General features: G+C 67.9%; 39 protein-coding genes and 2 pseudogenes (1 of these 41 running past the window's edge). 16 read left to right on the top strand and 25 right to left on the bottom strand.

Features of this window, described 5'->3' with window-relative positions:
- A pseudogene (locus ACIDOCELLA78_RS85000) lies at positions 1 to 359 on the bottom strand (type III polyketide synthase); the annotation flags it as partial.
- 267 nt (positions 360 to 626) lie between these two features.
- Here ACIDOCELLA78_RS85000 and ACIDOCELLA78_RS84995 point away from each other — a divergent pair.
- Positions 627 to 2,393, top strand: a complete 1,767-nt coding sequence (locus ACIDOCELLA78_RS84995; protein WP_201728052.1) for a DEAD/DEAH box helicase — start codon at positions 627 to 629, stop codon at positions 2,391 to 2,393.
- 114 nt (positions 2,394 to 2,507) lie between these two features.
- Here ACIDOCELLA78_RS84995 and ACIDOCELLA78_RS84990 read toward each other — a convergent pair whose 3' ends face one another.
- Entirely contained in the window at positions 2,508 to 3,629 is a 1,122-nt protein-coding gene (locus ACIDOCELLA78_RS84990) for a glycosyltransferase family A protein (RefSeq protein WP_201728051.1), read from the bottom strand.
- 51 nt (positions 3,630 to 3,680) lie between these two features.
- Here ACIDOCELLA78_RS84990 and ACIDOCELLA78_RS84985 point away from each other — a divergent pair, with 51 nt between their 5' ends.
- From ACIDOCELLA78_RS84985 to ACIDOCELLA78_RS84950, 8 genes and pseudogenes are all read left to right on the top strand, one after another.
- Positions 3,681 to 4,799, top strand: coding sequence for a DegT/DnrJ/EryC1/StrS family aminotransferase (locus ACIDOCELLA78_RS84985; protein WP_201728050.1), 1,119 nt, complete (start codon positions 3,681 to 3,683; stop codon positions 4,797 to 4,799).
- Positions 4,796 to 5,464: a DapH/DapD/GlmU-related protein gene (locus ACIDOCELLA78_RS84980; protein ID WP_283770814.1), complete on the top strand. Its 669-nt coding sequence runs from the start codon at positions 4,796 to 4,798 to the stop codon at positions 5,462 to 5,464. Before ACIDOCELLA78_RS84985 ends, ACIDOCELLA78_RS84980 begins: the two co-directional genes overlap by 4 nt.
- A 147-nt stretch (positions 5,465 to 5,611) precedes the next feature.
- Entirely contained in the window at positions 5,612 to 6,202 is a 591-nt protein-coding gene (locus ACIDOCELLA78_RS84975) for a carbonic anhydrase (RefSeq protein ID WP_201728049.1), read from the top strand.
- A gap of 198 nt (positions 6,203 to 6,400) precedes the next feature.
- Positions 6,401 to 7,207, top strand: a complete 807-nt coding sequence (locus ACIDOCELLA78_RS84970; RefSeq protein ID WP_201728048.1) for an IclR family transcriptional regulator — start codon at positions 6,401 to 6,403, stop codon at positions 7,205 to 7,207.
- Positions 7,208 to 7,223: 16 nt separating this feature from the next.
- The gene (locus ACIDOCELLA78_RS84965) at positions 7,224 to 8,390 is read left to right on the top strand and encodes an acyl-CoA dehydrogenase family protein (RefSeq protein ID WP_201728047.1); all 1,167 of its coding nucleotides are present in this window, start codon (positions 7,224 to 7,226) and stop codon (positions 8,388 to 8,390) included.
- A 235-nt stretch (positions 8,391 to 8,625) separates the two neighbouring features.
- Positions 8,626 to 8,960: pseudogene (locus tag ACIDOCELLA78_RS84960) on the top strand (hypothetical protein).
- A gap of 135 nt (positions 8,961 to 9,095) precedes the next feature.
- Entirely contained in the window at positions 9,096 to 9,662 is a 567-nt protein-coding gene (locus ACIDOCELLA78_RS84955; RefSeq protein WP_201728046.1) for a hypothetical protein, read from the top strand.
- Between the two features lie 140 nt (positions 9,663 to 9,802).
- Entirely contained in the window at positions 9,803 to 10,594 is a 792-nt protein-coding gene (locus ACIDOCELLA78_RS84950) for an AI-2E family transporter (RefSeq protein WP_201728045.1), read from the top strand.
- Between the two features lie 106 nt (positions 10,595 to 10,700).
- Here the strand turns inward: ACIDOCELLA78_RS84950 and istB are convergent, their stop codons facing one another.
- Both istB and istA read right to left on the bottom strand, forming a co-directional pair.
- A complete protein-coding gene (istB, locus tag ACIDOCELLA78_RS84945; protein WP_201727488.1) occupies positions 10,701 to 11,447 on the bottom strand; it encodes an IS21-like element helper ATPase IstB in 747 nt (248 codons plus the stop codon).
- A gap of 17 nt (positions 11,448 to 11,464) precedes the next feature.
- Positions 11,465 to 12,991: an IS21 family transposase gene (gene istA, locus ACIDOCELLA78_RS84940; protein WP_201727680.1), complete on the bottom strand. Its 1,527-nt coding sequence runs from the start codon at positions 12,989 to 12,991 to the stop codon at positions 11,465 to 11,467.
- 230 nt (positions 12,992 to 13,221) lie between these two features.
- Here istA and ACIDOCELLA78_RS84935 point away from each other — a divergent pair, with 230 nt between their 5' ends.
- The 4 genes from ACIDOCELLA78_RS84935 to ACIDOCELLA78_RS84920 all read left to right on the top strand — a co-directional run bounded on the left by ACIDOCELLA78_RS84935 (position 13,222) and on the right by ACIDOCELLA78_RS84920 (position 17,247).
- The gene (locus tag ACIDOCELLA78_RS84935; protein ID WP_201728059.1) at positions 13,222 to 13,500 is read left to right on the top strand and encodes an AI-2E family transporter; all 279 of its coding nucleotides are present in this window, start codon (positions 13,222 to 13,224) and stop codon (positions 13,498 to 13,500) included.
- Positions 13,497 to 13,694 carry a hypothetical protein gene (locus tag ACIDOCELLA78_RS84930; RefSeq protein WP_201728044.1) on the top strand — a complete coding sequence of 66 codons (198 nt, stop codon included), beginning with the start codon at positions 13,497 to 13,499 and terminating at the stop codon, positions 13,692 to 13,694. Before ACIDOCELLA78_RS84935 ends, ACIDOCELLA78_RS84930 begins: the two co-directional genes overlap by 4 nt.
- Complete coding sequence (locus ACIDOCELLA78_RS84925; RefSeq protein ID WP_249675209.1) at positions 13,681 to 16,299, top strand: cation-translocating P-type ATPase; 2,619 nt, start codon at positions 13,681 to 13,683, stop codon at positions 16,297 to 16,299. The genes ACIDOCELLA78_RS84930 and ACIDOCELLA78_RS84925 overlap by 14 nt, the downstream gene beginning before the upstream one ends.
- Positions 16,300 to 16,365: 66 nt before the next feature.
- Positions 16,366 to 17,247, top strand: coding sequence for a halocarboxylic acid dehydrogenase DehI family protein (locus ACIDOCELLA78_RS84920; RefSeq protein WP_201728042.1), 882 nt, complete (start codon positions 16,366 to 16,368; stop codon positions 17,245 to 17,247).
- 7 nt (positions 17,248 to 17,254) lie between these two features.
- Here the strand turns inward: ACIDOCELLA78_RS84920 and ACIDOCELLA78_RS84915 are convergent, their stop codons facing one another.
- Complete coding sequence (locus tag ACIDOCELLA78_RS84915; protein ID WP_201728041.1) at positions 17,255 to 17,896, bottom strand: DsbA family protein; 642 nt, start codon at positions 17,894 to 17,896, stop codon at positions 17,255 to 17,257.
- A 268-nt stretch (positions 17,897 to 18,164) separates the two neighbouring features.
- Between ACIDOCELLA78_RS84915 and ACIDOCELLA78_RS84910 the strand changes: the two genes are divergently transcribed.
- On the top strand, positions 18,165 to 19,709 hold the full coding sequence (locus tag ACIDOCELLA78_RS84910) for an NAD(P)/FAD-dependent oxidoreductase (protein ID WP_201728040.1): 1,545 nt from the start codon (positions 18,165 to 18,167) through the stop codon (positions 19,707 to 19,709).
- A gap of 132 nt (positions 19,710 to 19,841) precedes the next feature.
- Here ACIDOCELLA78_RS84910 and ACIDOCELLA78_RS84905 read toward each other — a convergent pair whose 3' ends face one another.
- From ACIDOCELLA78_RS84905 to ACIDOCELLA78_RS84825, 17 genes are all read right to left on the bottom strand, one after another.
- Positions 19,842 to 21,374: an amidase gene (locus tag ACIDOCELLA78_RS84905; protein ID WP_201728039.1), complete on the bottom strand. Its 1,533-nt coding sequence runs from the start codon at positions 21,372 to 21,374 to the stop codon at positions 19,842 to 19,844.
- A gap of 74 nt (positions 21,375 to 21,448) precedes the next feature.
- On the bottom strand, positions 21,449 to 22,147 hold the full coding sequence (locus ACIDOCELLA78_RS84900; protein ID WP_201728038.1) for an ABC transporter ATP-binding protein: 699 nt from the start codon (positions 22,145 to 22,147) through the stop codon (positions 21,449 to 21,451).
- The gene (locus ACIDOCELLA78_RS84895; protein WP_201728037.1) at positions 22,141 to 22,869 is read right to left on the bottom strand and encodes an ATP-binding cassette domain-containing protein; all 729 of its coding nucleotides are present in this window, start codon (positions 22,867 to 22,869) and stop codon (positions 22,141 to 22,143) included. The genes ACIDOCELLA78_RS84900 and ACIDOCELLA78_RS84895 overlap by 7 nt, the downstream gene beginning before the upstream one ends.
- On the bottom strand, positions 22,862 to 23,872 hold the full coding sequence (locus ACIDOCELLA78_RS84890; RefSeq protein WP_201728036.1) for a branched-chain amino acid ABC transporter permease: 1,011 nt from the start codon (positions 23,870 to 23,872) through the stop codon (positions 22,862 to 22,864). The genes ACIDOCELLA78_RS84895 and ACIDOCELLA78_RS84890 overlap by 8 nt, the downstream gene beginning before the upstream one ends.
- Before the next feature lie 8 nt (positions 23,873 to 23,880).
- The gene (locus tag ACIDOCELLA78_RS84885) at positions 23,881 to 24,753 is read right to left on the bottom strand and encodes a branched-chain amino acid ABC transporter permease (RefSeq protein WP_201728035.1); all 873 of its coding nucleotides are present in this window, start codon (positions 24,751 to 24,753) and stop codon (positions 23,881 to 23,883) included.
- A gap of 136 nt (positions 24,754 to 24,889) precedes the next feature.
- Positions 24,890 to 26,143: a substrate-binding protein gene (locus tag ACIDOCELLA78_RS84880; RefSeq protein ID WP_201728034.1), complete on the bottom strand. Its 1,254-nt coding sequence runs from the start codon at positions 26,141 to 26,143 to the stop codon at positions 24,890 to 24,892.
- 63 nt (positions 26,144 to 26,206) lie between these two features.
- A complete protein-coding gene (locus ACIDOCELLA78_RS84875) occupies positions 26,207 to 27,088 on the bottom strand; it encodes a nitrilase family protein (protein ID WP_201728033.1) in 882 nt (293 codons plus the stop codon).
- A 286-nt stretch (positions 27,089 to 27,374) separates the two neighbouring features.
- Positions 27,375 to 27,977 (bottom strand): ANTAR domain-containing response regulator, encoded by a 603-nt coding sequence (locus ACIDOCELLA78_RS84870; RefSeq protein WP_201728032.1) that lies wholly within the window; start codon positions 27,975 to 27,977, stop codon positions 27,375 to 27,377.
- On the bottom strand, positions 27,974 to 29,167 hold the full coding sequence (locus tag ACIDOCELLA78_RS84865) for a transporter substrate-binding domain-containing protein (protein WP_201728031.1): 1,194 nt from the start codon (positions 29,165 to 29,167) through the stop codon (positions 27,974 to 27,976). The genes ACIDOCELLA78_RS84870 and ACIDOCELLA78_RS84865 overlap by 4 nt, the downstream gene beginning before the upstream one ends.
- A 137-nt stretch (positions 29,168 to 29,304) precedes the next feature.
- On the bottom strand, positions 29,305 to 30,000 hold the full coding sequence (locus tag ACIDOCELLA78_RS84860) for a response regulator (RefSeq protein WP_201728030.1): 696 nt from the start codon (positions 29,998 to 30,000) through the stop codon (positions 29,305 to 29,307).
- Complete coding sequence (locus tag ACIDOCELLA78_RS84855; protein WP_201728029.1) at positions 29,997 to 32,600, bottom strand: sensor histidine kinase KdpD; 2,604 nt, start codon at positions 32,598 to 32,600, stop codon at positions 29,997 to 29,999. Before ACIDOCELLA78_RS84855 ends, ACIDOCELLA78_RS84860 begins: the two co-directional genes overlap by 4 nt.
- Positions 32,601 to 32,659: 59 nt before the next feature.
- The gene (gene kdpC, locus ACIDOCELLA78_RS84850) at positions 32,660 to 33,259 is read right to left on the bottom strand and encodes a potassium-transporting ATPase subunit KdpC (RefSeq protein WP_201728028.1); all 600 of its coding nucleotides are present in this window, start codon (positions 33,257 to 33,259) and stop codon (positions 32,660 to 32,662) included.
- Positions 33,260 to 33,274: 15 nt separating this feature from the next.
- Positions 33,275 to 35,311, bottom strand: coding sequence for a potassium-transporting ATPase subunit KdpB (gene kdpB, locus ACIDOCELLA78_RS84845; protein ID WP_201728027.1), 2,037 nt, complete (start codon positions 35,309 to 35,311; stop codon positions 33,275 to 33,277).
- 11 nt (positions 35,312 to 35,322) lie between these two features.
- A complete protein-coding gene (kdpA, locus tag ACIDOCELLA78_RS84840) occupies positions 35,323 to 37,020 on the bottom strand; it encodes a potassium-transporting ATPase subunit KdpA (RefSeq protein WP_201728026.1) in 1,698 nt (565 codons plus the stop codon).
- A gap of 26 nt (positions 37,021 to 37,046) precedes the next feature.
- On the bottom strand, positions 37,047 to 37,187 hold the full coding sequence (locus tag ACIDOCELLA78_RS84835) for a hypothetical protein (RefSeq protein WP_201728025.1): 141 nt from the start codon (positions 37,185 to 37,187) through the stop codon (positions 37,047 to 37,049).
- A 5-nt stretch (positions 37,188 to 37,192) separates the two neighbouring features.
- Positions 37,193 to 37,279, bottom strand: coding sequence for a K(+)-transporting ATPase subunit F (gene kdpF, locus ACIDOCELLA78_RS84830; protein WP_374223235.1), 87 nt, complete (start codon positions 37,277 to 37,279; stop codon positions 37,193 to 37,195).
- A 319-nt stretch (positions 37,280 to 37,598) separates the two neighbouring features.
- On the bottom strand, positions 37,599 to 38,729 hold the full coding sequence (locus tag ACIDOCELLA78_RS84825) for an outer membrane beta-barrel protein (RefSeq protein ID WP_249675202.1): 1,131 nt from the start codon (positions 38,727 to 38,729) through the stop codon (positions 37,599 to 37,601).
- A gap of 370 nt (positions 38,730 to 39,099) precedes the next feature.
- Here ACIDOCELLA78_RS84825 and ACIDOCELLA78_RS84820 point away from each other — a divergent pair, with 370 nt between their 5' ends.
- On the top strand, positions 39,100 to 39,690 hold the full coding sequence (locus tag ACIDOCELLA78_RS84820; RefSeq protein WP_201728022.1) for a heme-binding protein: 591 nt from the start codon (positions 39,100 to 39,102) through the stop codon (positions 39,688 to 39,690).
- Between the two features lie 173 nt (positions 39,691 to 39,863).
- Here ACIDOCELLA78_RS84820 and ACIDOCELLA78_RS84815 read toward each other — a convergent pair whose 3' ends face one another.
- From ACIDOCELLA78_RS84815 to bhcA, 3 genes are all read right to left on the bottom strand, one after another.
- Positions 39,864 to 40,166 (bottom strand): high-potential iron-sulfur protein, encoded by a 303-nt coding sequence (locus ACIDOCELLA78_RS84815; RefSeq protein WP_201728021.1) that lies wholly within the window; start codon positions 40,164 to 40,166, stop codon positions 39,864 to 39,866.
- 12 nt (positions 40,167 to 40,178) lie between these two features.
- Positions 40,179 to 41,930, bottom strand: coding sequence for a cytochrome c (locus ACIDOCELLA78_RS84810; protein ID WP_201728020.1), 1,752 nt, complete (start codon positions 41,928 to 41,930; stop codon positions 40,179 to 40,181).
- 203 nt (positions 41,931 to 42,133) lie between these two features.
- Entirely contained in the window at positions 42,134 to 43,324 is a 1,191-nt protein-coding gene (bhcA, locus tag ACIDOCELLA78_RS84805) for an L-aspartate--glyoxylate aminotransferase BhcA (RefSeq protein WP_201728019.1), read from the bottom strand.
- Between the two features lie 162 nt (positions 43,325 to 43,486).
- Here bhcA and bhcR point away from each other — a divergent pair, with 162 nt between their 5' ends.
- On the top strand, positions 43,487 to 44,309 hold the 5' portion of the coding sequence (gene bhcR, locus ACIDOCELLA78_RS84800; protein ID WP_201728018.1) for an HTH-type transcriptional regulator BhcR. 17 nt of this gene lie beyond the right edge of the window; only the first 823 of its 840 coding nucleotides appear in the window; it begins with the start codon at positions 43,487 to 43,489; the stop codon falls past the right edge of the window.

Genomic DNA, 44,309 nt, shown 5'->3' with positions numbered 1-44,309 from the left:
GCGACGATCAGATGCGTGATCGCGGCGGGGTCGATCGCGGCGTCCGCGACCGCCCGCAGCGCCAGCGGCGCGGCCTCGCGCTCGAACATCGCCATCCGCGCCGCGGTGTCGGGAAAGGCGCCGGGGCGGTAGAACTCCTGCGCGTCCGCCCCGCCTTCGGCGAGCGCGCCCGGCGCCAGCACCGAGTGCCGATGCCCGATCCCGGCGCGCCCCGCCATGCGGGCGAACAGCGCCGCCGCCCGCGGTTCCAGCCGCCCCGCCGCATAGGCGGTGAAGTCGCGGTGAATGTCATGCGCCGGCACCGCGATGCCGATCCGGTTGATGAACGCCTCGCCCATCCCTGCTAGATGTGCCGCCATCCGCCACCGGCAAGCCGCTTTCCGCGCCGCGTTCGCGGCACCCCGCCTTCCGCGCCGCGTTCGCGGCACCCCGCCTTCCGCGCCGCGTTCGCGGCACCCCGCCTTCCGCGCCGCGTTCGCGGCACCCCGCCTTCCGCGCCGCGTTCGCGGCGCCCCGCCTTCCGCGCCGCGTTCGCGGCGCCCCGCCTTCCGCGCCGCGTTCGCGGCGCAGGGCATCCCTGCCCGCCCGGATGTTTCATCCGCCGCCCCGATGCCCTATGAGCCGCCATGCCCTTTTACATCGAGACCCCCGCCCTGCTTCAGGCCCTCGCCGAGCGTGGCTATGCCGAACCCACCGCGGTGCAGAGCGCCGTGCTGGAACCCGAGGCCGAGTCGCGCGACCTGCTGGTCTCGGCGCAGACCGGCTCCGGCAAGACCGTCGCCTACGGCCTCGCCTTCGCCGCCACGATCCTCGACGACGACCACCTGCCCCAGGCCGCCGCCCCGCTCGCCCTGGTGATCGCCCCCACCCGGGAGCTGGCGCTCCAGGTCCATGCCGAGCTGTCCTGGCTCTACGCCCATGCCGGCGCCCGCGTCGTCGCCTGCGTCGGCGGGATGGACCCGCGGCGCGAGCAGCGCGCCCTCGCCGCCGGCTGCCACATCGTCGTCGGCACGCCCGGCCGCCTGCAGGACCATCTCACCCGCCGCGCGCTCGACCTGTCGGCGCTGCGCGTCGCGGTGCTCGACGAGGCGGACGAAATGCTCGATCTCGGCTTCCGCGAGGAGCTGGACGCGATTCTCGGCGCCGCCCCGGCCGAGCGCCGCACCCTGCTGTTCTCGGCCACCATCGCCCGCGAAATCGCCGCCCTCGCCCGGCAATACCAGCGCGACGCGCTCAGGATCGACACGCTGGTCCGCAACCAGCCGCACGCCGACATCGAATATCGCGGCATCCGCATCGCCGCCGACGAGGTCGAGCACGGGCTGGTCAACCTGCTGCGCCATCACGACAGCGGCCCCTGCCTCGTCTTCTGCGCCACGCGCGAGGCGGTGCGCCGCCTGTTCGGCCGCCTGCAGGAGCGCGGCTTCGCCGCCGTCGCCCTGTCCGGCGAGCTGAGCCAGAACGAGCGCAACGCGGCGCTGCAATCCCTGCGCGACGGCCGCGCCCGGGTCTGCATCGCGACCGACGTCGCCGCCCGCGGGCTCGATTTGCCGAATCTCGATCTCGTCATCCATGCCGACCTGCCGACCGACAAGGCGACGCTGCTGCACCGCAGCGGCCGCACCGGCCGCGCCGGGCGCAAGGGGCTGTGCCTGCTGCTGGTGCCGCCGGCGCGGCGGCGCCGGGCCGCCGCATTGCTGGCCTCGGCCGGCATCGAGGCGGTGTGGGACGACCCGCCCTCGGCCGAGGCGATCCGCGCCGGCGACCAGGCCCGCCTGCTCGCCGACCCGCTGCTCACCGAACCCCCGCTCGATGACGACATCGCCCTCGCCGGCGAGCTGCTCGCCGCCCATCCGCCGCTCGCCGTGGCGGCGGCGCTGATCCGGCTCTACCGCGCCCGCCTGCCGGCGCCGGAGGACATCACCGCGCAGCCGGCCGAGGCCCCGCGCCCCGCCCGCGACCGGCACGACAATCCGCGCGACGGGCGGGAGATGGTCTGGTTCCGCGCCGCGATCGGCCGCCACGGCCGGGCCGACCCGAAATGGCTGCTGCCCCTGCTCTGCCGGATCGGCGGGCTGACCCGGCGCGACATCGGCGCGATCCGCATCTTCGATCGCGAAACAAGGTTCGAGATCGCGGCCGACTGCGCGGGCACCTTCGCCGCAGCACTCGATGCCGGCGCCAGCCCCGACCTCGCGATCGAGCCGGCCGACGCCGCCCCCGCGCCGCAGGCCGCCCGCCCGCCGGCGCGGCCCGGCTTCCGCCCCGCCGGCCGGAGCGGCTTCAAGCCGGGCGGCAAACCCGCGCCAAACCCGACGCCGATGGCACGCCCGCCACCGGACGGTGGGACCAACCGCGGGGCAAATCGCCGGGCAAGGTGGCGGGCAAGGTAGCAGGCAAGGCTGGGGCCAAACCGCATGCCAAACCAGGGACCAGACCGGGCGCGAAGCCGCGCGCGAAACCGGGCGCCTGACTCACGTGCCTGACCTGGGCGCGGCCGGCGCCGCTCAGGCCTCGTAATCGACCACCCCGGTCAGCCGCAGCGCCACCTCCCGCGCCGGCGGCAGCTCCGCCCGCCCGGCGGTCCAGCGCCACCCCTCCTCCGGCGCGTACCAGCCCGCCGCCAGCGCCGTGCTGCGCAGCATGTCCTCGCCATCGACCAGCAGCCGGTCGATGGCGATGCCGAGCGGCCGCTGGTCGGCGGTGCCGAGCGCGAACCCCCGCCGCGACATCAGCCAGGCCGGCCCGCCGGCCTCCGCCAGGCTGAACCGGTGCCACGGCCCGTCCCGCTCGGGCTCGATCCGCCCCTGCGGCGTCAGCAGATGAATGTCCGGCTCCCGCGTCCACGACTGCGCCTCGCGCGAGAAGCCGCGCGCCTCCGCCTGCCCGCGATAGGTCGCACCGCGCATGTATTCGTGCCGCGCCGTCATGTCATAGCGCGGATAGTCGAAGATGTTCAGCAGCGAGAGATGGCGGTGCCGCACCCGGGTGCTGATCCCGGTGCGGTAGCCGAGCGCGCGCAGATTGTCGTGCAGGTCCGAATCGCTGGCATGGCCGGCCTGCAGAATCGCCTCCCGGCGCAGCACCAGCAGCCGGCCGGAAGGGTTGTGCGGCGAGAACACGAGCTGCTCCGGCGTGTCCGGCCGGTGATCCTGCCGTCCCGGATCGCCGTAATAGATCATGTCGCCGACATCGTGGGGCGGGCGGCCCGGCTCCAGCCGCAGCGCCTGCACGGGGTCGACGAAATCCCCGGGATCGACGAGGGAGCCGAGCATCGCCAAGCCCGGATCGTCGTGCATCAGCCCGGTCATGTGGGCGAGCCAGCAATCGAACGCGCCCGGCAGGATGACGGTGTCGGCCTCGATGAAACCGAACAGCTCGTCCTCCTGCGTCAGCCGCGATGCGATCTCGCGGATCACGGCGCCGATCTCGTTGGCCGGCAGCCAGACGATCTCGCGGAACAGGCCGCGCCGCTCGAAGCCGCGCACCACCTCGCGCACCTGCATGTCGTCGGAGGCGGAATCGATCAGCGTGATCGCGGCGGCGCTGCGGGTCAGCCGATGGAGGCTGTCGAGACAGGCCCAGAGATACAGCGGACGATTGCGGGAGGATACGAAAACCTTATACATTGAATGTGACCATTTTTGACAAAACGATTGTATTGAAAACAGGGACGCATTTTGAAAACCACTCTGCCTGTTTACAGGCCGCTCCTGCCCCCGGTCCAGTCGATCCTGCCCTATCTCGCGCAACTCGACTCCCGCCGGGTCTACACCAATCGCGGGCCGCTGGCCGAACAGCTCGAGGCGCGGCTGGCCGTGCTGCTGGCCGGGCGGGCTGACACGCTGGTGACCGCCGCCTCCGGCACCGCCGCGCTGCAAGCGGCGATCCTCGCCCATGCCGGCCGTCCGCGCGGCCGCCGCACCCTGGCGCTGATCCCCGGCTACACCTTCGTGGCGACCGCCTTCGCCGCCATGGCCGCCGGCTACGAGCCGCTCTTCTGCGATCTCGCGCCCGGGAGCTGGCGGCTGCGGCCGGACGACCTGCCGCCGGACCTGCCCACCTCCCGCCTCGGCCTCGTGCTGCCGGTGGCCCCTTTCGGTGAAATGCCGCTGCAACGCGACTGGTCCGCCTTCCAGGCGCGCACCGGCATCAAGGTGGTGATCGACGCCGCCGCCTCGTTCGAGGCGCTGCTGGCCGCGCCCGGCGAGGCCGTGGGCGCGGTGCCGGTGGCGCTCAGCTTCCACGCCACCAAATCCTTCAGCACCGGCGAGGGCGGCGCCGTGCTCTGGGCCGATCGCGACGGGCTGGTGCGCGCCGCGCAGGCGATGAATTTCGGCATGGTCTACACCCGCGAGAGCCGCGCCGCCGGGTTCAACGGCAAGCTCAGCGAATACCACGCCGCGATCGGCCTCGCCTGGCTCGACGGGCTCGACCGGCGGATCGCCGCGCGCCGGCGGGTCGCCGCGCGCTACCGCAAGGCCGCCGCCGCCCACGGCCTGGCCGATCACCTGCTCCTGCCGCCCGCCATCGCCTCCTGCTACGCCCTGTTCCGGGCCGACAGCGGCGCCGATGCCGCGGCCGCATCGGAATCCCTCGCCCGCGCCGGCATCGAGACAAGGCGCTGGTATGGTCTCGGCGTGCAGGCCGAGGCCTATTTCCGCGCCCGCGGCGCCGCCCCCCTGCCCGAGACCGAGCGTCTCGCCGCGCGGATCATCGGCCTGCCCGTCGCCGAGGACATCGCCGCGTCCGACATCGCGCGAATCCTGCGCGCCCTCGCCGCGCGGGGCGCGCAATGAGTCATCCCGTCATTCTCTACGGCGCCACCGGCCACGCCGTCTCGGTGCGCGAGGAGATCGAGCAGATCCTCGCCGAGCGCGACCTGCGGATCATCGCCTATATCGACGACTCGCCGCACACCCGGCCCGACAGCATCGGCGGCGTGCCCGTCATCGATTTCGAGACCTGGCGGCGCGCCTACCGCGACGTGCCGCTGAACGTCACCATCGGCAACCCGGCGCACCGCCGCCGCCTGGTGGCGCGGATCGAGGCCGCCGGCGGGCAGTTCGCCTGGCTGATCGGCACCTGGCCCTCCCTCGCCCGCGACCTCGTGGCCGGCGAGGGCAGCTTCATCGGCGGCGGCTGCTATGTCGGCCCCGGCGTCCGGCTCGGCCGGCACGTCCAGCTCCAGCCGCTGAGCTTCATCGGCCACGACACCTCGATCGGCGATTTCACCACCATCTGCTCCTCGCGCATCGCCGGCTGGGTCGAGATCGGCAGCGACGTCTTCATCGGCATGGGCACCAGCATCGTCCACGGCAGCGCGTCGCGGCCGCTGCGGATCGGCGATGGCGCCTTCATCGCCGCCGGCTCGGTGGTCACCAAGTCGGTGCCGCCCGGCGCGCGGGTCATGGGCAACCCGGCGCGCCCGCTGCGCGAACTCGCCCGCCGCAATGGCGGCTGAACCAACCCGCCGCAACCGCGGCTGAACCAACCCGCAGCACCCCCGGCGGTTGACTTCCGCGTCCGGCGCCATATTTCCCGGCCGCGCCGCCGCAACGTTACGGCGCGGCAACCAGCGGACCCGCCACCCACACCCGAAAGCAGCTCAATGACCTCGAAGACCGTCACCGAAATCCTCGCCGCCAATGCCGACTATGCCGCCAGCTTCGGCGCGAAGGCCGACCTGCCGATGCCCCCGGCGCGCCACTTCGCCATCCTCACCTGCATGGATGCGCGGCTCGACCCCGCCCGCTATGCCGGCCTCGCCGAGGGCGACGCCCATGTCATCCGCAATGCCGGCGGCCGCGCGACCGACGATGCCATCCGCTCCCTCGTCATCTCGCACAAGCTGCTCGGCACCACCGAATGGTTCGTCATCCACCACACCGATTGCGGCATGGAAACCTTCACCGACCAGCGCATGGCCGAACTGCTGGAGGACAACCTGAACACCGCCAGCCTCGATCCGGCCAGCATGACCTGGTCCAACCCCCATCACGGCGGCGGCTGCGCCGACGGCCACTTCATCAAGTGGCTCTCGATCCGCAACCAGGAGGACAGCGTGGTGCAGGACGTCCGGCACATCCGTGCGCATCCGCTGGTCCCCGCCAACATCGCCATTCACGGCTACATCTTCGACGTCCGCACCGGCAAGCTCAACGAGGTCGCCGCCGCCACCGCGGCCGGCCGCCCCGCCTGAACCGCTGACGCCTGAACCGCTGACGCCTGAACCGCTGACGCCAGAATCGCTGACGCCTGAATCGCTGACGCCCGTTCCGCGTCACCCCCGCCGCCCCTGAAGGGCGGCGGGGACTGTCTCCCCCCGCGCATATTCCGCCATGCGGAATACTTTTCCGCAAACTTGACGCCCCCCGCCGCGCCCGCCTAAACCCGGCCGATGAGACCGCGCAGCCCGCGCCCCACCCCCACGGCCGACACAGCGCCCCCCCGTGACCGCGATTTCGTCACCGCCCTCGCCCGCGGGCTCGACATCCTCCGCGCCTTCCGCCGCGAGGGCGAGGCGCTCGGCAACGGCGAGCTCGCCGCCCGCACCGGGCTCAGCAAATCCACCGTCTCCCGCCTCACCTACACGCTCCACCGGCTCGACTACCTGTCCTACCATGCCGACACCGCGCGCTACCGCCTCGCCCCGCCGGTGCTCTCGCTCGGCTATTCCTGCCTCGCCGGCCTGAAGCTGCGCGATCTCGCCCGCCCCTTCATGCAGGCGCTGGCCGATCACTCCGGCATGCCGGTGGCGATGGCCGGGCGGGACCGGATGTCGATGGTCTATCTCGAGCGCTGCAAGGGCACCGACGCGGTGACGCTGTCGATCGAGGTCGGCGCGCATATCCGGCTGGCCACCAGCGCGCTCGGCCGCGCCTGCATCGCCGCCCATCCGCCCGGCGAGCGCGCCCGCCTGCTCGACGAGCTGCGCTTGCATGAGGGCGAGGCCTGGCCGGCGATCCGCCCCGGCATCGAGGCGGCGATCGGCGAATGCGCCGCGCGCGGCTACTGCACCTCGTATGGCGACTGGAAGCCGGGCGTCAACGCCGTCGCCGTCCCCTTCGTCCCGCGCGACGGCACGCCGATCCTCGCCTTCAACTGCGGCGGCCCGGCCCAAACCCTCACCAAGGCGCGGATCGAGGCGGACATCGCCCCCCGCCTGCTCGACCTCGTCCGCCGCGTCGCCGCCGTTTCCCCCTGACAGAAGAGAGAGCGCCATGGCCCTGGATTCCGAAACCCTCGCCCAGTTCCTCGACACGCTGGACCGCTTCGTGAAGGCGCGGCTGATCCCCGCCGAAGACCGCGTCGCCGCCGAGGACGACATCCCCGCCGAGCTGGTCGCCGAAATCCGCGCGATGGGCCTGTTCGGCATGTCGATCCCCGAGTCCCATGGCGGGCTCGGCCTGTCGATGGCCGAGGAGGTGCAGGCCGCCTTCATCCTCGGCCAGGCCTCGCCCGCCTTCCGCTCGCTGGTCGGCACCAATAACGGCATCGGCGCCCAGGGCATCATCATCGACGGCACCGAGGCGCAGCAGGCGCACTACCTGCCGAAACTCGCCAGCGGCGAGATGATCGCCTCCTTCGCCCTCACCGAGCCGGATGCCGGCTCGGATGCCGGCAGCCTGCGCACCACGGCGCGGCGCGAGGGCGACGAGTTCATCCTCAACGGCACCAAGCGCTACATCACCAACGCCCCGCGGGCGGATCTCTTCACGGTCTTCGCCCGCACCAACCCCGCGGTGAAGGGGGCTGCCGGCGTCAGCGCCTTCCTCGTCGAGGCCGGCGCCAGCGGCCTCTCGCTCGGCCGGCCCGACCGCAAGATGGGCCAGAAGGGATCGCTCACCTGCGACGTCATCCTTGAGGATGTGCGGGTCCCCGCGACCGCCATCATCGGCGGCCCGGCGCGGGAGAATCAGGGCTTCAAGACCGCGATGAAGGTGCTCGACCGCGGGCGCCTGCACATCGCGGCGGTCTGCGTCGGCGCCGCCGAGCGGCTGATCCGCGACAGCCTCGCCTTCGCCCTCGATCGCCGGCAGTTCGGCGAGCCGATCGCCGAGAAGCAGCTCATCCAGGCCATGCTGGCGGACAGCCGGGCCGAGGCCTTCGCCGCCCGCTGCATGATCGAGGAAACCGCCCGCCGCAAGGATGCCGGGCGCAACGTCTCCACCGAGGCGGCCTGCTGCAAGATGTATGCGAGCGAAATGGTCGGCCGCGTCGCCGACCGCGCGGTGCAGATCCATGGCGGCGCCGGCTACATGGCCGACTACGCCGTCGAGCGGTTCTACCGCGATGTCAGGCTGTTCCGAATCTATGAAGGCACGACGCAGATCCAGCAGCTCCTGATCGCCCGCAACATGATCCGCGAAATGACCGGCGCCGCCTGACCCGCCAGATCCTCGGCATGAACCCGGCCGGCACGCAAGCGGCCGGCATGAACGCAACCGGCCGGCACGCAAGCGGCCGGCATGAACACAACCGGCCGGCACGCAAGCGGCCGGCATGAACACAACCGGCCGGCACGCAAGCGGCCGGCATGAACACAACCGGCCGGCACGCAAGCGGCCGGCATGAACACAACCGGCCGGCACGCAAGCGGCCGGCCGGCCGGCACGGAATCGCTTGCGGTCGCCCCCCGCGCCGTGTCAATCTCGTTGCAAATGCCGGAGAAGATCAGCAGCTTCGAGAAATCCCCCTCCCGCGCCGAAGACCGTTCCTGGGCGGTGATCGCGACCATCGGCCGGGTGGTGCGGGTGGCGGACATCCACCCGAGCCACACCCGCGCCGAGGCCGACCGCGCCTGGCGCGAGCAGCAGGTCCGCGCCTATCTCGGCTTCCTCCAGCGCTGCGAGCACCCGGTGCCGCGCTACACGATCCGCGCGATGACCCGCGCCCAGCTCCCGCGCGGCTGGCGCCCGCTGCCCGCCCTCGGCTTCCTCAACGGCCGGATGTTCTGACCCCGCGGCGCCGCCCGGCGCGGCACACGGCACACGGCACACGGCACAAAAAAAGGCAGGCGCGGAAAGGCAGGAGCAGAAACAGGAGCGAAAAGACATTGCCCACCCCCGGGCAAACATGTTCTTGTTCCGTTCATGGATGTCGCCCGCCGCTTCCGCGCCTTGATCGACACGCTGTGCGACGCCGTCGCGCGGCGCGGCGCGGCCGGCGTCTTCGGCCCCGAGAGCGGCGCCCTCACCATCCTGCTCTGGACCCGCTTGCGCCGCTACGCCACATTTTTGATCCGCCTCTGCGATAACCAGGTTTCTGCTCCGCGTCCGCGTCCCACTCGCCACCGCGAGCGCCGGCCGGTGGATCGCGCAAGGCTCGCCTTGCCCCGCCGCGCCGCCTGGCTGCTCGCGCCGGTCCCCGAGGCCGTCGCCGCCGCCGGCCAGCTCCGCGCCCTGCTCGCCGAACCCGAATTGCAGCGCCGCATCGCCGCCGATCCGCGCTTCGGCCGCATCCTCCGCCCGCTCTGCCGCACCCTCGGCCTCAAGCTCCCGGCCGCGCTCCGCCTGCCCCAGCGCCCGCGCAAGCGACGCCCCAAACCCGAAACCACACAAGCCCGCGCCGACGAGGCGGACGCGAAACTGCCGCGCCGCTTCCGCCCGCCCGCCTGGCTGCGCCGGCGCGAGCGCCCGCGCGGCCCGCCGCCCGCCTGACCTGATCCTCCCGCGCCGTCCTCGGGCATCATCCGATCAGGTAACTCCGCCTGACCGGCCGATGCTCTACACTCGCGCCATGGCGCGCGGGCACGGCACGGTCGGGGCGGGCGGCGCGCGGGGTTCGGCCATGCGGGCGCATGACTGAGCCGCCGCCCGCCGGGCGTGTGGGCGGCGGCTCCGGCATTGCCCCGCTGGCGCTGGCCGCCGCCGCCGGACTCGCGGTCTGCGCCGCGCTGGCGCTGCCCTTTCTCGGCGCGCTGACCTGGGCGCTGGTGCTCGCCATCCTGTTCGCCCCGTTGCAGGCGCGGCTTGAGCGGCGCCTCCCCCATCGCGGGCTCGCGGCGGGGCTTGTCGTGCTGGTGGCCATCCTCGTGGTCGGCGCGCCGGCGACGCTGGTCATCGAGCGGCTGGCGAATGCCGCGATCGCGGGGGCCGCCTTCATCCAGGCCCGGCTCGCGTCGCAGGGGCCGCTTCGCCTGCCCGCCCTCGCCTGGCTGCCGGCGGAGCCTGACCTCTCCGGCCTGCTCGGCCGGCTGGTCGCGATGCTCGGCAATGAGGGCGCCGCCCTGCTGCGCGGCTCGGTCGCCCAGCTCATCGAGATCGTCCTCGCCTTCTACATCCTGTTCTACGCGCTGCGCGACCGCGCCGCCGCCCTCGCCGCGCTGCGCCGGCTGCTGCCGCTCGGCGCGGCGGAGGCCGACGAGGTCTTCGCCCGCATCGGCGGCACCGTGCAGGCCATCGTCTACGGCACGGTGATGGTCGCGGCGCTGCAAGGCGCGCTGGCCGGGCTGATGTTCTGGGCGCTCGGCCTCGGCGCGCCGCTGTTCTGGGGCATCGTGATGAGCCTGCTGGCCATCGTCCCGGTGCTCGGCACCTTCGTCGTCTGGATTGCGGATTCCGGAGAATTCGCCCATGGATTCCGATTTTAATTCGCCCACGATTCCGACGTTTATTCGCCCGGGGATTCCGAGATTTATTCGCCCGGGTAGCGGTCTCTGTGGCTGTTGATTTCGTTGCTCTCCTGTTCTCGTTGGGTCAAGCGGTTTTTGGGGTTTGCTTGCGGATCTTGCGCAGGCTTTCGCCGGTGAGTTCGATGCGGTGGGCATTGTGGAGCAGACGGTCGAGAATGGCGTCGGCGTAGGTCGGATCGCCGATCAGCTCATGCCAATGCGCCGGGGGGATCTGGCTGGTGATGATGGTGGCGCGGCGGCCGTAGCGATCCTCGACGATCTCGAGCAGGTCGTGACGGGCGCCGGCGTCGAGTGGAGCAAGGCCGAAGTCGTCGAGGATCAGTAGATTGACGGCACCGAGGGTGCGGATCATCCGGCCGTGACGCCCTTCGGCGCGGGCGACCGCGAGTTCTGCGAAGAGTTTGGGGGCGCGCTGATAGAGCACGGTCCTGTCATCGCGACATGCCTTGTGACCGAGGGCACAGGCCAGCCACGATTTTCCGACCCCTGTCGGCCCGCTCAGGACGAGATTGTCGTGCGCGTCGATCCACTCACCCTGGATCAGCTTCTGGAACAGAGCCCGATCGAGGCCGCGGGCACTCCGGTAATCGACATCCTCGATTGCAGCGTCATGGCGCAGCCTGGCATGGCGCAGCCTTGTGCTCAACCGCTTGTCACGTCGGACGGTGATCTCGCGGTCGAGCAGAAGACCGAGCCATTCGGCGTGACTGAGGCTGGGGGTTTCGGGATTGGCGTGCAGCTCGGTGAACGCGCGGGCCATGCCTGCAAGACCGAGCTGGTGGATCTGATCGAGGGTCGGATGGTTCAGCATGAGGCTTCTCCTTGTCATCAGTGGAAATATCCGCCGCCCCGGATGTTGGGGTGGCGGATCGGGGTGGGATCGGGACTGGCGGTGCCGGCGGCTCGCTCCAGCCGGTTATCGAGGATGGATTTGACCGAGCCGTAGGTCAGGGTGCCGATGGTGAGCGCGCGCTCGGCCGCGGCATCGAGCCGGTCGGCGCCAACACTGCGGGCCAGGCGAAGGATGCCGATGCAGGCGCGGAACCCCTGCTCCGGATGAGGCCGGCGTTCGAGGATCAGGGTGCAGAGTGTCGCGACCGAGGGACCAAGCCGTGCGGCTTCCTGATGGATCCGTGCGATGGTCCAGTCGCCATAACGCCGGTGGCTCGAGGGCATGTGCTCGGCGATCGTCGTGTGTTTGCCGTTACCCGGCCTGCGTGCGTGCACGGCGATCCGTTCGCCACGGAGAAAGATCTCGACCGTGCGCACGGTGAACCGGGCCTCGACCTCGGCGCGGGCGTGCCGGTAGGGGACGGAGTAAAAATGCTTCTCGATCTCGACGTGATAATCGATGCCGACCCGCCGGCGCCGCCATTGCGCCAGCACATAGGGTTCGGCCGGCAGTTCCTTCAGCGCGGGACGATCGAGTGTTTCCAGCAGATGCCGTCTTGTCGCCCCCAGGCGACGGACGACCCGCTCCTCGTTCAGCCAGCGGCAGAATTCAGCGATCGCGGCATTCAGTTCGGCGAGGCCGTAAAATGCCCGGTTGCGCAGCTTGCCCAGCAGCCACCGCTCCGCCAGCAAAACCGCCACCTCGACCTTCGCCTTGTCACGCGGCCGCCGCGGCCGCGCCGGGAGAATGGCCGTGCCGTAATGGCGCGCCATATCGGTGTAGGTCCGGTTGACCTGTGGATCGTAGAGGCAGGCGCGGATGATCGCGACCCTGGCGTTGTCGGGCACCAGCAGCGCCGGCACGCCGCCAATTGCTGCCAGAGTGCGATTATGCGCCTCGATCCAGTCCGGCAGGGTCTGGGTCCAGGTCGCCTCAGCATAGGTGAAGCTCGATGCGCCGAGAACGGCGACGAAGATCTGGGCCGCACGCGTCTCGCCGGTGAGCCGGTCGATCACCACCGGCACCGTGTCGCCGGCATAATCGACGAACAGCTTCTCGCCCGATGCGTGGGTCTGGCGCATCGTCACCGGTAGCCGGGCTTCCCAGCTCCGGTAGAGCTCGCAGAACCGGCTGTAGCGATACCCATCCGGGTGCTCGGCAATATACTCGTCCCACAGGATCGACAGCGTCACGTGCTTGCGCTGCAACTCGCGGCGGATACGCCCCCAGTCCGGCTCATCCACACGTCGATGCCCCGGCCGCTTGCCCACCGCGCCGTCGAACAAGCGCCTTTCCAATGCCGCTTCGGACAGCGCCAGAGCCCCTGGCCCATCGAGCCCGGCCGCCTCCAGTCGCCGCAGCGTCAAGCGCACCGTCGATGCCGCAACCCCGACCCGGATCCCCACCTGGCGGGTCGAAAGCCCCGCCATCCTCAATCTGACAATCTCGCGCACATCGCGCATCGCAATCCGCTCCACTGGCATTCATCCGCTCCCTCGATCAGCCAAAGGGAGGGAACCTGAACCAGCCAGCAGAGACCTCAAGCCAACCCGGCCAACCCCGCCCGCCTGGGCGAATAAAAGTCGGAACAGGTGGGCGAATTAATCTCGGAATAGGTGGGCGAATAATTCCCGGAATCCCGGGCGAGTTAATCTCGGAATCCCGGGCGAATTGAGCCCGGAATCAGCACTGGATTCCCGAAGCCGCCTATCTCGCCCTCGAAGGCCACGAGACGAAGGCGCTGATCCTCGCCCTCTGGGGCGCGCTCGTCGTCGGCGAGATCGACAACGTGGTGCGGCCCATCCTGGTCGGCGACCGGCTGAACCTGCACACCGTGCCGGTCTTCATCGCGATCATCGGCGGGCTCATCGTCCTCGGTCCGCCCGGCTTCATCCTCGGCCCGCTGGCGATGACCACCACCCTCCTCGCCCTCGCCCTGCTGCGCCGCCGCCTCGGCGGGCCGGCGTCATGAGCCCGCACACCGCCGGCGTCTGGCTCGGCTTCTGTCTCTGCGCGGCGCTGGTCGGGCTGGCCGGCCCGGCGCTGTCGCGCAATGGCGACGTGGTCGCCACGCGGCTGAACCTCTCCGGCGGGTGGATCAGCTTCGGCCTGTTCGCCATGTATCTGCTCAACGCCTATGTGCTGTTCCTCCATGGCGCGCGCTGATCCCGCCCCCGCGCCGGCGCCGGCCTGGCACGCGCTCGATGCCGCGGCGGTGGTCGCAGCCCTCGGCGGCGACGCGGCGCGCGGGCTCGACGACGCCGAGGCCGAAGCCCGCCTGCGCCGCCACGGGCCGAACGCGATCGAGGCGGCAAGGCAGCAGGGCCGGCTCGCCCTGCTGCTCGCCCAGTTCACCGACGTCATGGTCCTGCTGCTGATCGGCGCGGCGGCGCTCTCCGCCCTGATCGGCGCGATCGAGGACACGATGGTGATCCTCGCCATCGTCATCCTCGATGCCGCGATCGGCTTCATCCAGGCCGCCCGGGCGCAGGACGCGGTGGCCGGGCTGCGCCGCCTCGCCGCCCCGGGCGCGACGGTGCGGCGGCAGGGGCGGGTGCTGGCGCTGCCGGCCGCATCCCTCGTCCCCGGCGATCTCGTCCTGCTCGAAGCCGGCAACACGGTCCCGGCGGATCTGCGGCTGCTCGACGCGCCGGACCTGCGCATCGGCGAGGCCGCGCTGACCGGGGAATCGGCGCCGGTGCCGAAGCAAACCACCCCGGTTCCCGCCGGAACCATACTGCCCGAGCGCACCTGCATGGCCTACAAGGGCACCGGCGTCTTCAGCGGCCGCGCGACGGGCATCGTGACGGAAACCGGAATGGCCACCGAGCTTGGCCGGATCGCCAGCCTGATCGAGGGCGCCGCCGCCGACGCCACGCCGCTGCAACGCCATCTCGCCCAGTTCGGCCGGCAGATCGCCGCGGCGGCGCTGGCGATCTGCGGCCTGATCCTCGCCACCGGGCTGCTGCGCGGCGAGGCGCCGCTGCCGATGCTGCTGACCGCGCTCAGCCTCGCGGTGGCGGCGATTCCCGAGGCGATGCCCGCCGTTGTCACCGTGCTGCTGGCCGGCGGTGCCGCGCGGATGGCGCGGGCGCGGGCGCTGATCCGCCGCCTGCCCGCCGTCGAGACGCTCGGCGCCGTCACCACCATCTGCGCCGACAAGACCGGCACGCTGACGCTGAACCAGATGCGGATGACGTCTGCCTGGCGCCCCGGCGACCCCGACGCGACGGCGCTGCTCCGCGCCCTGGTATTGTGCAACGACGCCACCGCCGATGCCGCCGGCGAGCCGCAGGGCGACCCGACCGAAACCGCCTTCTGGCACGCGGCGCGCGCGGCCGGGCTCGATCCGGCCGCCGAGCGCGCCCGCCACGCGCGATGCGCCGAACGGCCCTTCACCGCCGAGCGGCGGCGCATGACCACGCTGCACCGCGAGGACGGCGCGCTGGTCAGCTACACAAAGGGCGCGCCCGAGGCCGTGATCCCGCTCTGCACGGAAATGGACGGCCCCGCCGGCGCAGCACCGACCGATCATGCGGCCCTCATGCGCGCCGCCGCCGCCATGGCCGCCGATGGCCTGCGCGTGCTCGCCGTCGCCCGCGGGCGGCACAAGCCGGGCGCAGCGGATATCCTCCCCGAGGCGGCACTGGAAAGCGGGCTCGAATGCCTCGGCCTCGCCGGCCTGATGGACCCGCCACGCCCCGAGGCCGCCGCCGCGGTCGCGACCTGCATCGCGGCGGGCATCCGCCCGGTGATGATCACCGGCGATCACCCGCTCACGGCCATCGCCATCGCCCGCTCGATCGGCATTCTCGACGATGCCGCGGACACGGCGGCGGCGGTGATGACGGGCGCCGCGCTGCAGGCGCTCGACGAGCCGGACCTGCGGCGGCGGGTGCGGGAAGTCGCGGTCTTCGCCCGGGTCGATCCGGCGCAGAAAATCCGCATCGTCACCGCGCTGCAAGCCTGTGGCGAGGTGGTGGCGATGACCGGCGACGGGGTGAACGACGCGCCGGCGCTGGCTCAGGCGGATATCGGCGTGGCGATGGGCCGCGGCGGCACCGATGTCGCCCGCGAGGCGGCGAGCCTCGTGCTGCTGGACGACGATTTCGCGACCATCGTCGCCGCCGTGCGCGAGGGGCGGCGGATCTATGACAATATCCGCAAATTCGTGCGCTTCATCGTCGCCTGCAACACGGCGGAGATCCTGACGATCTTCCTCGCCCCGTTCTTCGGTCTGCCAATGCCGCTGCGGCCGATCCAGATCTTGTGGATCAACCTCGTGACCGATGGTCTGCCCGGACTCGCCCTCGTCACCGAGCCGGCCGCACCCGACATCATGACCCGCCCGCCGCGGCCGCCGCGCGCACGGCTGCTCGCCGGCGGCATGGCCGTGGAGGTGCTGTGGTCCGGGCTGCTGATGGCGGCCATCACGCTGCTGACCGAGGCCGCCGCCCGCCGGATGCAGGACGCGCACTGGCAGACGATGGTCTTCGCCGTGCTGACCTTCGTGCAGCTCTGGCAGCTGATGGCGGTCCGCGCCGCGCATGCACCCCCGTTCCATGCCGATCTCGGCGCGAACCCGCCACTATTGGGCGCGGCGCTGCTCACCGTGGCCTTGCAACTCGCGGTAATCTACACGCCCGGGATCAACCGCGCCTTCGGCGCCGCCCCGCTGCGCCCCGGCGAACTCGCCGTGACGATCGCCGCCTCAAGCGTGATCTTCATCGCCCTCGAACTGGTCAAATGGGCACGCCGCATCTTGACCTGAAGGCCGGAGATCGCCTCTCCTGCATCCCGCATTTGAGATCTGCATCGCCGGGAGGGCGACACGACGATGACCACACTCGAAAGGCACCTGCCCACCCCGATCCCCGCCATCCATCCGCTGGCGGAATATCTGGCCGATGGCGAGCGGAAGGCGTTCTACACCGCCATGAAGACCGCGCTGCAGGTGCCATGGATGGGGGTGGTGACGATGGCCTACGCCCATTACCCGCATTTCTTCCGCCATCTGTGGCAGGGGATCGAGCCGATCGTGACCAGTGCAGGCTTTGTCGGCGAATGCCGCGAGCTGCGCGCGCTGGCCGAGGGGGAGGCCGCGCGCCTTGCGCCGGCCGGGCTGCGCGGAACGCTGGACGCCGCCGGCTACGCGCCGGCGGAAATCGCCTCCATCCGCGACATGATCGAGATCTTTTCCCACGGCAACTACCCCTATCTGCTGATCGCCACACTGGTGCGGCTGCTGCTGGAAGGCGGCGCGATGGCGCCTGACGCGGCGGTTGACGCGGTGCCCTTCACCGGCCGCCACGCGCCGGATGTCGCCTGCCCGTTCGTGCTGATGGAGGCGCATCATGCCGAACCGACGACAAGGGCTGTGTATGAGGATGTGAAGGCGACGCTCGGCCTGCCCTTCGTCAACACCGACTACCGGGCCCTGGCGCGCTGGCCGAGCTATTTCGCCGCCGCCTGGGGCGGGATCAGGCCGCTGGTCGCGACGCCGGCCTATGAGGCGGCCTGCCGCCGGGTGCATGACGACGCTCTGGCGCGGGTCCGCCATCGCGTGCCCAATCCGGCGGGGCTGGATGCCGAAGGGTTGCGCGCGGCGGCGCTGCGGGATGCACCACTCGACGAAATGCAGGCGGTGGCCCGGCTGTTCCAGTGGCTCCTGCCCGGCCTCGTGCTGAATGTCGCTCTGTTCGACCTGCAACTGCGATAGACAGCCCCTACCCGGCAACGCCGCGCAGGCGCCAGGCCAGCGTGCCGATCCGGTCCTGGCCGAAAAAGGGCTCGCCGTGCCAGACCATGGTTGGCACGCCCCAGTGGCCGGCGGCGCGCAGATCCCGGTCGTTCCGCGCCAGCACCGCCTCATACCCGTCGGGATCGGCGGCGATCGCCGCATCAAGCGCCGCAAGGTCGAGCCCCGCGCGGGCGGCGGCGCGGGCGAGATGCTCGCCGGTATCCCAGCCATCGACCTGGCCATCCCAGAGCAGGCGGGACACTTCAAGGCAAAAGGCAACGCCGCGTCCGCGCTGCGACCCCGCAACCCCGAGGCGGCCCAGCCGGCGCGCCAGCGGCTGCGCCGCCGCGATGGCGAGCGTCGTCGGGTCCTGCGCGACCGGATCTGGCACGGGGCGGCGGAACGGCATGCCGTGCGCCGCCGCCTCGCGCGCGCTGTCACGCAGGAAATAGGGACGCGCGAGGGGGTTCATGGTCCGGAAGTACTCCGGGTTGCGCAAGGCGGCCGGATGCACGATCCGCATCTCCAGCGCGACGCCATGCGCTTCCGACAAAGCGATGAGGCGCGGCAGCGCGATGTAGCAATACGGGCTGCGGAACGACCAGAACACCAAGACCGGATCACTCATTTTCGCCCCCTACGGTTCCTGGACCAGACAGTCGCTGGACTGCCGCCCGGCGAAATTCAACGTCACCGGCGCCCAGCGGGAAGACCGGAAGCAGCGCGGATGGCGCAACAAATTTTTCCGTCGAGCCTGGTTTGAATACCATTGTTTGCGGTGACCGGAAACCGCATCGGAAATTGATACGATCACCTATTGACCAAGAATATCTTTCTGAATATCGTATTCATGAATTGTATTACTCTATTTTATGTCTCGATAAGGTTAATAATTTATGTCGCCTTCTAATTTTTTATCCAACCCCAAAAAAGTATCAGCGATTTGTATCGGCGCGGGGCCGGCGGGTTTGACTGCCGCGTATCTGCTCAGCCGCAACGGCATGACCGTGACCGTGCTGGAACAGGATCCGGTTTATGTCGGCGGCATTTCCCGCACCGAGACCTACAAGGGCTTCGCGTTCGATATCGGCGGGCATCGCTTCTTCTCGAAATCCGAGGAAATCGAGGCGCTGTGGGACGAGATTCTCGACGAAGGATTTCTTGTCCGCCCGCGGAAATCACGGATCTATTACCGCCAGAAGCTGTTCGACTATCCGCTGCGGGCGATGGACGCGCTGCTGAAACTCGGCGTGTTCGAGGCGGTGCGGTGCGTTCTGTCCTATGCGAAGGCGCGGCTCTTTCCGATCGCCAACCCCACCAATTTCGAAGACTGGGTAACCAACAAGTTCGGCAAGCGGCTGTTCCGGATCTTTTTCCGTACCTACACGGAAAAGGTCTGGGGCATGGCCTGCAACAAGATTTCGGCGGACTGGGCGGCGCAGCGGATCAAGGGATTGTCGCTGTCGCAGGCGATCAAGCACGCGCTCATCCCGCAATCGGGCAAAAAGCCGCGTGAGCAGGTCATCAAGACCCTGATCGACAGTTTCCGCTATCCGCGGCGCGGCCCCGGAATGCTCTGGGAGGCGGCGGCCGCCAAGATCGAACGCCAGGGCGGCGAAATCCGCAAAGGCCTGAAGGTTGTCACCATCACGCCGGAAGACGACGCGTCATGGACGGTCGTCGCCGAGGATCAGGCCGGCGCTCGTCACGCGTTTCATGCGACCCATGTGATTTCGACGATGCCCATGCGTGAGTTGTGCCATGCGATCCAGCCGCGGCTGGACGGCGACACGCTGGCGGCGGCGGACGCGCTCAAATATCGCGATTTTCTCACCGTCGCGCTGATCCTCAAGGACCGGTCGCTCTTCGACGATAACTGGATCTACATCCACGATCCGAGCGTCAAGGTCGGGCGAATCCAGAATTTCAAGTCATGGTCACCGGAAATGGTTCCCGACCCGACGCTGAATTGTTACGGGCTGGAGTATTTCTGTTTCGAGGGCGATGGTCTCTGGGCTTCGGCTGACGAGGCGCTGGTCGAACTCGCCACCAGCGAACTCGTCAGGCTCGGCCTTGCGACACGGGACGATATTCTCGAAGGGACCGTCGTTCGCCAGAGAAAGGCCTATCCGGTCTATGACGACCACTACCAGAAACATATCGATACGATCAGGACGGACCTTGAGGCGACCTGCCCGAACCTGCACCTGATCGGCCGAAACGGCATGCATAAATACAACAATCAGGACCATGCGATGATGACGGCCATATTGGCCGCCGAAAACATCCTGGCGGGAAAGCAGGTCTATGATCTCTGGAAGGTCAACCAGGACGCGGAATACCACGAGGAGGGGACAACATCGTCGTCCCGGAATTATCACCGCGCCTACCGCCAGGTGACCGAAACCTCGCCGCTCGTGCCGATGGCCAGTTCCGACTGAGTTCCATGCTGCCAGAGGCGGGCTGACGATAGGGCATCATCCGATCAGATGAATTCATCTGATCGGACAAGGATGCCGTGATTGCCGATATCGCGGAGCGCCGCATCCGACCCCGAAGGATCGGAGACCTCGCTATGCCGATATCGCGGTCCAGTCCACACCGCTCTCGAAACCTGAAGCGGCACGATAGATCGATCGCTCGTCATATAGCCGGCCGATCAGCATCATCCCGACCGGAAGTCCGTCCACCTTGCCGCAAGGAATGCTCATGGCCGGATGATGCGTGCAGTCGAACGGACAGGTGTTGGGCAGCATCTCGAAGCCCCGCTGCAGGATCTCGGTGACCGGGGCATCGGCATCCGGCAACGGTGGCGCGACCATGGGGACGGTCGGCATCAGCAGGAGGTCGAAGCGCTGCAAGGCGGCGTCGTAGGCGGCGCGCAGGCGGCGGACGAGGTTCTGCCCCTTCGCGTAGTAGCGGCCGCCATGGGTCCTGGTCATGTAATGGCCGAGGAGCATGGTGTTCTTCAGCGTGTCCGACAACTCGTCCGCCCGGTCGCGCCACACGGCGTGGCGGTCCATCAGCGAGGTCAGGTAGAGGCCCTGCCAGTTGAAGCCGAACCCGTTGCCATGCATCATCTGCATCGTCGCCCCCTCGGCGGCCACGGCGAGCCAGATCGCCGGCCCGACCGTGTGCATCGGGATCGAGACGGTTTCGACCTCGGCACCCATCGCCCTGTAGCGCTCGGCGGCGGCGCGGACGAGGGTATCGCTCGCGGCTTCGGACTGCGGATGGCCGAACCCTTCCTGGACAACGCCGATCCGCATGCCCTTCACGCCCAGGCCGAGCGCCTCGACATGAGCGTATGCCCGATCGCCACCGTATTGACGCGGGTCCAGCCCATCGGGGCCGGCAAGGACATCGAGCAGGCGGGCGTTGTCCTCGACCGTCGCGGTGATCGGCCCGGTGTGATCGAGGGTGAGTTCGATCGGCATGATGCCGGTATAGGGCACGAGCCCGTGAGTCGGCTTCATGCCGTAGGTGCCGCAGAAGGCCGAGGGCATGCGGATCGATCCGCCCTGGTCGCCGCCGAGCGCCATATCCACCTCACCCGACGCCACGAGTGCGGCGCTGCCCGAAGACGAGCCGCCGGCCGAGTGCCCGTGCCGGTGCGGATTGTGCACCGGGCCGCTCGAACTGGTATGGCTGCCACCCGAGAAGCAGAAATATTCGCAGACCGATTTGCCGACGATGGTGCCGCCGGCATCGAGGATGCGGGTGACGACCGTCGCGTCGACTTCAGGCATGTAGCCGTCCAGGGTCGAGGCGCCGTTGGACATCGGCAGACCGGCGACACAGACATTGTCCTTGATCACGACGGTCTTGCCCTTGAGTGGGCCGGTGGCGGCGCCCTCGATCACGGACTTGATCGCCCACGCACCGAGCCGGTTCTCCTCCGGGGCGACGCGCTGGCCGGGCAGCCGTGGATAACGGACCTCGGGCAGTTCGTCCTGCATGCGGTCGACGAGTTGCAGGGCGGCGATGCTCGAGGCAATCGCTTCATGGTGTCCGGCGAGATCGGTCTCGTCGAAACTCATGCCCAGTTCGGCCGCCACATCACGCAGAGTCGCGAGCGACGGAACCTTGACGGTATGAAGTGTCATTCAGTCCTCCCCAAAAACAGGCCAGTCGTGAACCAGACAGCCGGCCGCCCGATCCGGGCGGGCCGGAACACGCTTCAGAGTGCGAGATATTCCTTCATGATCTCGCTGTCGGCGATATCGTCGCGATTGCCTTCGGCGACGATGCGCCCCTTCTCGAGAATGATGCAATGAGAGGTGAGCGAGAACACCATCGGGACGTTCTGCTCGACGATCACGATCGTCATCTTTTCCCTGCGATTGATTTCCGCGAGGATTTTCGCGATCTGCTGGACGAGGATCGGCATGATGCCGTCGGACGGTTCGTCGAGCAGGAGAACCTTCGGATGGCTCATCAGACTGCGGCCGATCGCGAGCATCTGCTGCTCGCCGCCGCTCATCGAACCCGCAAGCTGCTTCAGGCGTTCGCCGAGCCGCGGGAAATAGCCGATCACCTCGTCAAGCCGGCTCACCTTCTGCCCGCCGCCGGCAATCCGCCCCATTTCGAGGTTTTCCCAGACCGTGAGCTTTGGGAAGATGCCACGCCCCTGAACGATGGTCGCGATGCCGCGCCGGGAGCGGAGATGCATCGGCAGATGGGTGATATCTTCCCCGTCGAGCACGACACGCCCGGAACGCGCGGGCAGCGATCCGTTCAGGCCGCGGATCAGGGTCGTCTTGCCCATGCCGTTGCGGCCGAGAAGGCCGACGATCTCGCCGGTCTCGACCTTGAAGTCGATGCCATGGATGACCTCGATCGGCCCGTAGCCGACATGCAGGCCGGTCGCGCTCAGCATTCCCACTCTCCGCCCAGATAGACATTGCGCACATCGTCGTTCTCGCTGACAGCGGCGAAATCGCCCTCCATGAGAACCCGGCCGAGATGCAGCACGGTGACCGGCGCGCCGAGGTCGCGGATGAAGTTGATGTCGTGCTCGATGATGACGATCGCGATGCCGAATTCGGCGGCGAGCGTCTTGATGAGCGCCGCGGTCGCGTGCGTTTCCTCCGCGCTCATCCCCGCCGTCGGCTCGTCGAGCAGGAGCAGCTCGGCACGATTGGCCAGCAGCATGCCGATCTCGAGCCATTGGCGCTGCCCGTGGGAAAGGGTGAGCGCCGGCTTCGATGCAAACGCCTCCAGCCTGGTCAGTTGCAGCACCTCGCCCATGCGGGCGCGCCGGTCTGCGCCTTCCGCGTGCTTGCCGATCGAGGCAAGCTCGATATTTTCAGCGACCGTCAGGTTGTCGAACACCGAGGGTGTCTGGAACTTGCGGCCGATGCCGAGCCGGGCCCGCCCTGGAACGCTCATGGGAGTGATGTCGCGCCCCTTGAACGCGATGCGCCCCGATGTCGGCACGACATGGCCGGAAATCATGCTGATGAAGGTCGTCTTGCCGGCGCCGTTCGGCCCGATGATGCAGCGCACGTCGCCACTGCCGAGGGTGAAATCGACATCCTCATTCGCCACCAGGCCGCGGAAATGCTTGGTCAGTTTCGAGATCCTGAGAAACTCAGCCATGGGCGTCATCCTTGCGCGCGACAAGGCGGCCGAGCGCGCCGGCGATGCCGCCCTTGAAGGCGATGATCACGGCGACGAAGATTCCGCCGAGAATCAGCTGCCAGAATACCGGCGACAAACCATCGAGATAGTTCGAAAGCGCCGCCACGCCGAGGCCGCCGAGCAGCGCGCCGAGCAGCGACTGCCTGCCGCCGATCGCAACCCAGATCACCACCTCCGTCGAAAACGCGACGCTGGCGAGCGAAGGGGACACGAATTCGGCATGCGCCCCGTACAGGGCGCCGGCAAAACACGCGACCGCGCCCGAGATGGTGAAGGCGATGGTCTTGTACCACGAAGTGTCGAAGCCGAGCGAAAGCGTGCGGCCCTCGTTCTCGCGAATGCCGACCAGCACCTTGCCGAAATCGCTGCGGGTGAGGCGCCGCAATCCGGCATAGATCGCGACCGTCACCGGCAGAACCAGATAGTAGATCGCGCGGTCATGCGCGAGAGACACGCGGCCGAGCGGGCCAAGCGCGAGGTCCATCCGCGGGATGTACATCCCGTTGAATCCGCCGGTGAGCGAGGACTGGCTGATGGCGATCTGCTGGACCATGATCGACAATGCGAGGGTGATCAGGACGAAATAGATATCCCGCACGCCGGCGCTGAACAGGAAATAGCCAACCAGGAACGCAAGGCCGGCGCCGACGACGATTGCCGCCAGCAGACCGAGATATCCATCGCCGGCGCCGAAGCCGGCCTTCATGGCGAGGCCCATCGCATAGGCGCCGAGGGCGAAGAACGCCGCCTGGCCGAAGCTGAGGATGCCCGCATAGCCCCAGAGCATGCCGAGCGACATCGCGAGAACGCCATAGATCAGATATTGCGGCAGGACATAAATGACGTAGCCGCCCATCATGAGGGGCAGCAGTGCGAGGACGGCGAATACCACGATCGCCGCAGCCGATTCCGAGCGCAGGCTGATTCGCGGCATCGGCGGGACCGGTCGGGTGTTTGACATCGCGTTGCTCATTTTTCCTTGAACACTCCGGTGGGACGGAACCGCAGCACGACGATGGCAAGCGCGAAGACGATGGTCTGCGCGATGACCTGGCTGGAGAAGGCACCGAAGATGGTCTGCGAGCCGCCGATCAGGAAGCTGCCGGCCAGCGTGCCGCCGAGCAGTTGGCCGATGCCGCCGACGATCACGACGAAAAACGAGCGGACGAGATAGATGTTGCCGATCGTCGGATCGATGCTCAGGATCGGGGACATCAACGCGCCCGCAAGCCCCGCAAGCATCGCGCCGGCGACGAAGACGATCTTGTAGGTCGCCGCGACATTGAGGCCGAGCAGGCCGGCAACCTCGCGATTCTGGGTCAGGGCGCGGATCTTGATGCCGTAAGACGTCTTGTAGAAGACGAGGCCGATGGCGCCGAGCAGGGCCGCGCTGAGCAGCGCGACGAGAGCTTCGTATTCGGGAATATGGAAGCCGAGAAAGGCGATGGCGCTGGGCAGCGGCGTGGGGATGGTGCGGATATCGCTGCCGAAGGCGATCTTGATCAGCTCGGTCAGGATCAGGAAAAGCCCCCAGGTGAGCAGAAGCGTCTCGAACGGCTTGTCGTAGAAATGGCGGATCAGCGCGTGCTCGACGATCAGGCCGACGAGCCCGACGCCGGCGACCGCGACGAGAACAGCGAGGCCGAAAGGCAGCCCCGCCGAGAGGCAAGCCCAGGTGAAATAAGCCCCGAGCGTGATCATCGCGCCATGGGCCATGTTGATCACCCCGATCAATCCGAAGACGACGGCAAGGCCGAGCGCGGCAAGGGCGTAGACGAAGGTGATGAGCGTGCCCTGGATGGCGAGGGACAGGATGGCGTGAAACACCGTTTCGTGGGTCATGATCGATACATTGCGGTCGGAGCCTCGTCTTGTTCCAGCCTCAGGGCGAGCACGCCGGCGCGCCGGGACCGGATTGCAGGAAATCCTTGCCGTGCGGGCAGGCTGGCGAAGCGCCCGCCTGCCCGCACGCTCGGGATCAGTTCAGCGGCAGATGGGCGCAACTGGCGGTCGCGGGTGTCACGTCCGGGAAGTATTGCACCTGCTCGAACATGTCCCCGGTTCCGGTCCAGTGGTCGCGGACACGCATGAGGTAGGAGGGCAGGATCGCCTGGTTATCGATCGCCCGCATCGTGACGCTGCCTTGCGGCGCCTTGTCGAAGGTCAGGCCGGCAAGTCCCTGGCGCAGGCCATCGGTCGAGACCTTGCCGGTTTTGGCGATCGCCATCGCCGCCATGTGGCCGGCATTGTACATCGCGACGCCGACCGTATCCATCAGCGCGTTCTGCCCGAATTTCGCGCGGAACTTCTTGAGGAAGGCGTCGTTGTTCGCCTGCTTGATCGACATGAAATAGTCGAAGCTGACATAGGTGCCGGCCGAGGCTTCGGGGCCGAGCGCGCTGGTCACGACTTCCTCGTCATCCACCGTCCAGAGGGTGAAATCCTTTTTCATGCCGGCGGAGACGAACTGCTTGCGGAAATTGATGGTGTCGCTGCCGGTGAGGGAGAGGAAAATCACGTTCGCGCCGGAATTGCGGATCTTGGAGAGCACCGAGTCGTATTGCGGCGTATTGAACGGGATGTAGATTTCCTCGACGACTTCGCCGCCCAGCTCGACCAGGCGCTTCTTCGTCACGGCGTTGGTCACCCGCGGCCAGACATAGTCCGAACCGACCATGAAGAATTTCTTGCCGTGGTTCTTCATCATGTAGGGCAGATGCGGCCAGACCTGCTGGCTCGGCACCGGGCCGAACATGAAGATGTTCGGGTTGCAGACGCCAGGGAAATATTTCTGCTGCTGGCCTTCATAGAAGGTGGGGTAGAGCAGCACCTTGTTCCCCGCGGTGACAACGGGGCCCGCAGCGTTGCGCTCGGCGCTCGAGAATGTGCCGGCCAGAAAGTCGACGCCCTCCTCGCGGATCAGCCGGTTGGCCTGCTCGGCGACGATGCGCGGCTCGGTCTTGGAATCCGCCATGATGATTTCGAATTTGCGGCCGAGCACGCCGCCGGCAGCATTGATTTCATCGACCGCGAGTTTGAACCCCTCGGAATGCGCCTTGCCATAGACCGTCCATGCGCCGGTGAGAGGCGAGATCACGCCCACCTTGATCGGTGCCGCGGCATAGGCGCTGCGGATGACCGCCGGCGCGCCAAGGGCGGAGGCCGCGCCAAGGCTGCCCAACAGAACAGAGCGGCGGTTCACGCCGTTAGCGGAATTCGGCTTTTCACTCATGTTATCCTCCTTGGGGTTAGGGGCTGGCGTATCCCGTTGGTTTTTATCGTTGGACGCGGGTGCTCAGTACCATCCACGCGGCACGTCGGCACCGAGCATTTCATCGTAGACATCCGTCCGCCGATCGCGGAGGACCTGGTTGAAATCGTTCCAGTTCCGGCCGCGGCGGGCATCCTGGAGATTCACATCCGCGTAGATGATCTCCTGCCGTGTCCGGCTGGCGGGCCCTGCGACCGGCCATCCGGTGTAGCTGACGATCAGGCTCTGGCCCTCGAATGGCTGATCGCGTTCGGTGCCGACCCGGTCAGCCGCGGCGATGAACAGCGAATTCGAATGTGCAGCGGCCATGACGAGAATGTTCGCCATCGCCTCGCGCCCCTCGGCCTGGCCGGGGATCGGCACCCAGTTCGTCGGCACGCAGACGATGTCGGCGCCGGCGAGCGCGTTCAGCCGATAGGTTTCGGGAAACCAGCCATCGTAGCAGATCGCCATGCCAATGCGGCCGATCGGCGTGTGGAAGACCGGAAATCCGAGATTTCCGGGTTCGAAATAAAGGGTTTCCTCGTTCCAGAGATGCACCTTCCGGAATGTCCCGATATAGCCTGAAGGTCCGATCAGCACCGCCGCGTTATAGAGGCTGTCGCCATCACGCTCGGCGATTCCGGCGGCGATGTAGACATCGTGGGACGACGCGGCGGCCTCCCAGCGGCGGACGGTCGGCCCGTCGGGGATCGGCTCCGCCAGGGAGAATGCTTCCCCCCGGCTCCTGAACACATAGCCCGAATTGCAAAGCTCCGGCAGCACGAGCAGTTTCGCGCCATTTGCCGCCGCCTGTTCGATCAATCCGAGACTGACGTCGAGATTGGCGTCCTTCTCGCCGACATGCGGCTCCATCTGGAGGCACGCCACCCGCACCATGTTGCGGCTCCCGGACTGCTCGGCCATCAGACAGCACTCCCCAAAAAAAATAGCCCTCGGCCTGCCCCCATGACGTGACGGGAGCGGGACGAGGGCGGACTTGCCCTTGATATGGTGGCAAGCAACCCTGCTCGCCGGTCCCCGGCATATCTTGACGGGGCCCAAGCATGTTGTTCCGCTCATGCGCGCGCTGTCAACATGAATTTTAGAGCACTTTCCGATCCATCCGGATCGGATGACGCTCTAGCCGAGCGGGCGGGTTTGAAGCTGCGACGGGGTGCCGAAACGCGCTGGCATCTTGCCGCGGCGCGGGTCAGGGCGCGTTGCGGATGCCTTCGAGCAGTTCCTCTGCACGGGTCACCGCATCGGCGATCGACGCCATCGAGACCCGCTTCTTCATGGCCTGGCGGCGAAGCAGGGTATAGGCCTCGTTTTCGGAAATGGATTCCTTCGCCATGATGATCCGGGTGGCCTTGGCGATGAGGCGCTGCGATTTCATGGTTTCCTCGAGCTTGGCCACTTTCGACGACAGCTTCGCCTCGTAGGATTGCAGGGACCGCGCGAGGACGAGGTTGGTCAGGATACCGATCGGCCGGATCGGTTTCATGATCACCGCATGGGCGCGGGCATCCATCAGCGCCCGCAAGGTCAGCGGGCTCTCCGCATTGACGACGGCAATCCGGGTCAGGCTCGTGTCGTCGTAGCTGAAGCCGCGCTGCGTCGCCGACTCGTGTTCGACGAGGAAGAAGACGACATCGGCGCGTTCGCTCGCCTTCGCCGCTGCCGGCCAGACATGGCTGACATCGCAGCCAATCCGCCGGAGTTGGCGCACCAGCTCGTCGCCATCCCCATCATGCGGGTGAGCGATGAGAACCCGCAGGTCACGCAGTTCGCGAAGGATCCGCAGGTCCATCATGCGGAGATATCCTGAACGCCAGGCCGCCCCGGGGCGCTTGGGGCGAAGCCGCCTTGATCGTAATCGTGGCTGACGAGGTAGGGATCGGGTTTGACCGGCTCGGTCTCCTCGTGAACGATCCTGAAGGTGCAATCCGCCGTGGCGATTCCGATGCGCGGGGTGACATAGGCGTGATTGTTGTCAGGGTCGATCGTTACCACCCCCTGGGGGGCGTGAAACTCGGCGCCGAGCGCTTCGCGGGCGAGCACCTGCGGGGTAGTGGTGCCGCAGGCCGCAAGGGCCTGCGCGAAAAGATGCACCTGGCAATAAGCCGCTTCCGCATACATGCTGATCGGGCAACCCTCGCCGAACTTCGCGCGAAACCGCTCGCTGAACTGCCGGTTGGCCGGCGTTGCCACCGTGGAGAAATACGGGGCCGCCGTGATGTGTCCAGCGGCCCGCTCGCCGCCGATCTCGGCGAGTTCGCCCTCCGCCATGGTCAGGCTGGCGATCGGGATGCCGGCGGCGAACAGCTTCGTCTCGGCATATTGGCGATAGAACGCAATGCCGGCTTCGCCGACAAGCGTGGAGAAAATCGCATCCGGCCGGATGCGGCAGAGCCGGTCGAGGGTTGCATCGAAGGTGCGATCCGCGAGCACCAGCGGGAAATATTCCTCGCCGACGATCTCGCCCTGCGCCGCATCGACCAGTTCCTTCATCACCCGATTGGATTCGCGCGGATAGATGTAGTCGGAGCCGATCAGGAAAATCCGCGATCCGTGCCGCCCGGCAAGATACCTGGCAAGCTGGATGCTGTTCTGGTTCGGAACCGCGCCCGTATAGATGACGTTCGGCGAGTATTCGAAACCTTCATAGAGCGAGGGATACCATAAAAGGCCGTTCCAGCGCTCGATCGAGGGCAGCACCGCCTTGCGTTCGGCGGAGGTCGAACAGCCGAAAATGATCTGCACGCCGTCGTCGATGAGCAGGCGCTCGGCAAGCTCGCGATAGGCCGCCGGGTTCGAGCCCGGATCATAGGCGATGGGCTCGACGGGACGCCCGAGAATTCCTCCGGCCGCATTGACCTCCTCGATGGCCAGCGCGGTGCCGAAGAAATGCTCGGATTGGGGAATCCGCATCACGCCCGAGCGTGAAAACAGGATTCCAACCCGCCATGCATCGCGATTATTGGCGAGCGTATCGTTCTGCAAGCAAACCTCTTCGATCCTGAACGGACAAGACTGTCCAGCCGCGATAGTGCCGACGCCGATCTTGCGATGCAAGCGGACATCACGGGTCGGTCGGCCCGCCCCTCTCGGACAACGCGGCGTCGCCGCGCGCGGGGACTTTACTCGACGATGTAGCCGAGCCCCGGCCGGGTCCGAATGTGGTTGTCGGCGAAGGCGCCGAGTTTCTGGCGGATATTGCGGATATAGATGCGGATATAGGTGCGGTCGGACTCGTGCACCCCGCCCCAGCCGGCGCGCAGGATGTCGTCATGCGTCACCAGCTTGCCGCGATGCCGCACCAGGGCTGTGAGAATCCGGAATTCGGTTTTCGTGAAATGAATTTCCGCGCCATCGAGGCTGACGCTGCGGGCCGCCTCGTCGATCCGCAGCCCGTCGAAGACGATCAGCTCGGTCGGCACGCCCTGGCCGGTCGCGATCAGGCGGAAGGCGTTGCGGATGCGCGCGAGCAGTTCGCCGAGGCCGAAGGGTTTCTCGACATAGTCGTTCGCGCCCGCGTCGAACGCCGCGATCTTCTGCGCCTCCTGGTCCCGCGCGGAGAGCACGATCACCGGCACCTCGGAGAATTCGCGCAGCTTCACGATCACGTCCTGCCCATCGAGATCGGGCAGGCCGAGATCGAGCAGGATCACGTCCGGCACCAGCGTCGCCGCCAGCCGCAACGCCTCCGCCCCCCGATCCGCCCGCAGCACGAGATATCCCGCCGCTTCCAGCGCCGGCTTGAGGAAGCGGTGGATCTGCGGCTCGTCATCCACCACCAGCACGCGGCCCGTCTCGATCCGTTTCGCCTCGGTCATGGCTGTTTCAGCTCCACGCGGATGATCGTCCCCGGCAGCCCGTCCGCCGGCAGGTCGCGCCGCGGGCTTTCGGCGGCGATCGTCCCGCCCATCGCCTCGACGAAGGCCCGCGCGATCGCGAGCCCGAGCCCGGTGCCCGGCGCCACCCGGTCGCCGCGGACCACCCGGAAGAAACTGTCGAACACATGCGGCAGGTCCTCGGGCGGAATCCCCACCCCCTCATCGGCGACAGACAGCACGACGACCTCCCCCGCGCGCCGCGCGAACACCGAGATCGCCCCGCCCTCGGGCCCGTATTTCACCGCGTTCTCCAGCAGATTGACCAGCACCTGTTCGAGCAGCGCCGGGTCGGCGCGCACCGTGGCCGCGTCCTCGGGGATGTTGACCGCGGTGTGGAACGCCTCGCTCACCCGTGCGACCGCGAGTTCCACCACCGGCGCGAGATCCACCCTCTCGTGCCGGGCGACGATCTCGCCGGTCTCGATCCGCGCCATCCCGGTGATATTGGCGAGAAACCGCGTCATCCGCCCGACATCCTGGACGATGCTGGCCAGCAGGTCGCGCCTTGTCGCCTCCGGCAGGTCGTCATCCGATTCCGCCAGCGTTTCGGCCGCGCCGCGGATCGCGGTCAGCGGCGTGCGCAGGTCGTGCGAGAGCGAGGAGAGCAGCGCCGTGCGCAGGCGCTGCGTCGATTCATGCGCCCGCGCCTCGGCCGCGCTGGTGGCGAGCCGGAGCCGTTCGGCGGCCAGCGCGGCCTGGTCGGCGAGCGCGCCGAGCGTCTGGATCACCGGCTCGGCCGGCGGGGTTTCCGGCCGCACGCCGAGCACGCCGATCGCCCCCGCCTCGGTCGCCAGCGGCTGGAACCGCCAGGCCGATGCGGGCAGCGTCGTCGTGCCCAAGCCGGTGGCGACACGGTTGCGCCAGGCGAATTCCGCCGCCGCCACCGCCGTCTCGTCGAACCCGCTGGCCGGGGGCAGCCGGCCCGCCCGGGCGATGAGCAGCGCCGCCTCGCCGGCCAGCGCCCGCGCCTCCGCCTCCACCACCGCGGCGAGCCCCGCCTCGTCCGAAACCTGCGCCAGCGCGCGGCCGAACAGCGTGATCCGCCGCAGCGCCTCGATCCGCGTGCGCGCCGCCTCGGCTTCCGCCCGCACCCGCCCGGCCAGCGAGCCGGTGAGCACGCCAACGACGAGAAAGGCGAAGAGCGCGGTCACGTCGCGGGGATTGGTGACCGAAAACGTGTAGATCGGCGGGAGAAAGAAGAAATTCCACAGCACGAAGCCGGTCAGCGCCGCGAAGATGCCGACGCTGCGGCCATACAGGCTCGCCATGCCGACGACGATCGCCGTGAAGACATAGCCCATCGCCTCGGCCGGCAGCAGGAAGCGCAAGGCGAACCCGACGATGGTCGTCGCGATCATGATACCGAGGCTGAGGCCGAAGGGCATCAGCCTCGGCGGGGGCGCGCGATGCGGCGGCGCCGGCCGGCTTGCCGCGGGATCGGGGACGACATGCAGCGCATAGGCCCGCGCCCCGCGCGCGAGCCGCGCGGCGAGGCCCCGGCGCCACCGCCACCGCCCCCCGCCCCGCGCGATCACGATATGCGCGACGTTCTGCCGCGCCGCCGCGTCGAGCAATGCCGCGAGCACATCCGCGTTCGTCGTCGTCTCGACGGTGCCGCCAAGCTGGATCGCGAGATCGAGCGCCGGCTGCACGGCCATGCCGGTCGCCGCCCGCTCGGCATGGAAGGCGAAGAACGGCGCGCGCAGCGCCTCGGCAAGCCGGGAGGCGTGCCTGACCACCTGCTCCGCCGCCTCGCCCGCCTCGACTACCGCCATCACCCGCTCCGCCGCCGGCCACGGCCCGGCGATCGCCTGCGCGCGCATGTAGGCGGCGATGTCGCGATCGACATGCTGCGCCACCCGCCGCAGCGCCATCTCGCGCAGGGCGGCGAGATTCCCCGGCCGGAAGAAGCCGCCCAGCGCCCGAAGCGCGACATCCGGCCGGTAGACCAGCCCCTGCTTCAGCCGCGTCCGCAACTCCTCCGGCGGCAGGTCGATCAGCTCGATATCGTCGGCGAGGCCGAGCACCGTATCGGGCAGGGTTTCCGCCACCCGGATACCGGTGATGCGCGCCACCTGGTCGTTCAGGCTTTCCAGATGCTGAACGTTCAGCGTGGTCCAGACATTGATCCCCGCCTCCAGCAGCGCCGCCACGTCCTGCCAGCGCTTGGCATGGCGCAGGCCCGGCGCGTTGGCATGGGCGAGTTCGTCGACCAGCAGCAGCGCCGGCCGCCGCTTCAGCGCCGCATCGAGATCGAACTCCTCCAGCAGCCGGCCACGATAGGGCACGATGCGCCTTGGCAGCACCGGCAGGTCGCCGAGTTGCCCGGCGGTTTCGGCGCGCCCATGCGTCTCGACCAGGCCGACGACGACATCTGTTCCCGTCTCGAAGCGTCGCCGTCCCGCGGCCAGCATCTCCCAGGTCTTGCCGACCCCGGGGGCGGCGCCGAGGAAAATCTTGAGCTGCCCGCGCCCGTCGCTGTTCGCGCGGGCGAGCAGCGCGTCCGGATCGGGCCGATTCTCTGGCGATGCTGATCCCATGCGGGATGATCACGCCATCCCCGGCAAGCGCGCAAGCCCCATGACGCGGCTCTCCGGCGTCACGCTTGCGGCCGTTTCACGAGGGCGAGGTTGAGCCGCAGCACGTCGACATGCGCGGTGCCGATCACGCCGAAGGCCGGCCGCGCCGCGAGGCGGCGCACCAGGCGCGCGACCGCCGCCGCTTTCATTCCCCGCGCCTTGGCCACCGCCCGCACCTGCCGCAGCGCGTTCGCCAGCGAGATGTCCGGATCGAGCCCCGACCCCGACGATGTCGCCGCATCGTCCGGCACCGGCCCTGGACCATAGGCCTTGCGATAGGCTTCGATCCGTGCGGCGACATGGGAGATGAGCACCTTGCTGGTCGGCCCAAGATCGGAACCGCCGGATTCCGCCGCGTCATAGGGCGTGGGTATGGTCTGGCCCTTCGCATTGGTTCCGGTCAGCGCCGAGGGGCGCGAGTGGAACCATTGCGGCCCGCGGAACTCCTGCCCGATCAGCGCCGAGCCGACCGGCTTTCCGTGAACCCGGATCAGGCTGCCATTCGCCTCGAAGGGAAAGACGAGCTGCGCCAGCGCGGTGAGCGCCAGCGGTGCTACCAGCCCGAGCAGCAGGGTGAACACGATGACAAGGGAAACCACGGGGCGGAGTTCGCGCAACATGACGGCCTCGCTCGATCAGCTGAAGATGTGGAAACTGGCGAGGATCATGTCGACCAGCTTGATCCCGACGAACGGTGTGACGATGCCGCCAAGCCCGTAGATCAGCAGGTTGCGCCGCAGCAGCGCCGCCGCCCCCATCGGCCGGAAGGCGACGCCGCGCAGCGCCAGCGGCACCAGCACGACGATGACCAGCGCATTGAAGATTACCGCCGAGAGAATGGCGCTTTCCGGCGAGGCCAGGCCCATGATGTTGAGCGCGCCGAGCTGCGGGTAGCTGGCGGCGAAAATCGCCGGCAGGATCGCGAAATATTTCGCGATGTCGTTGGCGATGGAAAAGGTGGTGAGCGCGCCGCGGGTGATCAGCAGCTGCTTGCCGATCTGCACGATCTCGATCAGCTTGGTCGGGTCGCTGTCGAGATCGACCATGTTGCCCGCCTCGCGTGCCGCCTGCGTGCCGGTCTGCATCGCGACGCCGACATCGGCCTGCGCCAGGGCCGGCGCGTCGTTCGTGCCATCGCCGCACATCGCGACCAGCCGCCCCTCGGCCTGCGCCGCGCGGATGTAGCCGAGCTTGTCCTCCGGCGTCGCCTGCGCGATCACGTCGTCCACGCCGGCCTCGGCGGCGATCACGCTCGCTGTCACCCGGTTATCGCCGGTGACCATGACGGTGCGGATGCCGATGCGCCGCAGCGCCTCGAACCGCTCCCGGATTCCCGGCTTGACGATATCCTTCAGCTCGATGACGCCGAGCAGCGCGCCGTCCGCCATCAGGCCGAGCGGCGTGCCGCCGGCCCGCGCGATGCGGTCCACCGCCGCGCCGAACGCCTCCGGCGCGGCGCCGCCGGCAAGCGCGACGATGGCGTCGACCGCCCCCTTGCGCCAGCGCCGCTCGCCGGCATCGAGACCGGAAAGCCGTGTATTCGCGCTGAACGGCACAACGACCGCCCCCTCTGGCAGCGTCGGATCGGCGCCGAATTCCTCCCGCGCCAGCCGCAGGATCGACCGCCCCTCCGGCGTTTCGTCGCCGAGCGAGGCGCAGGCGGCCGCCTCGGCCATGCGCCGCACATCCACGCCCGGCACCGGATGGAAGGACGAGGCCATGCGGTTGCCGAAGGTGATCGTGCCCGTCTTGTCGAGCAGCAGCGTGTCGACATCGCCGGAGGCCTCGACGGCACGGCCGGAGGTGGCGATGACGTTGAAGCTCACCAGCCGGTCCATCCCGGCGATGCCGATGGCAGAAAGCAGCCCGCCGATCGTGGTCGGGATCAGGCAGACGAACAGCGCGGCAAGCTCGGCGATGCCGAGCCGCGCGTGTGAATAGGACGCGAAGCCGGGCAGCGTGACCACCACGATCACGAACACGATGGTCAGGCCGGCGAGCAGGATGTCGAGCGCGATCTCGTTCGGCGTCTTGCGCCGCGCCGCGCCCTCGACCAGGGCGATCATCCGGTCGAGAAAGCTCGAACCCGGCTCGGCGGTGACGCGGACGACCAGCCAGTCCGACACCAGCTCGGTGCCGCCCGTCACCGCCGAGCGGTCGCCGCCCGCCTCGCGGATGACGGGGGCGGATTCGCCGGTCACGGCACTTTCGTTGACGCTGGCGATGCCTTCGACGATGTCGCCATCGGCGGGGACGAGGTCTCCGGCCTCGACGAGCACGAGATCATCCCGCCGCAACTGCGGCGCCGGGACCAGGGTGAACGCGGCGCGGTCCGCCGGATCGTCGAGCCGCTTCGCCATCGTGTCGCTGCGCGCCCGCCGCAGGCTCTCTGCCCGCACTCGTCCGCGCCCTTCCGCGACGGCCTCGGCGAAGGTGGCGAACAGCACCGTGATCCACAGCCAGGCCGCGATGACGATGGAGAATGCCCAGCTATGGCCTGAAACCATTTCGTGGATACCGACGGATGTCGTCAGCAGGGCGATGATCTCGGTGACGAAGATGACCGGATTGCGGCAGAGTGTCCGCGGGTTGGTCTTGGCGAGGGCATCGCGCAGTGCGCGGAGCAGGATATCGCGATCGAACAGCCCGATCGTCTCGACGTTGCGGGGCATGGCGGCGCTCCTCAGAAGGTCTTGCCGGCGAGCAGGAGGTAATGCTCGACGATCGGGCCGAGCAGGTCCACCGGCATGAATTGCAGCCCGACCAGGATGACGATGACGCCGATCAGCAGGCCGATGAACAGCGGGCCATCGGTCGGGAAGGTGCCCTCGGAATGCGGCAGGCTCGGCTTGGCGCCGAGTGATCCGGCGATTGCGAGCACAGGGATCATCACCGCGAACCGGCCGAGCAGCATGGCGATGCCCAGCCCGTAATCGAGCAGCGCCGTGTTCGCCGAGAGGCCGGCAAAGGCGCTGCCGTTATTTTCGGTGGCCGAAGTCCAGCCATAGAGCATTTCGGAGAGACCGTGCGGCCCGGCATTGGCGAGCGAGGCGAGGCCCGAAGGGCTCAACAGCGAGACGCCGGCACCGACGAGGATGACCAGGGTCTGCACCAGAACCGCGAGCATCGCGAGTTTCATCTCCCGCGCCTCGATCTTCTTGCCGAGATATTCCGGCGTCCGGCCGACCATCAACCCGGCGACGAACACGGCGAGCAGCGCGAAGAGCACGATGCCATAGAGCCCCGAGCCGACGCCGCCGGGCGCGATCTCGCCCAGCTGCATCATGAAGAGCGCGGCCAGCCCGCCGAGCGGCAGATAACTGTCTGTTACCGAATTGACCGCGCCGGTCGAGGTTCCGGTTGCCGCGATGTTGAACGTGGTGGACTGCGCGATGCCGAAGCGCGCCTCCTTGCCCACCATGTTGCCGGGATGCGCCGCGAGCCCGGCATGGACGAGGATGGGATTGTTCGCCGCCTCCGCGGCATAGGCGCCCAGCATGCCGCAGGCGAGGATCACCGCCATCGCCGCAAACAGGGCCCGCCCGTCGCGCTTGCGCCCCGCCACATGGCCGAAGGCGATCGGCAGCGCGAAGCCGATGACCAGGATCAGCCAGATTTCCAGAAGGTTGGTCCAGGCGGTCGGGTTTTCGAACGGATGCGCCGCGTTGGCGTTGAAGAACCCGCCGCCGTTGGTGCCCAGTTCCTTGATCGCCTCCTGCAGCGCGACCGGCCCGCGGGAAATGGTCTGAATGCCGCCGGCGAGGGCATGGACATGGGCAGCGGGGGCGAGCGTCATCGGCACGCCGGAAGCGATCAGCAGGATCGCGGCGATGACGGCGAGCGGCAGCAGGAGATAGAGGGTGATCCTGACGAGATCGACATAGAGATTACCGAGCGTGCGAATACCGCCACTGGCGAAGGCCCGCATGAGCGCGCCCGCCGCGGCGAGGCCGGCGGCCGCGGAGAGGAAGTTGTGCACGGCAAGACCGAACATCTGCGCGCCATAGGAAATCTGGCTCTCGGGCGCGTAGGCCTGCCAGTTTGTGTTGGTGGCGAAGGATATCGCCGTGTTGAAGGCGAGCCTGGGGCTCATGCCCCCGATATGTTCGGGGTTGAAGGGCAGGTAATCCTGGAGCCGGAGGATCGCGTAGAGCAGCAGGACGTGGACCAGGGCGAGCAGCAACAGGCCCACGGCATAGGCGCTCCAGGCCATCTGGCGGGTGGGATCGATCCCGCAGAGGCGATAGACCGGCGCTTCGATTGCAGCGAAGAAGCGCCACTCACCGCGATAGAGGCGGGCCAGATAGGCGCCGAGCGGAAAGGCGGCAGCGAGGACGAGAACGAGCGCGAGGGCGATGAACCCGATTCCGTGCAAGGTCATGGAGGGCGATATTCCGTTCCGGATTGCTACTGGTCCGGCGAATGCCGGTGGAGAAGCTGTTGGACCACCTGCCAGATCCACAGCACGACAAGGATGATGGCGCAGGCGCTGCCAAGGCAGATCAGGGCGTCGGAGGCGAGGCCGGCGATGTGCGCCGCGACATCCATGGCGTTCAGAAATCTTCAGGTCGCAGCAAGGCCCAGACGAGATAGACGAGGACCAGCATGGCGACGACGCCGGAGACCCACAGATCGATCACCGCTGCGGCTTTCGTCAGATCGTCACGCAGGCGTTCACGTAGAGGAGAAGCGCGCCGAACAGCGCGATGGCGAGCGAGAGGGAAAGAAGGTCTGTCATGGCGCCTGGCTCCGAATTGGCCTTGTCGTGTGGCGATTACGCAATTCGGAGTATGGGCGGCGCGGCGGTAAAGATTCGAGGCCGAATTCAGGCGAGTTTGTATAGAAAATGTATAAATGCGGCGCGGCGTATGAGCGTGAGGGCGCGGTGCCGCCAGCCGGACCGGAGACGACGGGTACACGCCCCGCCGAACATCCTGCCCGGCCGCATGCCGGTGGCAGTCAGAACAGGATACCCGCCTCGATCACGCCGGTAACCTGGTTGCGACCCGTGCCTTTGCTGCCATAGGCCGGCCCGGCGCCGATTTTCGTCAGGTGCAGGTAGCCGAGATCGGCGCGCGCGAAGAGATATCTGGTTTGCCAAGTCGGGGTTACCGAAACGCCGACCCCGCGCGAGCCCGGATTTGCGAACCAGAGATCGGGGCCATTGGAGGCGAAATATTCGCCCCAGGCACCGATCGAGTACGGCGACGCGCCGAACTGGTAATCGGCGAACAAGGCGGCGCCGAAATTGCTGGAACCCCTGTTCAGGCCGATCCGATGGTCGGGTTTCGCGTAGACATATTGCAGTTCGGGCACGAGGTTCAGATTGCCCGACGTGTATGAGTAGAACCCGCCGATCATTGTCGAATTGACGAGGGGCGATTCGCTCAGCGGGCCAGCCCCGACATGGGATGCGGCATAGGGCGTGGTCGCGGAGCCGTAGACATGCGCGCGAGGCCCCGTGCGGCCGAGATTGGTCGCACCGAATATCGTGATGCTGTTGGCAGCATCGGGTGCATAGCTGACATCCGCCTGAAGGAAATTCCACACGCCGGTGTTGAACCCGTCGCCGAGCGATGCGGTGGCGCTGAAGGGGCCGCGATTGTAGGTCGCGGTGACACCGAGGCTCTGGCCATTCTCGACGTAGAAGATGTCCGTCGTCAGAACGTTCGCATTCTCCCAATCAATGGCGGATTCATAGCCTTCCACGGAGCCGATCTGACCAGCGGAAATCGTGAAGCCAGGAACCGGAGCGAGGGTCAGGTAGGCGGCATAGAGCGGCCCGGTCGGGAATGCCTGCGCTGTTGCCGGTGTTGGCGCCGTCCCCAGCGTGAACGGCGTCGTCGCCCCGGCCTGGAGGGTGAAACGCACAGGCCCGTCGGGCTTTTCGACCTTGATCAGGCCGTTCATCAACTCCGCGCCGGTCGACTTGCTAGTGCCCAGCAGGCCGGTCTCGGCGCCGCGGCCGGCACCGGACAGCGCATACATGTATCCATCGACCCCGCCAGCAACTTCGAGAGTGCCCAGTGGCCCGGCGTCGAGATGCATCGGTGCCGGCAAGCTCATTGCCGCGGCCAAGGGTGCCGTCATGATCGACACGCCACAGGCGGCAGCCAGTGCGCAGACGGGCCGGCGACCGGCATGCCGGACTCTCGATATCGGTCTCATGGGCGACAGTCACCTTTCGTGAATTGGCGGGCGAAGCAGAGACCGCGGGAGAGGTCGGCAGCATCTCTTCCTGGTCCCGACATGCAGGCTTGGTTTTCGCATGGCACATACAGTGCGCGTGATACAGGATGCCAGAGCATCATCCGATCCGGGGGATTGAAAAACCCGCCATCGCTGACAAAAATCGCACTTCGTCGCCATTGATTGCAGATCAGGGGTGGCGCACCATGTCCTCCTGATGATGCGCAAGATCGCCGCTTTGCCCACGCTCCTGCTTCTCGGAGGATGTACCGTGTTCGGAATCCGGTCTGGCACGCCGCAGCCCGGCTATACCGTCACCGGACGGGTGGGCGCGGTGCAGATTCGCAACTACGGGCCGCGGCTGGCGGCGGAAACGACCGTCGAGGGCGGGGAGATCGGCTCCCGCTCCACCGGCTTCCGCAAGCTCGCATCCTACATTTTCGGCGCCAACACGAGGCCCGGCGGCGGCAGCGGGAAGATCGCGATGACCGCCCCCGTCGAGCAGGCTGGCGCCGGCGGCAGCCGGATCGCGATGACAGCACCGGTCGCCCAGCAGGGTAGCAATGGCCGCTGGACCATCCGCTTCTTCCTGCCCGCCGGCATGACGATGGCCACCGCGCCGCGCCCGCATGACCCCTCGGTCCAGCTCGTCGAGATTCCCGCCGAGACGATGGCGGTCCTGCGTTTTTCCGGCAGCCCCGGCGCCGGTTCGGTCGCGGCCCACAGCGAAAGGCTGCTCGCAACACTGGCTCACTCACCATGGCAGCCGGAGGGCAGCGTCGTCGCCTGGTTCTACGATCCGCCCTGGACGCTGCCCTGGCTGCGCCGCAACGAGGTCGCCGTTCCCGTCGAGCACCGATAGCGCTTCAGGCCAGCCGCCGCGCCTCGCACTCGTTCGGCCTTGCCGATGAGCGGAGCATCACGGCGCGTTGCGCGAGAGATCCGGGGTAGAGCACAATATCCGACTCATCAGAGCGGACGACGCTCTAGTGCCCACTTTCAATCTGAAATCCATCGGATTTCAGATTCTGGACACTAGCCCCGCTTCATCCATGCTTCGCACCAGCCGGCCGGGCTGATCGGGCCGGCGACCAGGTGGCAATGGCTCGCGGTTGAACCCTGTTCTGGCGGCTTGAACAAGACGCAGGCGCCGCAGACCTCGCCATGTTGCGATCTGTCGACATATCCGACAGCGGCTTTCGACACGCTGGGCACCATGGCCCGCAGGCTACCCGGCGCGGGACCGCTCCCTGCCGCGCGCGCCCGCGTGGCCAGGGCGGCAAGGCCCGCCGCGGCGGCGAGAAGGGCATGGCGGCGGGTTGATGCTGAATGGATCATGCGGCGCTCCCGTCAGTAATTCGTGGTGCTCAGGGCGATCCGGGCCGAGAGATTGCGCCCGCCGCCGAGCCCGCCGGTGAGGGCCACGGCAACCAGCCGGTCATGGCGGTAGACCTGCCGCAGTGCGAGGGTCATCGGATGCGTATCCCCGCCAATCGTCGCACGGCCGATCAGCCGGTTGCCCTGCGCGGCGCAGGCGCCCGCGAGCCGCACCGGCCGCCTGCCATATTCGGCGGAGAGCGTCGCGGTCATCCGGCAATCGGTGCGGTTACCATCGATCCAGATGCGGCCCTGGATGTCGGAAAAGTGCCGGACCTTGCGGCCGCGCGACAGGCTGGCCGTCATGCTGCCGGTATCGAGATCGACCTCGACGGTCCTGAGCGGGCGAAGCGCGGCGACGGTGTTCGCCGTGGCGTCCGGCGCGCCGCGATTGCCCCAGCTGGTTCGCACATAATTGGCGATCGCCGCGATCTGCGCATCCGAGAGCATCGCGCCGAAGCGCGGCATGGAGGACTGGCCCGGATGCCAGGGCTGGAACCCGCCGAGGACCATGCTGACCAGATCGTCGCCCGGACCGTTCCAGACGGCCTGGTTGTGCGCGAGATTCGGAATGTTGGCGGAGACACCCTGCCCATCATCACCATGGCAGCGGGCGCATTCATCATGATAGAGGCGCTTCCCGCTCGCGAGGGAGGCGGCGATCACCCGCTTTGCCGGCGCGCTTTTCTGCGGATGCACCGTGCGCAGATAGGCGATGATGTCACTGACATCGTGTTTGGGCAGCCGGCTCAGACTGTCGTCGACCACGGTTTTCATCTTGCCGAATGGCGCGCCTTCGCGCATGTCGCCGCCATCGCGCAGATAGGCGAGGATCGCCTGATCGGACCATGCGCCGAGACCGTCCGATTTCGAGTTGGTGATGTTTGGCGCATACCACCCCTGGTCGACGATGTGGCCGCCGGCGAGATCGCGCGCGGGGATTGTCGCCATCGCGATATTGCGCGGGGTGTGACACGCGCCGCAATGCTCGAGCGCCTGAACGAGATAGGCGCCGTGCCGAACGTTTCTGCTCCAGCCCGGCTGGTATTTCATTTCATGCGGATGGAAGAACATCAGCCGCCAGGCGAGCAGGCCAGCGCGCAGATTGGCCGGGAAGGCCATCGTATCCGGCCGGTCCGGAATCGCGGCGGGGGCGAGACTGTCGAGATAGGCCTTGATCGCCATCACGTCGGCATGGCTGAGCTTGGAATAGGCGGTGTAGGGCATCACCGGGTATTCGTATTTCGGAAACACGACGAGCGAACTACCGGGCTCGATGCCGTCATGCATCGCGCGCCAGAACTGGCGGTCGGTCCATTTGCCGATGCCGTGCCGTTTGCTCGGCGTGATGTTAGGGGAGAAGACGGTGCCGAACGGCGTGCCGACCGCGCGGCCGCCGGCGAAGGGGGGCTCGCCCGCAACGCTGTGGCAAGGCAGGCAATCGCCGGCGACGACGAGAAAGAAGCCCTTGCGCACCATCGCCGCCCGTTTCGGATCTTTCGGCATATTGGCGGGCTGCGGCAGATCGTCGCCCGCCATGCCGGGGCGTGGCGCCGCCGCGACATGCGTTGCCGCCGCCGGCCAGGTGGTGACACCGGCCATGGCCGCCCCCTGCGCCGCGGGCGGGGCGGCGCTGGCGGTGACCCACAACGCCGCGGCGAGGGACAGTGACGCGGCAAGACCGCCAAGGATCATTCTCGTCCGAGTGTGGGGCATTCCGGGCATGCGCAGATCCTCCTCATGGTCCATGAGGGACGGCGGAGCCCGGTTTCAACGGCAGGATCGGTCAGTCGGGGGAAAACACACGAAATCTGACAGAATCGTGATCGCGCGAGCGTTGCACGATTTTTCGTTACGAATTCAGTTCATTTTATATGAAAGCCGAAGCCGGCATCTCCCCTGCCGGCCGTCTGGACCTTCGCCTCGGGTCAGTCTGCGGCTTCCTTCATCTGCGCGCCGCCGTGCCGGTAGAGCGCCTGGGCAGCGGCGACGCCGGCGCCGAGGCGGATGTCGAGACCGAGATCGGCCATGCACATCTCAGCGACAGCAAGGCCGGAGAGCGCCATCGCATCGGTGAGCATGCCGAGATGGCCGATGCGGAAGACCTGGCCGGCGACATCGCCCAGCCCCGCGCCGAACGCCATGCCGTAACGCTCGGCGGCGTGGGTGACGATGCGCGCGGCGTCGAACCCGCCGGGGGTGCGAATTGCGGTAACCGAATTCGAGTAGAGTTCGGGTGATGCGGCGCAGGGCGACAAGCCCCAGGCGGCGACGGCGGCGCGCACGCCGCTGGCGATCCTGGCGTGGCGGGCGAAAACGTTGTCGAGCCCTTCATCGAGCAGCATGCGGCTCGACAGCGCGAGCCCGTTCAGGAGCCCGACCAGCGGCGTGTAGGGATAACCGCTGGCGGCGTTAGTGGCGCGCATGTCGTCGATATTGAAGAAATTGCGAGGGAGTTTCGCGTTCCTGCTGGCGGCGACGGCCTTCTCGCTGAACGCGGTGATGGCGAGGCCCGGGGGCAGCATGAAGCCTTTCTGCGAGCCGGTGACCGCGACGTCGACGCGCCAGGCATCGAATTCGAACGGCATCGAGCCGATCGAGCTGACGCCATCGACGAGGAGCAGCGCATCGTGGCTGGCCGCGTCCATCACCCGGCGCAGGCCGGCGATGTCGGAGACCACACCGGTCGCGGTTTCGTTGTGGGTGGCGAGCACGGCCTTGATCCGGCGCGCCTTGTCCTCGTGCAGAAGTTCGGCGAAGCGGGGGAGAGGAATCCCCTCGCCCCAAGTCACGTCGACCAGGATCACCTCGAGGCCGAAGCGCCGGCACATCTTGATCCAGCGGTCGCTGAACATGCCATTGCGGGCGGCGAGCACGGTGTCACCGGCGCTGAGCGTGTTGGAGATCGCGGTTTCCCAGCCGCCGGTTCCCGTCGCGGGGAAGATGAAGACCTCGGCGCGCTCCGCCTTCATCACGCCGCGGCAACCCGCGAGCGCCGCGCTGAGGATCGGCGCGAAAGCCTGCGACCGGTGATCCATGGTCGGCATGTCGCAGGCTTTTCGGATCACTTCGGGAATGTTCGTCGGCCCCGGGATGAAGACAGGGTTCTGCAGACTCATCGGGCGGATCCTTCTTCGGTTGCGCGGACTATAGGGTTCCGGCCAGGGGCACGCAATTTTTTTGAAAATATTTTTCAAAGCTGGAATTCGGCGGAAAAATGATTTGAATCATGATTTTGTTTTTTTCATCATGCGAAAATTGGTTTCAATCGAGGAGCAACGATGGCAAGGCCGCCCGAGATCGGCAGCACCGGACGCCGTGCGCGGGGACGCCCGCGCGCCTGGGCCGACACGACCAACCAGAACCGGATCAAGTCGCTCGATCGCGCCATGGACGTGCTGGAGCGGCTGAGCGAGATGGGCAGCGCGACGCTCTCGGACCTTGCCGGGGAACTCGGCCAGTCGCCGGCCAGCGTCTACCGCGTCCTGTTCACGCTGGAGGCGCGCGACATCGTCGATTTCGAGGCGACGAGCCAGACATGGCATATCGGCGCGGGCGCCTTTCTGATCGGCTCGCGGTTCCTGAGACGGACATCGCTGGTGGAGCGCGTGCGGCCGGCGCTCCGGAGCCTCATGGAGCGCACCGGAGAGACGGCGAGTCTCGGCATCGAACGGAACGGGCTGCTGCTCTTCGTGAGCCAGGTTGAGACCCATGCCCATATGCGGGCCTTCTTTCCGCCGGGGACGACATCGCCAATGCACGCCTCGGGCATCGGCAAGGCGCTGCTCGCGGAGATGGACGAGGGGCGGCTTGCCGCAATCGTCTCGCGCCACGGGCTCGTGCGCTTCACCGCCAACACGCTGACGACGCGCGACGCGCTGATGGCCGATCTCGCGGCGACACGCGAGCGTGGCTATGCGGTGGATGCCGAGGAACGGGACGATGGCATGCGTTGCATAGCCGCACCGATCTTCGACATGCATGGCGAGGCGATTGCCGGGCTTTCGATCTCGGGGCCATCGGCACGGATGCCCGACTCGGCAATCTCCGGACTCGGTTCATCGGTCATCGAGGCGGCGCAGTCGGTGACCGCGGGGATGGGAG

This window comes from Acidocella sp. C78, from assembly GCF_907164655.1.
Note: the sequence above shows the minus strand (reverse complement) of the source record. Positions and strands in the feature narration are given on the sequence as shown.

What these genes read in the sequence shown, in the direction of transcription:
- ACIDOCELLA78_RS84900 (WP_201728038.1), bottom strand. Translation starts at nt 22,147, where the DNA reads ATGCTGAGCGCGACCGGCCTGCATGTCGGCTACGGGCCGATCGAGGTC.
- ACIDOCELLA78_RS84835 (WP_201728025.1), bottom strand. Translation starts at nt 37,187, where the DNA reads ATGGATGTCGCGGCGCACATCGCCGGCCTCGCCTCCGACGCCCTGATC.
- ACIDOCELLA78_RS84995 (WP_201728052.1), top strand. Translation starts at nt 627, where the DNA reads ATGCCCTTTTACATCGAGACCCCCGCCCTGCTTCAGGCCCTCGCCGAG.
- ACIDOCELLA78_RS84915 (WP_201728041.1), bottom strand. Translation starts at nt 17,896, where the DNA reads ATGAGTGATCCGGTCTTGGTGTTCTGGTCGTTCCGCAGCCCGTATTGC.
- ACIDOCELLA78_RS84885 (WP_201728035.1), bottom strand. Translation starts at nt 24,753, where the DNA reads ATGACCCACGAAACGGTGTTTCACGCCATCCTGTCCCTCGCCATCCAG.
- ACIDOCELLA78_RS84910 (WP_201728040.1), top strand. Translation starts at nt 18,165, where the DNA reads ATGTCGCCTTCTAATTTTTTATCCAACCCCAAAAAAGTATCAGCGATT.
- ACIDOCELLA78_RS84855 (WP_201728029.1), bottom strand. Translation starts at nt 32,600, where the DNA reads ATGGGATCAGCATCGCCAGAGAATCGGCCCGATCCGGACGCGCTGCTC.
- ACIDOCELLA78_RS84860 (WP_201728030.1), bottom strand. Translation starts at nt 30,000, where the DNA reads ATGACCGAGGCGAAACGGATCGAGACGGGCCGCGTGCTGGTGGTGGAT.
- istB (WP_201727488.1), bottom strand. Translation starts at nt 11,447, where the DNA reads ATGCTGAACCATCCGACCCTCGATCAGATCCACCAGCTCGGTCTTGCA.
- ACIDOCELLA78_RS84870 (WP_201728032.1), bottom strand. Translation starts at nt 27,977, where the DNA reads ATGATGGACCTGCGGATCCTTCGCGAACTGCGTGACCTGCGGGTTCTC.
- bhcA (WP_201728019.1), bottom strand. Translation starts at nt 43,324, where the DNA reads ATGAGTCTGCAGAACCCTGTCTTCATCCCGGGGCCGACGAACATTCCC.
- ACIDOCELLA78_RS84955 (WP_201728046.1), top strand. Translation starts at nt 9,096, where the DNA reads ATGGATGTCGCCCGCCGCTTCCGCGCCTTGATCGACACGCTGTGCGAC.
- ACIDOCELLA78_RS84975 (WP_201728049.1), top strand. Translation starts at nt 5,612, where the DNA reads ATGACCTCGAAGACCGTCACCGAAATCCTCGCCGCCAATGCCGACTAT.
- ACIDOCELLA78_RS84990 (WP_201728051.1), bottom strand. Translation starts at nt 3,629, where the DNA reads ATGTATAAGGTTTTCGTATCCTCCCGCAATCGTCCGCTGTATCTCTGG.
- ACIDOCELLA78_RS84920 (WP_201728042.1), top strand. Translation starts at nt 16,366, where the DNA reads ATGACCACACTCGAAAGGCACCTGCCCACCCCGATCCCCGCCATCCAT.
- ACIDOCELLA78_RS84880 (WP_201728034.1), bottom strand. Translation starts at nt 26,143, where the DNA reads ATGAGTGAAAAGCCGAATTCCGCTAACGGCGTGAACCGCCGCTCTGTT.
- ACIDOCELLA78_RS84890 (WP_201728036.1), bottom strand. Translation starts at nt 23,872, where the DNA reads ATGTCAAACACCCGACCGGTCCCGCCGATGCCGCGAATCAGCCTGCGC.
- ACIDOCELLA78_RS84875 (WP_201728033.1), bottom strand. Translation starts at nt 27,088, where the DNA reads ATGGCCGAGCAGTCCGGGAGCCGCAACATGGTGCGGGTGGCGTGCCTC.
- ACIDOCELLA78_RS84950 (WP_201728045.1), top strand. Translation starts at nt 9,803, where the DNA reads ATGACTGAGCCGCCGCCCGCCGGGCGTGTGGGCGGCGGCTCCGGCATT.
- ACIDOCELLA78_RS84815 (WP_201728021.1), bottom strand. Translation starts at nt 40,166, where the DNA reads ATGATCCATTCAGCATCAACCCGCCGCCATGCCCTTCTCGCCGCCGCG.
- ACIDOCELLA78_RS84810 (WP_201728020.1), bottom strand. Translation starts at nt 41,930, where the DNA reads ATGCCCGGAATGCCCCACACTCGGACGAGAATGATCCTTGGCGGTCTT.
- ACIDOCELLA78_RS84970 (WP_201728048.1), top strand. Translation starts at nt 6,401, where the DNA reads ATGAGACCGCGCAGCCCGCGCCCCACCCCCACGGCCGACACAGCGCCC.
- ACIDOCELLA78_RS84825 (WP_249675202.1), bottom strand. Translation starts at nt 38,729, where the DNA reads ATGACGGCACCCTTGGCCGCGGCAATGAGCTTGCCGGCACCGATGCAT.
- ACIDOCELLA78_RS84905 (WP_201728039.1), bottom strand. Translation starts at nt 21,374, where the DNA reads ATGACACTTCATACCGTCAAGGTTCCGTCGCTCGCGACTCTGCGTGAT.
- ACIDOCELLA78_RS84925 (WP_249675209.1), top strand. Translation starts at nt 13,681, where the DNA reads ATGGCGCGCGCTGATCCCGCCCCCGCGCCGGCGCCGGCCTGGCACGCG.
- kdpC (WP_201728028.1), bottom strand. Translation starts at nt 33,259, where the DNA reads ATGTTGCGCGAACTCCGCCCCGTGGTTTCCCTTGTCATCGTGTTCACC.
- istA (WP_201727680.1), bottom strand. Translation starts at nt 12,991, where the DNA reads ATGCGCGATGTGCGCGAGATTGTCAGATTGAGGATGGCGGGGCTTTCG.
- ACIDOCELLA78_RS84965 (WP_201728047.1), top strand. Translation starts at nt 7,224, where the DNA reads ATGGCCCTGGATTCCGAAACCCTCGCCCAGTTCCTCGACACGCTGGAC.
- ACIDOCELLA78_RS84930 (WP_201728044.1), top strand. Translation starts at nt 13,497, where the DNA reads ATGAGCCCGCACACCGCCGGCGTCTGGCTCGGCTTCTGTCTCTGCGCG.
- kdpB (WP_201728027.1), bottom strand. Translation starts at nt 35,311, where the DNA reads ATGCCCCGCAACGTCGAGACGATCGGGCTGTTCGATCGCGATATCCTG.
- ACIDOCELLA78_RS84895 (WP_201728037.1), bottom strand. Translation starts at nt 22,869, where the DNA reads ATGGCTGAGTTTCTCAGGATCTCGAAACTGACCAAGCATTTCCGCGGC.
- kdpA (WP_201728026.1), bottom strand. Translation starts at nt 37,020, where the DNA reads ATGACCTTGCACGGAATCGGGTTCATCGCCCTCGCGCTCGTTCTCGTC.
- ACIDOCELLA78_RS84980 (WP_283770814.1), top strand. Translation starts at nt 4,796, where the DNA reads ATGAGTCATCCCGTCATTCTCTACGGCGCCACCGGCCACGCCGTCTCG.